Source organism: Streptomyces sp. NPDC102451 (assembly GCF_044765485.1).
Lineage (GTDB): Bacteria > Actinomycetota > Actinomycetes > Streptomycetales > Streptomycetaceae > Streptomyces.
Genome location: NZ_JBIWKD010000001.1, coordinates 622,445 through 679,061, shown reverse-complemented (window position 1 = coordinate 679,061; position 56,617 = coordinate 622,445). Strand labels below are relative to the sequence as shown.

52 protein-coding genes (2 of these 52 cut by a window edge) are annotated in these 56,617 nt (G+C 72.8%); 19 read left to right on the top strand and 33 right to left on the bottom strand.

Annotated features, from left to right (window positions below; all coding sequences use genetic code 11):
* The 3 genes from ACIRD8_RS03215 to ACIRD8_RS03205 form a co-directional block, all read right to left on the bottom strand.
* Positions 1-1,192, bottom strand: the 5' portion of a protein-coding gene (locus ACIRD8_RS03215) for a glutamate synthase subunit beta (protein WP_403985404.1). Its footprint begins 269 nt before the window's first position; the window shows 1,192 of its 1,461 coding nt (coding positions 1-1,192); the start codon lies at positions 1,190-1,192; its stop codon lies off the left edge, out of view.
* Positions 1,185-5,744: a glutamate synthase large subunit gene (gene gltB, locus ACIRD8_RS03210; protein WP_403985402.1), complete on the bottom strand. Its 4,560-nt coding sequence runs from the start codon at positions 5,742-5,744 to the stop codon at positions 1,185-1,187. Before gltB ends, ACIRD8_RS03215 begins: the two co-directional genes overlap by 8 nt.
* A 452-nt stretch (positions 5,745-6,196) precedes the next feature.
* Complete coding sequence (locus ACIRD8_RS03205; RefSeq protein WP_099176186.1) at positions 6,197-6,928, bottom strand: VIT1/CCC1 transporter family protein; 732 nt, start codon at positions 6,926-6,928, stop codon at positions 6,197-6,199.
* A 220-nt stretch (positions 6,929-7,148) separates the two neighbouring features.
* On the opposite strand from ACIRD8_RS03205, the gene ACIRD8_RS03200 reads away from it, so the two are divergent.
* Genes ACIRD8_RS03200 through ACIRD8_RS03170 form a run of 7 tightly spaced genes read left to right on the top strand, consistent with a single transcriptional unit; the run spans position 7,149 to position 14,911 of the window.
* Entirely contained in the window at positions 7,149-8,210 is a 1,062-nt protein-coding gene (locus ACIRD8_RS03200; RefSeq protein ID WP_403985400.1) for an ADP-ribosylglycohydrolase family protein, read from the top strand.
* Complete coding sequence (locus ACIRD8_RS03195) at positions 8,207-9,523, top strand: ADP-ribosylglycohydrolase family protein (RefSeq protein WP_403985398.1); 1,317 nt, start codon at positions 8,207-8,209, stop codon at positions 9,521-9,523. The genes ACIRD8_RS03200 and ACIRD8_RS03195 overlap by 4 nt, the downstream gene beginning before the upstream one ends.
* A complete protein-coding gene (locus ACIRD8_RS03190; RefSeq protein WP_403985396.1) occupies positions 9,459-10,655 on the top strand; it encodes an ADP-ribosylglycohydrolase family protein in 1,197 nt (398 codons plus the stop codon). The genes ACIRD8_RS03195 and ACIRD8_RS03190 overlap by 65 nt, the downstream gene beginning before the upstream one ends.
* Positions 10,652-12,019, top strand: a complete 1,368-nt coding sequence (locus ACIRD8_RS03185) for an ADP-ribosylglycohydrolase family protein (protein WP_403985394.1) — start codon at positions 10,652-10,654, stop codon at positions 12,017-12,019. The genes ACIRD8_RS03190 and ACIRD8_RS03185 overlap by 4 nt, the downstream gene beginning before the upstream one ends.
* The gene (gene rbsK, locus ACIRD8_RS03180; protein ID WP_403985392.1) at positions 12,016-12,900 is read left to right on the top strand and encodes a ribokinase; all 885 of its coding nucleotides are present in this window, start codon (positions 12,016-12,018) and stop codon (positions 12,898-12,900) included. Before ACIRD8_RS03185 ends, rbsK begins: the two co-directional genes overlap by 4 nt.
* Complete coding sequence (locus ACIRD8_RS03175) at positions 12,897-14,093, top strand: CaiB/BaiF CoA transferase family protein (protein ID WP_403985390.1); 1,197 nt, start codon at positions 12,897-12,899, stop codon at positions 14,091-14,093. Before rbsK ends, ACIRD8_RS03175 begins: the two co-directional genes overlap by 4 nt.
* Positions 14,090-14,911, top strand: coding sequence for an HpcH/HpaI aldolase/citrate lyase family protein (locus ACIRD8_RS03170; RefSeq protein ID WP_403985388.1), 822 nt, complete (start codon positions 14,090-14,092; stop codon positions 14,909-14,911). The genes ACIRD8_RS03175 and ACIRD8_RS03170 overlap by 4 nt, the downstream gene beginning before the upstream one ends.
* A gap of 73 nt (positions 14,912-14,984) precedes the next feature.
* Here the strand turns inward: ACIRD8_RS03170 and lgt are convergent, their stop codons facing one another.
* The 11 genes from lgt to hisI form a co-directional block, all read right to left on the bottom strand.
* The gene (gene lgt, locus ACIRD8_RS03165; protein WP_403985386.1) at positions 14,985-15,953 is read right to left on the bottom strand and encodes a prolipoprotein diacylglyceryl transferase; all 969 of its coding nucleotides are present in this window, start codon (positions 15,951-15,953) and stop codon (positions 14,985-14,987) included.
* 108 nt (positions 15,954-16,061) lie between these two features.
* On the bottom strand, positions 16,062-16,877 hold the full coding sequence (locus ACIRD8_RS03160; RefSeq protein WP_403985384.1) for a thioredoxin domain-containing protein: 816 nt from the start codon (positions 16,875-16,877) through the stop codon (positions 16,062-16,064).
* 75 nt (positions 16,878-16,952) lie between these two features.
* Positions 16,953-17,765: a tryptophan synthase subunit alpha gene (gene trpA / locus ACIRD8_RS03155; protein ID WP_403985382.1), complete on the bottom strand. Its 813-nt coding sequence runs from the start codon at positions 17,763-17,765 to the stop codon at positions 16,953-16,955.
* Entirely contained in the window at positions 17,762-19,042 is a 1,281-nt protein-coding gene (gene trpB / locus ACIRD8_RS03150; protein ID WP_403985380.1) for a tryptophan synthase subunit beta, read from the bottom strand. The genes trpA and trpB overlap by 4 nt, the downstream gene beginning before the upstream one ends.
* Before the next feature lie 138 nt (positions 19,043-19,180).
* Positions 19,181-19,396, bottom strand: a complete 216-nt coding sequence (gene trpM, locus ACIRD8_RS03145) for a tryptophan biosynthesis modulator TrpM (protein ID WP_403985378.1) — start codon at positions 19,394-19,396, stop codon at positions 19,181-19,183.
* A gap of 8 nt (positions 19,397-19,404) precedes the next feature.
* Entirely contained in the window at positions 19,405-20,214 is an 810-nt protein-coding gene (trpC, locus tag ACIRD8_RS03140; protein ID WP_099176197.1) for an indole-3-glycerol phosphate synthase TrpC, read from the bottom strand.
* Positions 20,215-20,327: 113 nt separating this feature from the next.
* The gene (locus ACIRD8_RS03135) at positions 20,328-20,813 is read right to left on the bottom strand and encodes a DUF2752 domain-containing protein (RefSeq protein ID WP_403985376.1); all 486 of its coding nucleotides are present in this window, start codon (positions 20,811-20,813) and stop codon (positions 20,328-20,330) included.
* A 103-nt stretch (positions 20,814-20,916) separates the two neighbouring features.
* Positions 20,917-21,168 (bottom strand): HGxxPAAW family protein, encoded by a 252-nt coding sequence (locus ACIRD8_RS03130; RefSeq protein WP_403985374.1) that lies wholly within the window; start codon positions 21,166-21,168, stop codon positions 20,917-20,919.
* 95 nt (positions 21,169-21,263) lie between these two features.
* Entirely contained in the window at positions 21,264-21,923 is a 660-nt protein-coding gene (locus ACIRD8_RS03125) for a TIGR02234 family membrane protein (protein WP_403985372.1), read from the bottom strand.
* Complete coding sequence (locus tag ACIRD8_RS03120; protein WP_403985370.1) at positions 21,923-23,437, bottom strand: anthranilate synthase component I; 1,515 nt, start codon at positions 23,435-23,437, stop codon at positions 21,923-21,925. Before ACIRD8_RS03120 ends, ACIRD8_RS03125 begins: the two co-directional genes overlap by 1 nt.
* Before the next feature lie 11 nt (positions 23,438-23,448).
* Entirely contained in the window at positions 23,449-23,829 is a 381-nt protein-coding gene (hisI, locus tag ACIRD8_RS03115) for a phosphoribosyl-AMP cyclohydrolase (protein ID WP_393755530.1), read from the bottom strand.
* Positions 23,830-23,914: 85 nt separating this feature from the next.
* Here hisI and ACIRD8_RS03110 point away from each other — a divergent pair, with 85 nt between their 5' ends.
* Positions 23,915-24,547 carry a TIGR03085 family metal-binding protein gene (locus ACIRD8_RS03110; protein ID WP_403985367.1) on the top strand — a complete coding sequence of 211 codons (633 nt, stop codon included), beginning with the start codon at positions 23,915-23,917 and terminating at the stop codon, positions 24,545-24,547.
* Positions 24,548-24,565: 18 nt separating this feature from the next.
* On the opposite strand, the gene ACIRD8_RS03105 is transcribed toward ACIRD8_RS03110, so the two are convergent.
* The 4 genes from ACIRD8_RS03105 to ACIRD8_RS03090 all read right to left on the bottom strand — a co-directional run bounded on the left by ACIRD8_RS03105 (position 24,566) and on the right by ACIRD8_RS03090 (position 31,670).
* A complete protein-coding gene (locus tag ACIRD8_RS03105) occupies positions 24,566-26,167 on the bottom strand; it encodes a cation acetate symporter (RefSeq protein ID WP_403985365.1) in 1,602 nt (533 codons plus the stop codon).
* A gap of 171 nt (positions 26,168-26,338) precedes the next feature.
* On the bottom strand, positions 26,339-27,256 hold the full coding sequence (locus ACIRD8_RS03100; RefSeq protein ID WP_403985363.1) for an alpha/beta fold hydrolase: 918 nt from the start codon (positions 27,254-27,256) through the stop codon (positions 26,339-26,341).
* A gap of 140 nt (positions 27,257-27,396) precedes the next feature.
* Entirely contained in the window at positions 27,397-28,743 is a 1,347-nt protein-coding gene (locus ACIRD8_RS03095) for a PucR family transcriptional regulator (RefSeq protein WP_403985361.1), read from the bottom strand.
* 125 nt (positions 28,744-28,868) lie between these two features.
* A complete protein-coding gene (locus tag ACIRD8_RS03090; protein WP_403985359.1) occupies positions 28,869-31,670 on the bottom strand; it encodes an AAA family ATPase in 2,802 nt (933 codons plus the stop codon).
* A 160-nt stretch (positions 31,671-31,830) separates the two neighbouring features.
* Here ACIRD8_RS03090 and ACIRD8_RS03085 point away from each other — a divergent pair, with 160 nt between their 5' ends.
* Positions 31,831-32,604 (top strand): alpha/beta fold hydrolase, encoded by a 774-nt coding sequence (locus ACIRD8_RS03085; RefSeq protein ID WP_403985357.1) that lies wholly within the window; start codon positions 31,831-31,833, stop codon positions 32,602-32,604.
* 67 nt (positions 32,605-32,671) lie between these two features.
* Here the strand turns inward: ACIRD8_RS03085 and ACIRD8_RS03080 are convergent, their stop codons facing one another.
* The 9 genes from ACIRD8_RS03080 to hisD all read right to left on the bottom strand — a co-directional run bounded on the left by ACIRD8_RS03080 (position 32,672) and on the right by hisD (position 39,518).
* Positions 32,672-33,604, bottom strand: a complete 933-nt coding sequence (locus ACIRD8_RS03080; RefSeq protein WP_403985355.1) for an alpha/beta hydrolase family protein — start codon at positions 33,602-33,604, stop codon at positions 32,672-32,674.
* Positions 33,605-33,794: 190 nt separating this feature from the next.
* Positions 33,795-34,550, bottom strand: coding sequence for an imidazole glycerol phosphate synthase subunit HisF (gene hisF / locus ACIRD8_RS03075; protein WP_403985353.1), 756 nt, complete (start codon positions 34,548-34,550; stop codon positions 33,795-33,797).
* On the bottom strand, positions 34,547-34,945 hold the full coding sequence (locus ACIRD8_RS03070; protein WP_403985351.1) for a RidA family protein: 399 nt from the start codon (positions 34,943-34,945) through the stop codon (positions 34,547-34,549). The genes hisF and ACIRD8_RS03070 overlap by 4 nt, the downstream gene beginning before the upstream one ends.
* Positions 34,942-35,667 (bottom strand): bifunctional 1-(5-phosphoribosyl)-5-((5-phosphoribosylamino)methylideneamino)imidazole-4-carboxamide isomerase/phosphoribosylanthranilate isomerase PriA, encoded by a 726-nt coding sequence (gene priA, locus ACIRD8_RS03065; protein ID WP_104789850.1) that lies wholly within the window; start codon positions 35,665-35,667, stop codon positions 34,942-34,944. The genes ACIRD8_RS03070 and priA overlap by 4 nt, the downstream gene beginning before the upstream one ends.
* On the bottom strand, positions 35,667-36,308 hold the full coding sequence (hisH, locus tag ACIRD8_RS03060) for an imidazole glycerol phosphate synthase subunit HisH (RefSeq protein ID WP_403985349.1): 642 nt from the start codon (positions 36,306-36,308) through the stop codon (positions 35,667-35,669). Before hisH ends, priA begins: the two co-directional genes overlap by 1 nt.
* 9 nt (positions 36,309-36,317) lie before the next feature.
* Positions 36,318-36,485, bottom strand: a complete 168-nt coding sequence (locus ACIRD8_RS03055) for a hypothetical protein (RefSeq protein WP_187282376.1) — start codon at positions 36,483-36,485, stop codon at positions 36,318-36,320.
* Positions 36,482-37,075 (bottom strand): imidazoleglycerol-phosphate dehydratase HisB, encoded by a 594-nt coding sequence (hisB, locus tag ACIRD8_RS03050; protein WP_403985347.1) that lies wholly within the window; start codon positions 37,073-37,075, stop codon positions 36,482-36,484. Before hisB ends, ACIRD8_RS03055 begins: the two co-directional genes overlap by 4 nt.
* Complete coding sequence (locus tag ACIRD8_RS03045) at positions 37,072-38,199, bottom strand: histidinol-phosphate transaminase (RefSeq protein ID WP_403985345.1); 1,128 nt, start codon at positions 38,197-38,199, stop codon at positions 37,072-37,074. The genes hisB and ACIRD8_RS03045 overlap by 4 nt, the downstream gene beginning before the upstream one ends.
* Positions 38,196-39,518, bottom strand: coding sequence for a histidinol dehydrogenase (hisD, locus tag ACIRD8_RS03040; protein WP_403985343.1), 1,323 nt, complete (start codon positions 39,516-39,518; stop codon positions 38,196-38,198). Before hisD ends, ACIRD8_RS03045 begins: the two co-directional genes overlap by 4 nt.
* 159 nt (positions 39,519-39,677) lie before the next feature.
* Here hisD and ACIRD8_RS03035 point away from each other — a divergent pair, with 159 nt between their 5' ends.
* The 5 genes from ACIRD8_RS03035 to ACIRD8_RS03015 all read left to right on the top strand — a co-directional run bounded on the left by ACIRD8_RS03035 (position 39,678) and on the right by ACIRD8_RS03015 (position 44,265).
* Positions 39,678-41,279: an oxidoreductase gene (locus ACIRD8_RS03035; protein ID WP_403985341.1), complete on the top strand. Its 1,602-nt coding sequence runs from the start codon at positions 39,678-39,680 to the stop codon at positions 41,277-41,279.
* A 222-nt stretch (positions 41,280-41,501) separates the two neighbouring features.
* A complete protein-coding gene (locus tag ACIRD8_RS03030; protein WP_403985339.1) occupies positions 41,502-42,536 on the top strand; it encodes a hypothetical protein in 1,035 nt (344 codons plus the stop codon).
* 11 nt (positions 42,537-42,547) lie between these two features.
* A complete protein-coding gene (locus tag ACIRD8_RS03025) occupies positions 42,548-43,324 on the top strand; it encodes an LON peptidase substrate-binding domain-containing protein (RefSeq protein ID WP_403985337.1) in 777 nt (258 codons plus the stop codon).
* A gap of 16 nt (positions 43,325-43,340) precedes the next feature.
* A complete protein-coding gene (gene ybaK / locus ACIRD8_RS03020; RefSeq protein ID WP_403985335.1) occupies positions 43,341-43,841 on the top strand; it encodes a Cys-tRNA(Pro) deacylase in 501 nt (166 codons plus the stop codon).
* 58 nt (positions 43,842-43,899) lie between these two features.
* Positions 43,900-44,265 (top strand): TraR/DksA family transcriptional regulator, encoded by a 366-nt coding sequence (locus ACIRD8_RS03015; RefSeq protein ID WP_403985333.1) that lies wholly within the window; start codon positions 43,900-43,902, stop codon positions 44,263-44,265.
* A gap of 21 nt (positions 44,266-44,286) precedes the next feature.
* Here the strand turns inward: ACIRD8_RS03015 and ACIRD8_RS03010 are convergent, their stop codons facing one another.
* From ACIRD8_RS03010 to ACIRD8_RS02990, 5 genes are all read right to left on the bottom strand, one after another.
* A complete protein-coding gene (locus ACIRD8_RS03010) occupies positions 44,287-44,460 on the bottom strand; it encodes a hypothetical protein (protein ID WP_382988258.1) in 174 nt (57 codons plus the stop codon).
* A gap of 98 nt (positions 44,461-44,558) precedes the next feature.
* On the bottom strand, positions 44,559-45,278 hold the full coding sequence (locus tag ACIRD8_RS03005) for an ABC transporter permease (protein WP_403985331.1): 720 nt from the start codon (positions 45,276-45,278) through the stop codon (positions 44,559-44,561).
* A 34-nt stretch (positions 45,279-45,312) separates the two neighbouring features.
* Positions 45,313-46,164: an ABC transporter permease gene (locus ACIRD8_RS03000; protein WP_403985329.1), complete on the bottom strand. Its 852-nt coding sequence runs from the start codon at positions 46,162-46,164 to the stop codon at positions 45,313-45,315.
* Between the two features lie 55 nt (positions 46,165-46,219).
* On the bottom strand, positions 46,220-47,203 hold the full coding sequence (locus ACIRD8_RS02995; protein ID WP_403985639.1) for an ABC transporter ATP-binding protein: 984 nt from the start codon (positions 47,201-47,203) through the stop codon (positions 46,220-46,222).
* A 130-nt stretch (positions 47,204-47,333) separates the two neighbouring features.
* Positions 47,334-48,593: an NYN domain-containing protein gene (locus tag ACIRD8_RS02990; RefSeq protein ID WP_403985327.1), complete on the bottom strand. Its 1,260-nt coding sequence runs from the start codon at positions 48,591-48,593 to the stop codon at positions 47,334-47,336.
* A gap of 267 nt (positions 48,594-48,860) precedes the next feature.
* On the opposite strand from ACIRD8_RS02990, the gene ACIRD8_RS02985 reads away from it, so the two are divergent.
* Entirely contained in the window at positions 48,861-49,040 is a 180-nt protein-coding gene (locus ACIRD8_RS02985; RefSeq protein WP_103760328.1) for a hypothetical protein, read from the top strand.
* A gap of 78 nt (positions 49,041-49,118) precedes the next feature.
* Here the strand turns inward: ACIRD8_RS02985 and dnaE are convergent, their stop codons facing one another.
* The gene (dnaE, locus tag ACIRD8_RS02980; RefSeq protein ID WP_403985325.1) at positions 49,119-52,655 is read right to left on the bottom strand and encodes a DNA polymerase III subunit alpha; all 3,537 of its coding nucleotides are present in this window, start codon (positions 52,653-52,655) and stop codon (positions 49,119-49,121) included.
* Positions 52,656-52,824: 169 nt separating this feature from the next.
* Here dnaE and ACIRD8_RS02975 point away from each other — a divergent pair, with 169 nt between their 5' ends.
* The 4 genes from ACIRD8_RS02975 to ACIRD8_RS02960 all read left to right on the top strand — a co-directional run.
* Positions 52,825-54,150 carry a DUF2252 domain-containing protein gene (locus ACIRD8_RS02975; protein WP_403985323.1) on the top strand — a complete coding sequence of 442 codons (1,326 nt, stop codon included), beginning with the start codon at positions 52,825-52,827 and terminating at the stop codon, positions 54,148-54,150.
* An 82-nt stretch (positions 54,151-54,232) separates the two neighbouring features.
* Positions 54,233-54,958: a hypothetical protein gene (locus ACIRD8_RS02970; RefSeq protein WP_403985321.1), complete on the top strand. Its 726-nt coding sequence runs from the start codon at positions 54,233-54,235 to the stop codon at positions 54,956-54,958.
* Positions 54,959-55,007: 49 nt separating this feature from the next.
* Positions 55,008-55,823 carry a DsbA family protein gene (locus ACIRD8_RS02965; RefSeq protein WP_403985319.1) on the top strand — a complete coding sequence of 272 codons (816 nt, stop codon included), beginning with the start codon at positions 55,008-55,010 and terminating at the stop codon, positions 55,821-55,823.
* A 149-nt stretch (positions 55,824-55,972) separates the two neighbouring features.
* Positions 55,973-56,617, top strand: partial view of an alkaline phosphatase D family protein gene (locus tag ACIRD8_RS02960; protein WP_403985317.1) — the 5' end (the start) only. 1,026 nt of this gene lie beyond the right edge of the window; only the first 645 of its 1,671 coding nucleotides appear in the window; its start codon is at positions 55,973-55,975; the stop codon falls past the right edge of the window.

Here is a 56,617-nt window from a genome sequence, read left to right as displayed (position 1 = left end):
TGGCCAGGGTGACGAGCTGGGCGGGGATGACGCGCTCGGTGCCGGCCTTCTGCTCCAGCTTGCCGTCCTTGAACTCCACCTCGATGAGGTGCAGGGACTGGACGTTGCCGTCCTCATCGCCCTCGAAGTGGGTGGTGGAGACGGAGTAGATCCGCTCGCCGCCCTCCTCGTGCGCGGAGGTGACCTTGTAGAGCATCGGGAAGGTCGGCCAGGGCTGGTTGGCGTTACGCTCCGCGCCCGGCTGCGGCATGATCTCCAGCTGGGTGACGGAGGCCGCGCCCTGCCGGTGGGCGGTGCCGACGCAGTCGGCGCCGGTGTCGCCGCCGCCGATGACGACGACGTGCTTGCCCTCGGCGGTGATCGGGGAGACCGTGAGGTCGCCCTCCTGCACCTTGTTGGCGAGCGGGAGGTATTCCATCGCGAAGTGCACGCCGTTCAGCTCACGGCCCGGGACGGGCAGGTCGCGGGAGACGGTGGCACCGGCGGCGATGACGACCGCGTCGTAGCGGCGGCGGAGCTTGGCGGCGTCGATGTCCTTGCCGATCTCCACCTCCGTACGGAACTTGGTGCCTTCCGCGCGCATCTGCTCGATGCGGCGGTTGATGTGCGACTTCTCCATCTTGAACTCGGGGATGCCGTAGCGGAGGAGTCCTCCGATGCGGTCCGCGCGTTCGAAGACGGCGACCGTGTGGCCGGCGCGGGTCAGCTGCTGGGCGGCGGCGAGTCCCGCCGGGCCGGAGCCGATGACGGCGACGGTCTTGCCGGAGAGGCGCTCGGGCGGCTGCGGGGTGACGTCGCCGCTGTCCCACGCCTTGTCGATGATGGAGACTTCGACGTTCTTGATGGTGACGGCCGGCTGGTTGATGCCGAGGACGCACGCCGACTCGCACGGGGCGGGGCACAGGCGGCCCGTGAACTCCGGGAAGTTGTTCGTGGCGTGCAGGCGCTCGGACGCCGCCGACCAGTCCTCGCGGTAGGCGTAGTCGTTCCACTCGGGGATGAGGTTTCCGAGGGGACAGCCGTTGTGGCAGAACGGGATGCCGCAGTCCATGCAGCGGCCGGCCTGCTTGCTGATGATCGGGAGCAGCGATCCCGGAACGTAGACCTCGTTCCAGTCCTTGACGCGCTCGCCGACGGGGCGGGTCTTGGCGACCTCGCGTCCGGTGGTCAGGAAGCCCTTGGGGTCAGCCATTGGTCGCCGCCTCCATCATCTTCTCGGTGGTCTCCTGCTCGGAGAGACCGGCGAGCTCAGCGGCGTCCTTGGCGGCGAGCACTGCCTTGTAGGTGGACGGGATGATCTTGCTGAAGCGGGTGACCGCGGAGTCCCAGTCGGCCAGCAGCTTCTCGGCGACCGTGGATCCGGTCTCCTCCTGGTGGCGGCGCACGACGTCGTGCAGCCACTGCCTGTCGGTGTCGTCGAGGAGCTCGACGGCGCCGACGTTGCCGGTGTTGACGTTGTCGAGGTCGAGGTCGATGACGTACGCGATACCGCCGGACATGCCCGCGGCGAAGTTGCGTCCGGTCTCGCCGAGGACGACCGCGTGGCCGCCGGTCATGTACTCGCAGCCGTGGTCGCCCACTCCTTCCGAGACGACCGTGGCACCGGAGTTGCGGACGCAGAAGCGCTCGCCGGTCCGGCCGCGGAGGAACAGCTCGCCGCCGGTCGCACCGTAGCCGATGGTGTTGCCGGCGATGGTGGAGTACTCGGCGAGGTGGTCGGCGCCGCGGTCCGGGCGGACGATGACGCGGCCGCCGGAGAGGCCCTTGCCGACGTAGTCGTTGGCGTCGCCCTCCAGGCGGAGCGTCACACCGCGCGGTACGAACGCGCCGAAGGACTGGCCCGCGGACCCGGTGAAGGTGATGTCGATGGTGTCCTCGGGCAGGCCCGCACCGCCGAACTTCTTGGTCACCTCGTGGCCGAGCATCGTGCCGACGGTCCGGTTGATGTTGCGGATCGCGATCTGCGCGCGGACGGGCTGGGCCGCCTCGGCGCTGTCGGCGCCCAGGGCGTCGGCGGCGAGCTTGATCAGCTCGTTGTCGAGGGCCTTGGTCAGTCCGTGGTCCTGCTCGTTGATGCGGTGGCGCACCGCGCCCTCGGGCAGCTCGGGGACGTAGAAGAGGGGCTCGAGGTCGAGGCCCTGTGCCTTCCAGTGGGTGACGGCCCGCTCGGTGTCGAGGAGTTCGGCGTGGCCGACGGCCTCCTCGATGGTGCGGAAGCCGAGCTCGGCGAGGATCTCGCGGACCTCTTCGGCGATGAATTCGAAGAAGTTGACGATGTACTCGGCCTTGCCGGAGAACCGGTCGCGCAGGACGGGGTTCTGGGTGGCGATGCCGACGGGGCAGGTGTCGAGGTGGCAGACGCGCATCATGACGCAGCCGGAGACGACGAGCGGCGCGGTCGCGAAACCGAACTCCTCGGCGCCCAGCAGCGCGGCGATGACGACGTCGCGGCCGGTCTTGAGCTGGCCGTCGGTCTGGACGACGATGCGGTCGCGCAGGCCGTTGAGCAGCAGGGTCTGCTGGGTCTCGGCGAGGCCGAGCTCCCAGGGGCCGCCCGCGTGCTTGAGCGAGGTGAGCGGTGAGGCGCCGGTGCCGCCGTCGTGGCCGGAGATGAGGACGACGTCCGCGTGGGCCTTGGAGACACCCGCGGCGACCGTTCCGACGCCGACCTCGGAGACCAGCTTCACGTGGACGCGGGCCGCCGGGTTGGCGTTCTTGAGGTCGTGGATCAGCTGAGCCAGGTCCTCGATGGAATAGATGTCGTGGTGCGGCGGGGGCGAGATCAGGCCGACACCCGGGGTGGAGTGCCGGGTCTTGGCGACCCACGGGTAGACCTTGTGGCCGGGCAGCTGGCCGCCCTCGCCGGGCTTGGCGCCCTGCGCCATCTTGATCTGGATGTCGTCCGCGTTGACCAGGTACTCGCTGGTGACACCGAAGCGGCCGGAGGCGACCTGCTTGATGGACGAGCGGCGTGCCGGGTCGTAGAGACGCTCGGAGTCCTCGCCGCCCTCGCCGGTGTTGGACTTGCCGCCCAGCTGGTTCATGGCGACGGCGAGGGTCTCGTGCGCCTCCTGGGAGATGGAGCCGTACGACATGGCGCCGGTGGAGAAGCGCTTGACGATCTCGGAGGCGGGCTCGACCTCGTCGATGGAGATCGGCTCGCGGCCGTCCTTGAAGTTGAAGAGTCCGCGGAGCGTCATGAGGCGCTCGGACTGCTCGTTGACCCGGCCGGTGTACTTCTTGAAGATGTCGTACCGGCGGTTACGGGTGGCGTGCTGGAGGCGGAAGACCGTCTCCGGGTCGAACAGGTGCGGCTCGCCCTCGCGGCGCCACTGGTACTCGCCGCCGATCTCCAGCGCGCGGTGCGACGCGGAGATGCCGGAGGCGGGGTACGCCTTGGTGTGCCGGGCGGCGACCTCCTTGGCGACGACGTCGAGTCCGGCGCCGCCGATCTTGGTGGCGGTGCCGTTGAAGTACTGGGCGACGAAGGCCTCGTCGAGGCCGACGGCCTCGAAGACCTGGGCGCCTCGGTAGGAGGCGACGGTCGAGATGCCCATCTTGGACATGACCTTCAGGACGCCCTTGCCGAGGGCGTAGATCAGGTTGCGGATGGCCAGCTCGGGCTCGATGCCCTCGATGAACGTACCGGCGCGGACGAGGTCCTCGACGGACTCCATCGCGAGGTACGGGTTGACGGCGGCGGCGCCGTAGCCGATGAGCAGTGCGACGTGGTGGACCTCGCGGACGTCGCCGGCCTCGACCAGCAGGCCCACCTGGGTGCGCTGCTTGGTGCGGATGAGGTGGTGGTGGACGGCCGAGGTGAGCAGCAGCGAGGGGATCGGTGCGTGCTCGGCGTCGGAGTGCCGGTCGGACAGGACGATGAGGCGGGCGCCGTCCTCTATGGCGGCGTCGACCTCGGTGGTGATCTGCTCGATCCGGGCGGCGAGGGCGTCGCCGCCGCCGCTGACGCGGTAGAGGCCGGACAGCGTCGCGGCCTTCATTCCCGGCATGTCGCCGTCGGCGTTGATGTGTATGAGCTTGGCCAGCTCGTCGTTGTCGATCACCGGGAAGGGCAGCGTGACGCTGCGGCACGCGGCGGCGGTCGGCTCCAGGATGTTGCCCGCGGGGCCGAGCGTGGAGCGCAGTGAGGTGACGAGCTCCTCGCGGATGGCGTCCAGCGGCGGGTTGGTGACCTGGGCGAAGAGCTGGGTGAAGTAGTCGAAGAGCAGCCGGGGGCGCTCGGAGAGCGCGGCGATCGGCGAGTCGGTGCCCATGGAGCCGAGGGGCTCGCCGGCGGTGCGGGCCATCGGGGCGAGGAGGACGCGGAGCTCTTCCTCGGTGTAGCCGAAGGTCTGCTGGCGGCGGGTGACCGAGGCGTGGGTGTGGACGATGTGCTCGCGCTCGGGGAGGTCCTCGAGCTCGATCTCGCCGGTTTCCAGCCACTCCTCGTACGGGTTCTCGGCGGCCAGGGACGCCTTGATCTCGTCGTCCTCGATGATGCGGTGCTCGGCGGTGTCGACGAGGAACATCCGGCCGGGCTGGAGGCGGCCCTTGCGGACGACCTTCGCCGGGTCGATGTCCAGGACGCCGACCTCGGAGGAGAGGACGACGAGGCCGTCGTCGGTGACCCAGTAGCGGCCGGGGCGCAGACCGTTGCGGTCGAGGACCGCGCCGACCTGGACGCCGTCGGTGAAGGTGACGCAGGCCGGGCCGTCCCAGGGCTCCATCATCGTGGAGTGGTACTGGTAGAAGGCGCGGCGGGCCGGGTCCATGGAGGCGTGGTTCTCCCATGCCTCGGGGACCATCATCAGCACCGAGTGCGGCAGCGAGCGCCCGCCGAGGTGGAGCAGCTCCAGGACCTCGTCGAAGGAGGCCGAGTCGGAGGCGTCCGGGGTGCAGACGGGGAAGATCCGGTCGAGCTGCGCCTCGCCGAAGAGGCTGGAGGCGAGCTGGGACTCGCGGGCCTTCATCCAGTTGCGGTTGCCCTTGACCGTGTTGATCTCGCCGTTGTGCGCGACGAAGCGGTACGGGTGGGCGAGCGGCCAGCTCGGGAACGTGTTGGTGGAGAAGCGGGAGTGGACCAGGGCGACCGTGGTGGCGAAGCGGCGGTCGGAGAGGTCCGGGAAGAACGGCTCCAGCTGCCCGGTGGTGAGCATGCCCTTGTAGACGATCGTGCGTGCGGAGAGCGAGGGGAAGTACACCCCGGCCTCACGCTCGGCGCGCTTGCGCAGGACGAAGGCCTTGCGGTCCAGCGCGATGCCCGTGCTGCTGCCGTCGGCGACGATCAGCTGGCGGAACTCCGGCATGACGGCGCGAGCGCCGTTGCCGAGGATGTCCGGCGTGACCGGGACCTGGCGCCAGCCGAGGACGTCGAGGCCCTCTTCGGCGGCGATCTTCTCGATCTGCTTGACCGCGTCGGTGGAGTCGTCCGCGGGCAGGAAGGCGATGCCGACGGCGTAGGAGCCGGCCTCGGGGAGGTCGAACCCGGCCTCTTCGCGGAGGAAGGCGTCCGGGACCTGAAGGAGAATGCCGGCGCCGTCACCCGAGTCGGGCTCGGATCCTGTGGCGCCGCGGTGTTCGAGGTTGCGCAGTACGGTCAGCGCCTGCTCGACCAGCTCATGGCTGGCCACACCGGTCAGAGTGGCCACGAACCCGACGCCACAGGCGTCGTGCTCGTTACGGGGGTCGTACATCCCCTGCTGGACAGGGCGACCGTCCATGGGCGACCAGGCGTCGGAACGCATCGGCTCTCCCGTCGTCGTCGTGGCATGTGCTGTGCCGAGGGACGACGTTGGCCCTCTGCGAAATTTCGTGCAGGTTACATGATGGAACGCTTCTCAAAAAGCGGAAAGGCTGTTCCAACATGCGGACACCACGGAGTCGTGGTGCGGGTGGGTCATGATCGAACGGATCCTTGTGGACCACCGTCCGGGGAGACCGCAGAGAGCGGGCGTCGTTGCCCGCGAGTGTCTACGGCTCTTGCCCAGCGGTCATGGAATCGAAACCGCCGGGTAACGGCTACTTATGTGTAGCACTGCATAGCGTCTCATTTTACGGGGGCCTTACCCCATCCGCCCAGTGACGTGCGCCAAGACGTACGTCACACCAGTGCAACACCGCAGGACGCCCGTGAAATCCCGGCACGGCGGCCGGGTTCCTACGGGCACCCCCTCTCACGGGTCTCCCCCGCCGAGGCTCAGCCGACGGCCACACCGAACAGCGAGCCCAGCCCGTACGTGATCGCCGCGGCGGCTCCGCCGAGGACCAGCTGGCGCAGCCCGCTGAACCACCAGGTCCGCGCCGTCACCCGGGCCACCACCGCGCCGCAGCCGAACAGGCCGGCCAGGGCGAGCAGCACGGCGGGCCACATGACGGTGGCGCCGAGCAGGTAGGGCAGTACGGGCAGCAGGGCGCCCAGCGCGAAGGCACCGAAGGAGGACAGGGCCGCGACGAGGGGCGAGGGCAGGTCGCCCGGGTCGATGCCCAGCTCCTCGCGGGCGTGTATCTCCAGGGCCTGCTCCGGGTCCCTGGACAGCTGGCGCGCGACCTCCTGGGCGAGGGCGGGCTCGACCCCCCGGGACTCGTAGAGCGCGGCGAGCTCGCGCATCTCGTCCTTGGGGTGTTTACGCAGCTCACGACGCTCGACGGCGAGCTCGGCCTCGACCAGCTCGCGCTGCGAGGCGACGGAGGTGTACTCCCCCGCGGCCATCGAGAACGCTCCTGCGGCGAGTCCGGCCAGGCCGGTGATGACGATGGTCTGCTGGGAGACCGCCCCTCCGGCCACGCCCGTCATCAGGGCGAGGTTGGAGACGAGACCGTCCATGGCGCCGAACACCGCGGGGCGCAGCCAGCCGCCGTTGACGTCACGGTGGGTGTGGTTGTCGCGGTGGGCCTCGTGCAGTACGGCGTCGGTCTCGATGATGGACACAGCTCTCCCCTTTTCCGGGAGCGGCCCCGAATCCTCCTCCGCCCCGCACGGTCGAAAGTACGCACGAAAAAGGCCTCCCGCCAGCAAGGAAGGCCGAACTTACCTACCGCGAGAGCGTCACCCGGGCGGCCGATTTGTACTAAATACGAGCCTCTCTTCTCCCCGATCGGGGAAACCTCGCATATCCGGTTGTTCCGGGTGCGAGCGAAGGGTCGGCGCGATGGAGCTCATGGCGGACGGTGGCGCGGCGACGGACACGGGTGACCGGGCGCGGGGGGCGCTGCTGGGGCTTGCGGTGGGGGACGCGCTCGGCGCACCGGCGGAGAACCTGCGCCCGTCCGAGATCCGCCGCCGCTGGGGCCGTATCGAGGGCTTCGTCAGTGACGATCCGGCGGGCACCGACGACACCGAGTACGCGATCTTCTCGGGGCTGCTGCTGGCCAGGCACGGCTCGGCACTCACCGTCTCGCATGTCGAACGGGCCTGGCACCACTGGATCGCCGATCTGGACGAGGGTCCCTTCCGGGGCGCCGGGTTCAGCGAGCGCGGGACGCTGGAGAATCTGCGGCGCGGTCTGGCCGCCCCGATCTCGGCGCAGCACCGGCACGCCTGGAGCGACGGTCTCGCGATGCGGGCGGCGCCGTTCGGGGTGTTCGCGGCGGGGCGCCCGGACGAGGCCGCCCGTCTGGTGGCGGTGGACGGCCGGGTCAGCCATGACGGGGAGGGCATCTACGGCGGTCAGGCGGTCGCGGCGGGTGTGGCGGCCGCGATGGTGGGGGCGGGGCTCGCCTCGGTGATCGCCGCCGCGCTCTCGGTCGTGCCGATGGACTCCTGGACGGCCCGCTCGCTGCGCCGCGCGGTCACGGCCGCGCAGCGCTCGCACCCGGACCGGCTGGCCACCGAACGTGCGGTGCGGTCCGCGGTGGTGATCGGCGGCTACCCGTGGACGGACCTGGCGCCGGAGGCGGTGGGCCTGGCCTTCGGCGCGCTGACCGCGGCGCGCGGTGACTTCCGTACGGCGGTGCTGACGGCAGTGAACATGGGCCGGGACGCCGACACCACGGCCGCCGTGGCGGGGGCGCTGGCCGGTGCCCTGCACGGGGCGTCGGCGATCCCCCGGGACTGGGCGGCGGCGATCGGCCCGGTGCGGGGCAGCTGTCTGCCGTCGATGCGGGGCTATCACGTGCTGGACATCGCGGAGCTGCTGACCCCGGACGAGGGCGAGGACCCGCCGGGGGCGCCGGCCGCCGCGGCCTCCGGTGTCCGGCAGGACGTCCGGTGACCGCCGACCGCCGCCCCGCGACGGGCACGCCCACGGCGCCGGCGGAGTCCGCCCCGCACCTGGCCATCCGGATCACCTCGGAGCCGGCCGACGGCGGTGGCCGCGGCGCACCGGGCCGGCGGGCCAGGATCGAGGGGCTGCTGCTCGGGCTGGCCGCCGGTGACGCCGCAGGGTGGCCGGCGGCCCGGCACCGGGCGGCGCGGATGCCGGAGTGGACGCGGCGGCTCACCCGGGAGCTGGACACCTTCGCCGAGCAGAACGCGACGACGACGCTTCCCGTGCCCATCGCCCTGAACCAGCCGCCGGAACCGCTGCGGCTCGGCCCGTCCGACGACGCGGAGTGGGCCGCGTTCGCCGCCCGGACCGTGCTGGCCGCCGCGGCCGACCACGCGCCGGACCTCTCCCCCGGCCACCGGATGCGGGACGCGGTCGACCGGTCGTGGAATGCGCTGGCGGCGAAGGTGGCCGCCGCGAGCGCCCGGGCGCCGGAGGTCGAGTCGGCCGTCCTTCCGCTGCGGGCGCGGATCTCCGTACGGGCCGGGCTCGGCAATCTGGCCGCCGGGCTGCGCCCGCCGGCCACCGGGCACGACAATCCGCACTACTTCGACGACGCGGCCTGTGTGCGGGCCGCCGTGCTCGCGGTCGTCCACCCGGGCGATCCGGCGGCGGCGGCCGGGCTCGCCGAGTTCGACGCCCGGTACACCCAGGACGGTGACGGGGTGCACGGGGCGCGGGCCGTCGCCGCCGCGATCGCCGAGGCCCTCGCCGGGGCGGACGTCGACACGGTGGTGAACGCGGCGCTCGACCAGCTCCCGGACGGTACGGAGATCGCCCGCAACGCCGTCCACGCCGTGCGGCTCGCCCGGGAGTTCGCGGACGAGGCGGCGGGCGCCTTCGCGCTGGTCCCCGTGCTGGAGCATCAGATCGTGGACCACGTCTACAGCTACGGGATCGCCGCCGCGGAGACCGTGCCGGTCGCCCTCGCCCTGACGACCGCCGCCCGCGGCGAGTTCGCCCAGGCCGTCCCCGCTGCGGCCTGTCTCTCCCGGGTCGCCGATTCGGCGCCCGCGCTCGCCGGGGCCCTGACCGGGGCGCTGGGCGGGACGGCGACCGTGCCCGAGGGCTGGCGGGAGGCCTGCCGGACGCTGGCCGGGTGCGCGCTGCCCCTGTTCGCCGGTACGGACCTCATCGAACTCGCCGGGCTGCTGGCAGCCACGGAACCGGCCGCCCCGGGTGGACAATTCCGGCATGGCACACAAAACATCCGCACCGCTCGCGGCCGGCACGACCGCCACGACGCTCACCCTGGATGAACGCATCACCGGAGCCCTCGTCGGCGCGGCCGTGGGGGACGCGCTCGGCGGACCCGTCGAGGGCTGGACACCCGAGCAGATCGCCGAGCGTCACGGCGGCCGGGTGACCGGGATCGTCGGTCCCTGGTACGGCGACGACTGGCGCACCGCACGCCCCATCGCCCCGTACCACAAGGGCGACGGGCACGTCACCGACGACACCCTGATGACCCATGCGCTGGTCCGGGTGTACGGGACGGTGCGCGGCCATCTCGACGCGTACGCCGTCGCCGACCACCTCGTGCCGGACCTGATGTCACGGCCACGCTGGATCCCGGAGCTGGAGGCCGAGGCGCTCCCCCTGCAGCGGATCTTCCTCGCCGAGAAGTGGATCGTCGCCCGGCTCCACTACGGGCACGTCGACCCCCGCGAGGCGGGCACGGGGAACATCGTCAACTGCGGGGCGGCGATGTACACGGCCCCGGTCGGCCTGGTGAACGCGGCCCATCCGGAGGCCGCCTACGCGGAGGCGCTGGACGTCGCGGGCGCCCACCAGTCCTCGTACGGACGTGAGGCGGCCGGGGTCCTGGCCGGCTGTGTCGCCGCCGCCTGCGCGCCGGGCGCGACCCCCGCCTCCGTCGTGGAGACGGCGCTGGCCCTGGCCAAGGACGGCACCCGGTCGGCGATCGAGTCGGTGTGCGAAGTGGCGTCCCGGCACACGGACTTCGAGTCGGCGCTGGTGCCGCTGCGGGCGGCCGTCGCCCCCTTCGACACGGTGGGTCCGCACTACCGGGACCCCTCGCTCGGCGCCCGGCGGCCCTCCCGGCTGCACTCCATCGAGGAGCTGCCGGTCGCGCTCGGCATGCTGCTCGTCGGCGAGGGCGACTACCGGCGCACGGTGCTCGGCTCGGTCAACTACGGCCGTGACTGCGACTCGATCGCCACGATGAGCGGCGCGCTCTCGGGGGCGCTCCACGGTGAGCAGGCGATCCCGGAGACCTGGGTGAAGACGGTCGCCGAGGCCAGCCGCCTCGATCTGCACGCCCCGGCCCGGGAGCTCGCGGAGGTGGCCCGCGAGATCTTCGTACGGGACACGGAGAGGCGCCGCGCGCACGAGGCCGCGTTCGCCGTACTGACGGGCGACGGCCGGTGACCGTACGCCTGACATGGGTCCAGCCCGAGGACCTGGTGGGCCACGAGCTGCGGCAGGCCGCGCAGGACGGCCGGGACACAGCGGACGTCGCACAGCACTGGTACGCGGCGGGCGGAGCCCCGGCCCCGGAGCGCGCGGGGGCTTCGGAGTCCCCCGCGCCACGCCGGCTGCGTGCTCTGGCCGAGCGGTTGCTGGACGAACTCGCCGAGCGGGAGAGCCCCCTGGCCGGCGACGAACCGAGCGACCTGCCCGCGATCCGGGCCGCCTGCCCCCGCTGGCCCGCCGCCCGCACCCGCCCCGTCTCCTTCGGGCCCGACCGTCTGCACGCGGCCTGGCTGGGCAGGGCGGCCGGCTGTCTGCTGGGCAAGCCGGTGGAGAAGCTGCCGCTGGCCGGCATCCGTGCCCTGGCCCGCGCCACCGGCAACTGGCCGCTCAGCACCTGGTTCACCGCCAGGGGGGTGCCCGCCCAACTGGCTGCCGCCCACCCGTGGAACCGCCGCTCGGCGCCCACTTCCCTCGCCGAGAACATCGACGGGATGCCGGAGGACGACGACCTCAACCACCCCTTGCTGACCGTGCTGTTGCTCCAGCGGCACGGCCCCGGGTTCAGTACGTCCGACCTCGCCCGGCTGTGGCTCGACGAGCTCCCGGCGGGCCGGGTCTTCACCGCCGAGCGCATCGCGTACCGCAATCTGCTCGACGGCATCGAACCGCCGGACACCGCACGCCACCGCAACCCGTTCCGGGAGTGGATCGGCGCCCAGATCCGGGCCGACGTGCACGGCTGGACCCACCCCGGAGACCCGGGTGCCGCCGCGGAACAGGCCCACCGGGACGCGGTCCTCACCCACACGGCCAACGGGGTGTACGGGGCGATGTTCACCGCCGCCGCCCTCGCCGAGGCCGTCGGCGGCGAGACGGATGTGCACGGCTGTCTGGCGGCCGGGCTGCGGGTCGTGCCGCCGCGGTCCCGGTACGCGCAGGCGGTGCGCCTCGGCATCACGACCGCCCGGGCCGAGCAGGACTTCGACACGGTCGTGGACCGGCTCCACGAGGCGTACGGGTCCACCCACCACTGGGTGCACGTCCTGCCCAACGCGGCGCTGCTCGCCGCCGCCCTCACCCACGCGGACGGCGACTTCGGCCGCTCCATCTGCCGCGCGGTGTCCGGCGGCTGGGACACCGACTCGAACGGCGCGACGGCCGGATCGCTCGCGGGGCTGCTCGCCGGGCGGCCCGCCGCGCTCCCCGACCGGTGGACCGCCCCGCTCAAGAACCGCCTCGCCACGTCCGTGACCGGCTTCGGCGCCATCGGCTTCGACACCCTCGCGGAACTGACCTATCAGGAGGTACGCCGCCCATGACAGCGATCGCGGTGCTCGGCAGCACCAACATGGACCTGGTCGCCTACGTCGCCCGGGCACCCGGGCGCGGGGAGACCGTCACCGGACGGGAGTTCAGGACCGTCCCCGGCGGCAAGGGGGCCAACCAGGCCGTCGCCGCGGCCCGCGCGGGAGGCGAGGTGGTGATGATCGGCGCGGTCGGGACCGACGAGTACGGCTCCTCGCTCCGGACGAATCTGGTCCACGCCGGCGTCGACACCGAACTGCTGCACACCGTCGCGGGGCCCAGCGGCACCGCGCACATCGTCGTCGACGACGAGGGGTCCAACGCGATCGTGGTGATCCCGGGCGCGAACGGGACCGTGACCGCGCTCGGCCCGGGCGGGAGCGCCGCCATCGCCGCGGCCGGCCTGCTGCTCCTCCAGCTGGAGCTCCCGCTCTCCGTCGTGGCGGAGGGGGCGCGGACCGCCAAGGCCCGGGGCGTACGGACGATCCTCACCCCATCCCCCGTACAGCCGCTGCCGGCCGGCCTCCTGGACGACATCGACCTGCTGGTCCCCAACGAGCACGAGGCCGCCGCGCTGACCGGGTGCGTGGACCCGCACGGCGCGGCCCAGATCCTGCTCCGGCAGGTCCCCGAGGTCGTGATCACGCTCGGCCGTAAGGGCTGCCTGTACGCGGCCCGGGGCGGCGAGCAGGTCCTCTTCCCGGCCCCCGAGGTCACCGCCGTCGACACGACCGGTGCCGGGGACACCTTCGTCGGCACGCTCGCCGTGGCGCTCGGCGAGGGCCGGTCCGTGCCTGCGGCGCTGGCCTGGGCGTCGTCCGCCGCGGCGCTCTGTGTGCAGAGACCCGGGGCGTCGACGTCCATGCCCTACCGCAGCGAGATCGGTGCCGTATGAGTACGCCGGCCGGTCCCCTCGCGGGACTGCGGGTCCTGGACCTCGCCACGCTCTTCGCCGGGCCGCTCGCGGCCACCATGCTCGGGGACTTCGGGGCCGAGGTCATCAAGGTCGAGCACCCCCGCAAGCCCGACCCCTCGCGCGGCCACGGGCCCGCGAAGGACGGGATCGGCCTGTGGTGGAAACTGCTCGGCCGCAACAAGCGCACGCTGACCCTCGACCTGTCCGCCCCGGGCGGCCGGGACGTGCTGCTGCGGCTGGCCGCGGGGACGGACGTGATCGTCGAGAACTTCCGGCCCGGGACCCTGGAGCGCTGGGGGCTGGGCTGGGAGGAGCTGCGCGCCGTCAACCCCCGGCTGGTGCTGGCCAGGGTCACCGGCTTCGGGCAGAAGGGCCCGTACGCGCACCGGCCCGGCTTCGGCACGCTCGCCGAGGCGATGAGCGGCTTCGCCGCCGTCACCGGCGAACCGGACGGGCCGCCGACCCTGCCGCCGTTCGGGCTCGCCGACTCGATCGCGGCGCTCGCCACGGCGTACGCGGTGATGACGGCCCTGGCCGGCCGTGACCGTACCGGGGGCGGGCAGGTGGTCGACATGGCGATCATCGAGCCGATCCTCACCGTGCTGGGACCGCAGCCGCTCTGGTACGACCAGCTCGGATACGTACAGCCGCGGACCGGGAACCGCTCCCGCAACAACGCCCCGCGCAACACCTACCGCACCGCCGACGGCCACTGGGTCGCCGTCTCGACCTCCGCGCAGTCGGTCGCGGAACGCGTGATGCGTCTGGTGGGGCGCCCGGAGCTGATCGAGGAGCCGTGGTTCTCCGCCGGGAGCACCCGCGCCGAGCACGCCGACGAACTCGACGAGGCGGTGGGCCACTGGATCGCCCGGCGCACCAGGGAGGAGGCGGTGGACGCGTTCGAGAAGGCCGAGGCGGCGATCGCGCCCATCCAGGACGTACGGGATGTGATGGAGGACCCCCAGTACCGGGCGCTGGGCTCGATCGCCGAGGTCGAGGACCCCGAGCTGGGGACGCTGCGGATGCAGAACGTGCTGTTCCGGCTCTCGGAGACACCGGGGGCGATCCGCTGGGCGGGCCGGCCCCACGGGGCGGACACGGACGAGATCCTGGCGGAGCTCGGCCTCTCCGCCCCGGCCGTCGCGGCGCTCCGGGACGAGGGGGCGCTGTGAGCGGCCCGGCGGTGGCGCTGACCTGGCTGTACGTCCCCGGGGACCGGCCCGAGGTGGTCCGCAAGGCGCTCGGCTCGGGCGCGGACGTGGTGATCGTCGACCTGGAGGACGCGGTCGCGCCGGACCGCAAGGAGTACGCGCGGTCGGCGACGGCGGAGCTGCTCTCGGACCCGGTCACGGCGGACCCGCTGGCGGTGCCGGTCCATGTCCGGGTCCACGGCGAGGACGACGTGAAGGCGCTGGCGGGGCTGCCGGGGCTGTCCGGGATGCGGCTTCCCAAGATCACCCATGCGGCGTCCGTGCACCATGTGGAGGCGCTGGCGCCGGGTGTGCCGCTGTATCCGCTGCTGGAGTCGGCGCTGGCGATCGAGCACGCGTACTCGATCGCCGGGGCGCATCACGCCGTACGGGGGATCGCCCTGGGCGAGGCGGATCTCCGGGCGGATCTGGGGGTGCGGGACGACGCCGGTCTCGACTGGCCGCGCAGCCGTGTGGTGATCGCCGCCCGGGCGGCCGGGCTCGACCCGCCGGTGATGTCGGTCTACCCCGATGTCCGGGACCTGTCCGGGCTGCGGGCGTCCTGTGCGCACGGGAGGGATCTCGGCCTGCTCGGGCGGGCGGCGATCCACCCCCGGCAGCTGCCGGTCATCGAGCGGGCGTTCCGGCCCACGGCACGCGAGGTCGAGTCGGCGGAGCAGATCCTGGAGGCGTCCAGGGTGCAGGCGGGGGCGCAGGCCCTTCCGGACGGGAGGTTCGTCGACGCGGCGGTGGTGGCGAGCGCGGAGCGCACGCTCTCGTTGGCGCGCTCGCGCCGCTGATCCCCGTGGACAGGAGAAGGGGCCGCCGGACCGTCACGGTCCGGCGGCCCCTTCTCCGCGTGTGCGGGGAGCGTCAGCTCCGGTCGGCCTTCTGCGGGGCCTCGTCCCCCTCGGGCGCCTGCGCCTCGGGGTCACCGGCCGCCTCGGGCTCACCGGCCGCCTCGGAGGCGGTCTCTTCCGCGGGGTCGGCGTCGTCGGCGGTCTTCTCGCCGTCCTTGGCCAGGTCCACCGGGGCGGGCTCGACGATCTCCTCGCGCCCGGGGCGTACCTTCGCCGAGATCACGATGTACGTCACGGCGAGCACGAACACGATGATCGCGGTCCACACGTTGAGCCGGAGGCCCAGCACGTGGTGCGCCTCGTCGACGCGCATGTACTCGATCCAGCCGCGGCCCGCGCAGTACGCCGCGACGTACAGCGCGAAGGCCCGGCCGTGTCCGAGCTTGAAGCGGCGGTCCGCCCAGATGACCAGGAGCGCGACGCCGATGCACCACAGGGACTCGTACAGGAACGTCGGGTGGTAGGTGCCCGCGACCCGGTTGGTGCCCTCGCTGATCTTCAGCGCCCAGGGCACGTCCGTCGGCTTGCCGTACAGCTCCTGGTTGAACCAGTTGCCCCAGCGGCCGATGGCCTGGGCGACGGCGATGCCGGGGGCCAGCGCGTCGGCCCAGGCGGGGAGCGGGATCCCGCGGCGGCGGCAGCCGATCCAGGCGCCGACGGCGCCGAGGGCGATCGCGCCCCAGATGCCGAGGCCGCCCTCCCAGATCTTGAAGGCGTCCACCCAGTCCTGACCGTCGCTGAAGTACAGCTGGTAGTCGGTGATGACGTGGTAGAGCCTGCCGCCGACCAGGCCGAAGGGCACGGCCCAGACGGCGATGTCGGCGACGGTGCCGGCTCTGCCGCCCCTGGCGATCCAGCGCTTGTTGCCGAGCCAGACGGCGACGAAGACACCGATGATGATGCAGAACGCGTAGCCGCGGAGCGGGATCGGGCCGAGCTCGATCACGCCGGTCGACGGGCTGGGAATGAAGGCAAGGTTCATGACGGGGTCGACGCTACCTTGCCTGACGGGACGTACGGCAAGCCGTCCGGCAACTTCTGGGTAACGGGGCCCCGGCGGAGTACCCGCCGGAGCGCCCTGCGGCGGGCCTCAGGGGGTGGCGCCGACGGTGCCCGGCTTCTTGCCCTTGTTCGCCTCGGCGACCCACTTCTTGATGTTGGCGACGGAGATCTGCTCGTCCCCCTTCTTCGGGAAGATCGACTCACCGTTGAGCAGCGCGGTGGGCGTGCCCTCGAACCCGCCCGCGGCGAACGCCTTGTTCGACTTCTCGACCCAACTGTCGTGCGTGCCGTCCTCCACGCAGCTGCGGAAGGCGGGCGTGTCCAGTCCGTCCACCTGGCCGGCCAGCTCGATCAGCCTGCTGTTCTTCCCGAAGGCGTCGTCGGTCTCCGCGGGCTGGTTGCGGTAGAGGACGTCGTGGTACGGGGCGAACTTGCCGACGTCCTGGGCGCAGGCGGCCGCGTTGGCCGCGCGCAGCGAACCGCTGCCGCCGAGGTTGCCGTCGATGATCGTCGCCAGGTGGTACTCCACCTTGAGCTGACCGCTGTCGGTGAGCTCCGTGAACGTGTCACGGAAGGCCTTCTCGAACTGGGCGCAGACCGGGCAGCGGAAGTCCTCCCAGATCGTGAGCGTGGACGGCGCGTCGTCGGCGCCGACGACGAGGGCGAGACCGTCCTTCCCCATCGCCCCGGACGGGGTGACGGCGGGCCCGGCCTCGCTGTCCTCGTCGTTCTTCCCGGCGTTGGCGGCGATCACCCCGATCACGGCTGCCAGCGCCAGCACCCCCACCACGGCGGTCGAGACGATCAGCGTGCGGCGGCGCCGGTCCCGGGCCCGGTCCTGCTCACGCTGCTGGGTGAGCCGGTCACGCGCGGCTCTTCTGCTGTCCTGGTTCTTCTCGCTCACATGGCGCAAACGAACCGGGGAGGCACGTGAGCGCCTCCCCGGTCCCAGGTCCACCCGTACGGATGACCCCGGCTGTCAGCGCTTTCGAACGCCTTCGGCCAGTTCGCCCGCCAGCGCCTGGACGGCGGCGAGACCGGCGGCCTCGTCCGGGGCGTCCAGCATGCGCTTGACGAAGGCCGAGCCGACGATCACCCCGTCGGCGAAGCCGGCGACCTGCCGGGCGTGCTCGGCGGTGGAGACGCCGATGCCCACGCAGACCGGCAGGTCCGTGGTGGCGCGGGTGCGCCGCACGAGGTCCTGGGCCTGCTCCCCGACCGATTCGCGGGTGCCGGTGACGCCCATCAGTGAGGAGGCGTACACGAATCCGGAGCCTGCCGCCGTGATGGTGGCGAGGCGCTCGTCCTTGCTGCTCGGGGCGACGACGAAGACGGTGGCGAGACCGTGCTTCTCGGCGTGCTCCCTCCACTGTCCGGACTCCTGGACCGGCAGGTCGGGCAGGATGCACCCGGCGCCGCCCGCCTCGGCGAGCTCGGCGGTGAAGCGCTCCACGCCGTACCGGTCGATCGGGTTCCAGTACGTCATGACGAGGATCGGGGCGCCCGTCGCCTCGTGCGCCTCGCGGACCGTACGCATGATGTCGGCGATCTTCAGCCCGCCGCGCAGCGCGATGTCGTCGGCGGTCTGGATGACCGGCCCGTCGAGCACCGGGTCGCTGTGCGGGAGCCCCACCTCGATGACGTCGGCGCCGCCCGCGACGGCCGCCTTGACGGCCGCGATCCCGCCGTCGACGGTCGGGAAGCCGCCGGGGAGGTAGGCGATGAGCGCCGCGCGGTCCTCGGACGCGGTCCGGGCCAGCGTCGCTTCGAGAAGCTCTCGGTTGCCGCTCACTTGGTGACCTCTTCCTCTCCGTCGGCCACATCGGCCTCGACGACGGCGTCGGCACCGTCGTACAGCCCGAAGTACCGCGCCGCCGTGTCCATGTCCTTGTCGCCGCGGCCGGACAGGTTGATCAGGATCAGCCCGTCCTCGCCGAGCTCCCGCCCGACATCCAGGGCCCCGGCCAGCGCGTGCGCGCTCTCGATGGCCGGGATGATGCCCTCGGTGCGGGAGAGGAGGCGCAGCGCCTGCATGGCGGCGTCGTCGGTGACGGCGCGGTACTCGCCGCGGCCGATGTCCTTGAGGTAGGCGTGCTCCGGGCCGATGCCCGGGTAGTCGAGCCCGGCCGAGATCGAGTAGGGCTCGGTGATCTGGCCCTCCTCGTCCTGGAGGACGTAGCTGCGTGAGCCGTGCAGGATCCCGGGCTCGCCCGCGGTCAGGGTCGCCGCGTGCTCGCCGGTCTCCACGCCGTGGCCGGCGGGCTCGCAGCCGATCAGCCGGACGTCCTGGTCGCCGATGAAGGCGTGGAAGAGGCCGATGGCGTTGGAGCCGCCGCCGACGCAGGCGACCGCGGCGTCCGGCAGCCGGCCGGTGCGTTCCAGGATCTGGCGGCGGGCCTCGACGCCGATCACCCGGTGGAAGTCGCGGACCATCGCCGGGAAGGGGTGCGGCCCGGCGACCGTGCCGAAGAGGTAGTGGGTGCGGTCCACGTTGGCGACCCAGTCGCGGAACGCCTCGTTGATGGCGTCCTTGAGGGTCCTGGAGCCGGACTTCACGGCGACGACCTCGGCGCCGAGCATCCGCATCCGCGCCACGTTCAGCGCCTGCCGCTCGGTGTCGATCTCACCCATGTAGATGGTGCACTCGAGCCCGAAGAGCGCGCAGGCGGTCGCGGTGGCGACGCCGTGCTGACCCGCCCCGGTCTCCGCGATGACTCGGGTCTTGCCCATGCGCTTGGTGAGCAGGGCCTGGCCGAGCACATTGTTGATCTTGTGCGAGCCGGTGTGGTTGAGGTCCTCGCGCTTGAGGAAGACGCGGGCGCCCCCGGCGTGCTCGGCGAAGCGCGAGACCTCGGTCAGGGCGCTGGGCCGGCCGGTGTAGTCCACCATGAGCGCGTTGAGCTCGGCGGCGAAGGCCGGGTCGGCCTTGGCCTTGTCGTACTCGACGGCGACCTCGTCCACGGCGGCGACCAGCGCCTCCGGGATGAACTTGCCACCGAACGCGCCGAAATAGCCCTCGGCGCTGGGGATCAGACCCTCGGGGTCCGGAATGAAGAAGTCGGACGACATGCGACGTGCTCCTCGAATCGCAACGGGTGATGTCACCGTATGCGCCATGGCGGAGCGCCGCGCCGACCGGTGGGCGGTCGGTGCGTGAGGACGTGCGGAGCCGCCTGTACGGAGGAGGCGGGCGACGGCCGGGGCTCGCTACGGCGCGGACCCCGTGCGCCATCGCATGCCGTTGACCTGTCCCGGCTCGTCGCCGATGACGTACCGCACGCGCCGGCCGTGCACACGCCGGGCGGGGGCGCGGCAGCCGCGGGGGCGGCAGCCGCGCGCCAGCGGCGCGTGCGGGTCCCGGGCCTGCGCCCCGGCGGGGCGAAGGCCCGGCCGGATGCGGGCGGTGGGACGGTCGGCGGTCACGGGTGGGGTCAGCCCCGTCCGTGCCGGAGCGCGGGGTGGGCGCCGGCGGCGACCAGGTCGGCGACGGCGGCCCGGGGGGCGCGGCCGGTGACCAGGGACTCGCCCACCAGCACCGCGTCGGCGCCGGCGTTGGCGTACGCGATGAGGTCGTGCGGGCCGCGGACGCCGGACTCGGCGACCTTGACGATGTGGTCGGGGATCTCGGGGGCGACGCGCTCGAAGGTGGAGCGGTCGACCTTGAGGTCCTTCAGGTTGCGCGCGTTGACACCGATGATCTTCGCCCCGGCGTCCACGGCGCGCTCCGCCTCCTCCTCGTCGTGGGCCTCGACGAGCGGCGTCAGACCGATCGACTCGGCGCGCTCGATCAGCGAGACGAGGGCCTCCTGGTCGAGGGCGGCGACGATGAGCAGTGCGAGGTCGGCGCCGTAGGCCCGTGCCTCCCACAGCTGGTAGGAGGTGACGATGAAGTCCTTGCGCAGGACCGGGATGTCGACCTTGGCGCGGACGGCCTCCAGGTCGGCGAGCGAGCCGCCGAAGCGGCGCTCCTCGGTCAGCACCGAGATGACGGACGCCCCGCCGGCCTCGTAGTCCGCGGCGAGCGCGGCCGGGTCGGCGATGGCGGCCAGGGCCCCCTTGGAGGGGCTGGAGCGCTTGACCTCGCAGATGACGGTCACGCCCTCGCCGCGCAGGGCGGCGACTCCGTCCTTGGCCTGGGGAGCGCGCGCGGCGCGTTCCTTCAGCTCGTCGAGGCTGACACGCGCCTGCCGCTCCGCGAGGTCGGCGCGGACGCCGTCAATGATCTCGTCGAGCACACTCACGCGAGCGGCCCCCTTCCGAAGCGGTGATAGGTACAGGATCAGCCATCTCGATGGTATCCGCAGGATGGCTCAGGGCCCGCATCCGGCGTCCTCACGTCCCACTACCTGGTCATTCACGGGGCCAGCGCCGAGCCGAAGGGCAGGTTCCTGATGACGGTGAACACCAGCAGCACCGCGCCGATGCCCCACCAGTAGCGGGGAGCGAGGCCGATCCGCAGGGGGCGGCCGCGGCTCGCGCGTACCGTCCAGAGCAGCCAGACCGCGGCGAAGACGGCGTAGCCGACGACGGCCAGGGCGTTGGCGCCGAGCGCCGCGGCCAGGTCACCGTGGGCGAAGGCGTGGGCGCTGCGCAGCCCCCCGCAGCCGGGGCAGAGCACCCCGGTGAGCCGGAGCATGGGGCAGACCGGGTAGTGGCCCGGCTCGTTGGGGTCGACCGTGGCGACGTAGCCGAAGGCGCCGACGACGGCGGCCATGGCGCCGACGGGCGTCGCGAGCCGGCGGAGCCGGGAGACCGGTGCGGGGGCGGGCCGCGCCGGGCCGGGCGCGGGTACGGGGGCCGGGTCCGGGGCGGCGGCTGCGGGAGAGGGGGAGGCGTCCACGCGCCGATTGTCCCCGCTCATGAGGAAAGGCGCAGCCCGGTCCGGGCTGCGCCTCGCGTCGTGTCCCTGGCCCAGGCACCTGCCGGGGCCCCTGGGAGCCTGTTCAGGCCGTGATCTGGGCCTGGGAGGCGCGGGCCCTGGCGGCCGCCATCTCGTCGGACTCCTTCGGCATGCCGAGGCCGGCCATCTTCATGGCGAGACCGACGACCCCGCCGAGGAGGGTCACGCCGATACCGGCCCAGAAGCCGAGCGTGTTCGCCGCGACCATGAAGAGGCCCGCGATGCAGAAGCCGATGAACGAGATGATGACACCGGTCCAGGCGGCCGGGGTGTGTCCGTGGCTGCTGCCCGCCATGAGTTGCTCCTAGTTGGTGTTGCGCTGAAGGTATCGCTGCTGGGAAAGCTCTCCGCCATTGTCCCGTACGTGCCGGGGGACGTGAGGCTGGGGGGTCAGGCCTCGCGCGTCGGGTCCTCGCCGCGGTCCAGGGCCTTCCACAGTTCCTCGGGCCGGTCGGGGTCCGGGGCGGTGCGAGCGGCCTTGCGGGGGCGGGGGGTGCCGTCGCGCTCGTACCGTCCCGACATGGCGGGCCAGCGGCTGCCGTAGCGCACGGCGAGCAGTCCGGCGAGCAGGAGCAGCAGTCCGCCGACCGCGGTGACGTAGGGCCACGCGGTGTGGCTGAGGGCGTCGACGGTGGCCGAGGTGTTGCCGGTGGTCTGCGCGGCCTGCTCGTCCAGGGCCGCGCTGTCCGAGGCACCGGCGTAGGCGCTCAGGCCCGCGCCGAGGCCGCTGAGGGCCAGCAGTACGGCGACGACGAGCCGGCCGGCGCCGCGTACGGCGAAGACGGCGACGAGGGCGGCCAGGCCGACGACGGCCAGGGCCGCCGGGAGGCCCGTGACGTCCTGGCCGTCGGCGCTGAGCGGCAGGGTGCCGCCGCCGACGACCGCCTCGCCCTCGGCCCAGGTCTGCCCGGAGGCGAGGAGGACGACGGTGGCGCCGGCCGCTCCGAGGAGCAGGCCGGCGGCCAGGCTCCGGCGGCTTCCCGCGCTGTCGGGCGCGGAGGCGGCTCGGGCACGGGGCTGGGGTACGGGGACAGCACTCACGTACTCCACTATCCCCTACCGGATCGGACCGGCGGGAGCCGGTTCGCCGTATGCACGGCCCGCAGGACCGCGGCGGCCTTGTTGCGGCACTCCATGTCCTCGGCGACCGGGTCGGAGTCCGCGACGATGCCCGCGCCGGCCTGGACGTACGCGGTGCCGTCGCGGAGCAGGGCGGTCCGGATGGCGATGGCGGTGTCGGAGTCCCCGGCGAAGTCGAGGTAGCCGACGCAGCCGCCGTACAGGCCCCGGCGGCTGGGTTCGAGCTCCTCGATGATCTGCAGGGCGCGGGGCTTGGGTGCGCCGGAGAGGGTGCCCGCGGGGAAGCACGCGGTGAGGACGTCGAAGGCGGTACGGCCCTCGGCGACGCGGCCGGTGACGGTGGAGACGATGTGCATCACGTGCGAGTACCGCTCGACGGACATGAAGTCGACGACCTCGACGCTGCCCGGCTCGCAGACCCGTCCCAGGTCGTTGCGGCCCAGGTCGACGAGCATCAGGTGCTCGGCGCGTTCCTTGGGGTCGGCGAGGAGCTCGTCGGCGAGCGCCTGGTCCTCCTGCGGGGTGGCGCCGCGGTGCCTGGTCCCGGCGATGGGGTGGACCATCGCCCGGCCGTCCTCGACCTTGACGAGCGCCTCGGGGCTGGAGCCGACGACGTCGAAGCCGTCGAAGCGGAAGAGGTACATGTACGGCGACGGGTTGGTGGCGCGCAGCACCCGGTAGACGTCCAGCGCGCTCGCCGTGCAGGGCGTCTCGAAGCGCTGGGAGGGCACGACCTGGAAGGCCTCACCGGCCCTGATGCGCTCCTTGACGTCCTCGACGGCGTCCATGAACGCCTGGCCGCCCCAGAGCGCGGTGTAGGGCGGGAGCTCGGAGGGCGGCAGCGCCGCGGGGGCGTTCTCCACGGGCCGGGAGAGGTCCCGCTCCATGGCGTCGAGCCGGGCGACGGCGTCCTGGTGGGCCTCGTCGACGCCGGTGTCCAGGTCGTTGTGATTGATCGCGTTGGCGATCAGCAGGACGGTGCCGTTCCCGTGGTCGAGCACGGCGAGGTCCGAGGTGAGCAGCATGGTGAGCTCGGGGAGCTCCAGGTCGTCGACGCCGTGCTCGGTGATCCGCTCCAGCCGGCGTACGACGTCGTAGCCGAGGTAGCCGACCATGCCGCCGGTGAACGGCGGGAGGCCGTCGTCGCCGTCGCCGACCAGGTCGCGGGGGGTGTGCAGGGTCTCGACGGTGGCGCGGAGCGCCTGCAGCGGGTCGCCCTCGACGGGGACGCCGACGGGCGGGGTGCCGAGCCAGTGGGCCTGCCCGTCGCGGGAGGTCAGGGTGGCGGCGCTGCGTACCCCGATGAACGAGTAGCGGGACCAGGTGCGGCCGTTCTCCGCGGATTCGAGGAGGAAGGTGCCGGTGCGTTCGGCGGCGAGCTTGCGGTAGAGCCCGACCGGGGTGTCGCCGTCCGCGAGGAGCCGGCGGCTGACGGGGATGACACGGCGGTCGACGGCGAGCTTGCGGAACGTCTCGAGATCCATGGCGGCTGACCTTATCGGGGCGCGGTGAGCGGGAGGACGTCCTTGTCGAAGCAGGTGCGGGCGCCGGTGTGGCAGGCGGCACCCGTCTGGTCGACCTTCACCAGGACGGTGTCGGCGTCGCAGTCCAGCGCGACGGACCTGACCTGCTGGGTGTGGCCGGAGGTGTCCCCCTTGACCCAGTACTCCTGGCGGCTGCGGGACCAGTAGGTGCAGCGGCCCGTGGTGAGGGTGCGGTGCAGCGCCTCGTCGTCCATCCAGCCGAGCATCAGCACCTCGCCCGTGTCGTACTGCTGGGCGATGGCCGGGAAGAGTCCGTCGGGGCCGCGCTTGAGTCGGGCGGCGACGGCCGGGTCGAGATTGCTGGCGGGCGTGGAGCCGGGCGTGCTGGTCATGGGCCCCATTGTGCCGCGCCGGGCGGGGCCGTCCGGCCGTGCGTCCACTGGGCGGACCACGGGCGGCGGTCGTACGCTGGCGGGCATGTCGACCCATGCGAAGCGTGAACGTCTTCTGCTCGCCGACCTGTTGGAAGCGGCGGGTCCCGAGGCCCAGACCCTGTGCAACGGCTGGAAGACCCGTGACCTGGCCGCCCATGTCGTGGTGCGGGAACGCCGTGCGGACGCCGCGGGCGGGATTCTGGTGGGCGCCCTGAAGAACCGGCTGGAGCGGGTCCAGGCCGAGTTCGCCGCCAAGCCGTACGAGGAGCTGATCCAGCTCATCCGTACGGGGCCGCCCCGGATGTCGCCCTTCGGCCTGAAGCAGCTGGACGAGGCGGCCAACACCGTCGAGTTCTACATCCACGCGGAGGATGTGCGCCGGGCCCAGCCCGACTGGTCGCAGCGGGACCTCGATCCGGTCTTCGCCGATGTGCTGTGGGCGCGCACCGAGAAGACGGCCCGGATGCTGGGCCGCCGGGCCCCGGTGGGTCTGGTGCTGCGGCGCCCGGACGGCCAGACGGCGGTGGCCCACAAGGGCACCCCGGTGGTGACGGTCACCGGGGAGCCGGGTGAGCTGCTGCTGTTCGCCGCGGGGCGGCAGGACGCGGCGCGGGTGGAGCTGGACGGCGACAAGGACGCGCTGGCCCGGCTGCACACCGCCGAGCTGGGGCTGTAGTCCGGGCGACGGGCCCGCTCAGGTGGTGCTGCGGGCGCGTCCCGGTGTCCGGCGGGTCCGGTGGCGGTGCCGGTCGTCCGGTGCGGCCGCCGGGCCCTGTCCCGATCCCAGCAGCCCGAGGAGGAACCCCGCCGGGATCGTGACCAGGCCCGGGGTCTGGAGCGGGAAGACGGCGAAGTCCCACTCGGGGAAGAGCGCGGTGGGCGTGCCGGAGAACGCCGGTGACAGGACCATCAGGGTCCCGATCAGCGGGAGCGTCCCGTAGACGGTCCACCGCACCCCGCGGGCGTCGAAGCCCGGCCGGAACAGGGCGTACAGCAGGACGGGCGGCAGGACCGAGGCGGCCGCCGCGAACGACAGGGAGAGCAGCACCTGGGGGTTGCGGTCGTGGGTGTACGCCGAGAGGAGGACGGCGAGCGCCCCGATGCCCACGACGGCCCAGCGGGCGCGCCGGATCTCCCTGCTGGAGGCCTTGCCCTCGCCCTGCGCGCCCGACTTCACCGTGAAGTCGCGGGCCAGGGACGAGGCGGCGGCCAGGGTGATCCCGGCGACCGCGGCCAGCGTGGTGGCGAACGCGGCGCAGGCCACGAGTGCGAACAGCGGGCTGTCCCGTGGGCCTGCCGCACCGGGGTCGAGGGCGCTGGTCACCATCAGCAGGGAGGTGCCGCCGGCCGGGTCGGCGGCGTACAGCAGGTCCCGGCCCACCAGCGCGGAGGCGCCGAGGCCGACGACGACGATGCCGACGCACAGCAGGGCGACGGGGCTCACGGCCCAGACGCCGGCGCGGCGGGCGGTCCAGGCGTCGCGGACGGGGTGGAGCCGCATCATGATGTGCGGCATGCAGGCGGCGCCGAGCACGAGGGTGGCCTGGAAGCCGATCAGGTCGAGCCCGCCCGTGAGTCCGTGGCCGAACTGCAGCCCGGGGCGGGCGTAGTCGCCGCCCGCCTTGCTGCCCGCCTGCGCGGCGTCGAAGAGGGCGAACGGGGACCAGTCGAAGCGCGCGAGGACGAGTCCCGCGAGCAGGGTGACGGCTCCGAGGACGACGGCGACCTTGAGGATCTGGATGTAGCCGGTGCCCCGCATCCCGCCGAACGCCGAGTAGCAGACCATCAGCGCGCCGCTGGCGACGGTGCAGCCGGTGAGGGCGCCGTCGGGCAGCCCGAACATGGCGGTCATGACACGCCCGGCGGTGGTGAGCTGTACGAGGAGCAGCGGGGCCAGCACGACGAGGGTGGCCACACCCAGCGCACGGCGTACGGATCCGTCGCCGAGCCGGTCCGCGAGGAAGTCGCCCATGGTGAACACGCCTTTGCGGCGCAGGCGTTCGGCGAAGAGGCGCATGACCAGGACCAGCGAGGCGACCGTGGCCAGGGCGAACAGGAGGCCGTCGAATCCGGCGAGCGCGACGGATCCGGTGGTGGAGAGCAGGGTGGCGGCGGAGACGTAGTCCCCGGCGATGGCCAGTCCGGCGGCGACCGGGCCGAGGGTGGCGCCGCCCGCGTAGAAGTGCTCCGGATCGTCCTGGTCGGCCGCGGCGAGGCCGCACAGCAGCAGGGACACGGCGACGAATCCGAGGAAGATGACCACGGCGAGGGACCGGGCGTCGATCGCGCCGCTCACCGGGTTCGCTCCGCCGGTACGGCTCTGCAAGGGGCAGCTGAGGACATGCGCGTCATGGCACCAGCCGCGGCGGGTGCGGCACAGGGGGCCGGGGCGGGGCGCGGCGCGGGTACAGCCCGCCCGGCGCAGAACTGTGCGCGGGCACAAGGCCCTTCGGTCAGGTGCCCGCGGTCAGGGGGTGGGCGCGTCCTCGGTGCCCGTGTGTCCGGCGGCGAGCAGCCTGATCTCCTCGGCGATCACGTCCGGTTCGGTGACGGTGACGTAGTGGCCGGACCGGCCGGCGATCACGTGCCTGCCGGGTGAAGCGGCGGCGGCCGAGCGGGCGTGCGCCTCGTTGGCGGCCCGGCGGACCGCCTGGTTCATGCCGTTCCCGGTGAGCCCGCCGGAGATGACGGTGACGGGGATGCCGGTCAGGTCGGGCGGGGTGCGGCGGAAGGCGGCGAGCTCGTCGAGATACGTACGGGCCTGGGCGCGGTGGGTCCGCACCACACCGGCGGTGAACCCGTCGCGCGCCATGTCCTTGCGTGCGTCCTCGGGCAGCGGCACGGCGACCGAGCGGTACAGACGGCCGAGCAGCCCGAGGCGGGCCAGCAGCAGGTTGACCGCGATGACGACGCGCTCCGCCCGGCGGAACGGGGCGCGGAACAGCAGCTCGGCGCCCTCGTCGGTGGGGTCGACGAGGACCAGGCCGCGGATCCGGTCGCGGCGCCGGGACGCGGCGAGGCGTACGAGCGGCCCGCCCGCGCTGTGCCCGACGAGGACGAACGGTCCTGGCCCGAAGTGGTCGAGCAGGTCCTCCAGGTCGTCCGCCATGCGGTGCAGCGTCCGGGAGCCGGGGTCGGCGGGGCTGAGGCCGAGTCCGGCGCGGTCGTAGACGACCGCACGCGCCCAGCCGCCCACAGCGGGCTGCACCAGCGCCCAGGAGGAGCGGGTGGCCGCCGCACCGGCTTCGAAGACGACGGTGGGGGCGCCTTCCCCGGCGCCACCGGGTCCGGGGAGCACCATGGCGTGCAGCGTGCGCCCGTCGCGTGTGGTCACCCACTCCGCGTCCCCCTGGACGTGGCGAGCGGTGCCGGCCGTAGCGGACATGAGGTCCGCCTCCTCGTGTCATCGGGCCCCGCCGCCCTCGGGCCGCCGGAGAGGTGGAGTCAGGTTACCCTTACTTCGCCTTTCCGCGCGCCTTCCCGAGAGAGATCTCCGTGCCCCGTAAGGCGGTTGGGCGCCGGGGATCAGCCCGCCAGCAGCCGGCGTGCCGCGAGCGCCAGCGACACCTCGACCGCGTCCGACGGCCGCGTCAGACAGCGCCCCGTCAGCTGTTCGAACCGACGCAGCCGGTTGAGCACGGTGTTGCGGTGGCAGTACAGCTTCGCCCCCGCCCGCTGCGCCGAGCCGTCCGAGTCGAGCCACGCGGTCAGCGTCTCGATGAGCACGTCCCGGTCCGCCGGGTCGAGCCGGTCCAGCGGTCCGAGGACCCGGTCGGCGAGGGCCGTCCCGAGGCCGGGCGAGGAGACGACGAGCGCGGCGGGCAGGTGCTCGTCGAGCAGGACGGTGCCGCCGGACGCCGGGCAGGCGCGCAGCGCCGTCTCGGCGAGGCGCCGTGCGTCACCGACGGAGGCGAGCCCCTCGACCACGGAGCTGATCCCGACGCGGGTGCCCACAGGGACCGTCAGGCCGTCGGTGAGCGCGGTGAGTTCACCGTCCGATGCGGCGGAGGGGGCGGGCGCGGAGTCGGTGTCGCCTTCGGGGCGAGGCTCCGGCTCGGCCGCCGCCGGGGCCGTCCCCAGCGGCAGGATCGCCAGCTCCACCTCCCCCGCCGAGTGCCAGAGGGCGGGCGTCCCCTCGCCCAGGTCCAGCGGTGGGCGCCCGGTGCCGTGCGGGGCGCGGCGGGCGCCGGCGACGGCCAGTACGGCGTACCGGCCCTGCACCGGGAGGCCCAGCATCGCGGCGGCGTCGGGCAGGTCCGCGATCCGGGCGGTGCCGTCCAGCAGGGCGGCGGTCATCAGCCGCTGCCGGTTCTCGCGGCGCCAGGAGAGCCTCCGCTCGGCCTGCCGGTACGCCTCGGCCACCACGGCGCAGTGCTCGTCGACGAAGTTCCAGACGTCCGCGGCGACATGGACGAGGAGCCGGGTGTCCTCGGGGTGGCGCCGGGCCGTGTCGTCGACCAGGTCCTGCCAGACCATCGCCCCGCCCATCCGGAAGGCGTGCATGACCGCGTCGAGCGGTACGCCCTGTTCGGCGCGGGTCTCGCCGATCCAGCGGGAGGTGCGGTGGGCGGCCTCCCGGAACTCCCGGGGCTGGATGAGGGAGGCGACGTTGTGCCGCAGCGAGTGGTGGACCTCCTGCCAGATCTCGGCGGGTTCGGTCTCCATCGCGGCGCGGTAGGCGGGCTCCTGCTCGCGCAGCGCCTCGACCAGCCGGTCCGTGAGCTCCGGCAGCGCCTCCAGCAGCACCCGGGCCGCCCGGTGGAGCACGGCCACGGCCTCCCGGTCGGCCAGGGAGCGGGCTCGGTGCGGCAGCGGTGCCGCGGAGGGCGGTCCGTGCAGTGCCCTGATCCGTGAACGTACGACCTGTGGCATGGCGGCCTCCACCGGGAATCGGCCGGCCGCGGACGGCCCGGCCCGGTGTGCGCCCGGCCCGGAAATGGGCGGGTGCACACCATCGGTCCTGACGACCGCAGAATGGCATACCGCCCGGTCGGTACCTAGAGGTCTGCGCGGTTCTTCTCATCACGGTCCTGCAACCCCGGCCCGCGCCCGCCGTCCAGCAGCCGCGCGAGCTCGGTCCTGGAGCGGACCCCGAGCGCGGCGAAGACGTTGCGGAGGTGGTGGTCGACGGTCCGGGGGCTCACCGAGAGCCGCACCGCCACCTCACGGTTGGTGGCACCCTCCGCCACGCAGCGGGCGATCCGCTGCTGCTGCGGCGTGAGCACGGCCAGCGGCCCGGGGCCGCTCCGGTCCGGCGCGTCCACCGCCTCCCCGGCGGCCCGCAGTTCCCCGCCCGCCCGCTCGGCCCAGACGCGGGCGGAGCAGCGCTCGAAGGCGACCAGCGCGTCCCGCAGCGGTCCGCGCGCCTCACGCGTACGGCGCAGACGGCGCAGCAACTGGCCCTGGAGCAGCCGGGTGCGGGCCCGCTCGAAGTCGCCACCCGCGCGGTCGTGGTGGGCCAGCGCCTCCTCGTACCGGGCGGCGGCCTCCTCGGGCGGTGCCAGCAGGGCACGGCAGCGGGCCAGCTGGGCGGGGACCTGGGGGTCGGTCGTCCGGGCGGTCCACAGGGCGAACTCCTCCACGGCGCGCGCGAGTTCACCGGCCCCTTCGTCCGCGCGGCCGCAGAGCACCATCGCTTCGACGTAACAGGGCACGGCGAGTATGCGGGTGGCGAAGTGTCCCGTCCCAGGGCCCGGCCTGACCAGCGGGCCGAGCCGGGCCGCGGCCTCGCCCGGCCGCCCGGCCGCCAGGTCCGCGCGGGCGACCGCCCAGGTGGCGAGCATGGCCGCCTGCGCGAGGCCGTGCGGGCCCGCCCCGGCCAGCGCCGCGTCGGCGTGGGCGGCGCACGCCTCTGCGGGGCCCTCCACCGAGGCGGCGAGCGCGAGCACGGCGTGCAGATGGGTGGCGGAGTTCTGCTGCCCGGTACGGCGGGCCGCGTGCAGCCCTTCCAGGGCGTGGGCCCGGGCCCTGGCGTGCTGCCCGGCGCGCAGTTCGGCGTACGCGAGCTGTTCCAGGGCGTGCGGCAGCAGCGCCTCGGGCCCCCGGGTGCGTACGACGGCGAGTGCGCGGGCCCCCGCCCGGCAGGCGGCGTCGACCTCGCCGAGCACCAGGGCCGAGGCCCCTGCCCGCAGAAGCTCCGCCGCGTCCTCGGCCCGGTCGGCGGAGTCGAGGCAGCACCGCAGGAGGGCGTGGCCCCGGTCGGGGTGCCCGGCGAGCACGGCGCACATCCCGGCGCGGTACTGGGCCATGGAGCGGTCGGCCGCGGCGACCGGGATGCGGTTCATGGCGTCCAGGTAGGCGATGGCGTCCCCCATGTCCCAGGCCGCCTCCGCGGCGCCGAACAGGGCGTCCAGGGTGCGGCGCGGGTCGTGCGGGGCGAGCAGCTCGGCTGCGGTCAGCAGTGCCTCGCGGGCGTCGGCGGCGGGCCCGTCGCGCAGGGCCAGCATGCCGCGCACGTAGGGCGCGGCGCCGCCGGCGGGGTGGGGGCCGACGCGGGCCAGCATGGCGCGGGCCCGGCCGGTGTCGCCGGCCAGCCGGGCCTGCTCGGCGGCGGCGGTGAACCGTGCGGCGCGCAGGGTCTCGTCGGCGGAGAGCGCGGCGGCACGGGCCAGCGCGGCCGGGCGTTCGCCGTGCGGGCGCGGGGCGGCGGCGGCCGTCTCCAGCTGCGCGGCGAGGGCGGCGTCCGGTCCGGGTGCGGCGCAGGCCCGCTGGACGAGCGCGGCCAGCGGGGCCGGGCCGGGCCCGGTGAGCAGCGCGGCGAGCAGCTCGTGCACGGCCCGGCGGCGGCCGGGAGGAGCCCGGTGCAGGACCGCGCGGCGCAGCAGCGGATGGCTGAAGTGCACGCGGCTCCCCGCGCGTTGCAGCACCCCGGCCGTACCGGCGGGCGCGAAGAGCACCCGGTCGAGGTGGGCGGTGGCCAGCCCCGCCCGGGTGCCTGCCCGCAGCAGCAGGGCCGCGTCGGCTCCGGCCCCGTCCGGCTCGTGCTCCTCCGCGGCGGCGGCCAGCAGGAGCAGGGTGCGGGTGTCGGGCGCCAGCCCGTCGAGGTGCTCGGCGTGGGCGTCCAGGACGCCCTCGGCCCCGGGGAGCGGGTACGGCAGCGCGGTGCGCCCGGCCAGCTGGCCGGCGGTGAGACGGCCGGCAAGTCCGGCCAGCAGTCGCGGATTCCCCGCCGCCTCGCGCAGGAGTTCGCTGCGTACGACCGGGTCGACCTCGGCCGTGCCGTCGGTGAGCCGGTCCAGGAGCGCGGTCGCCGCGTCGTCGTCGAGCGGCCCGAGGCGCAGTGCGGGCAGCCCGGCGAAGGCGGTCTCGTCGGCAGCCCCGATCACCACGGCGACCCGGCTGCCCGCGCCGAGTCTGCGGGCGGCGAAGCCGAGGGCCGCACGGGAGTCGGGATCCCAGGCGTGCGCGTCGTCCACGCAGACCAGCAGGGGCTGTTCGGCCCCCAGGCCCCGCAGCAGGCCGAGCAGCCCGCCCGGGGTGATCCCGGAGCCCAGGATCGCGTCGGGCGCGACGGGCAGCGGTCCGGGGGCGGAGCAGAGCAGGGCGTGCAGCCCGCTGTAGGGCAGACGCTGTTCGGTGGGGGCCGCGGCGGCGTACAGGACGGGGCCGCCGTGCCGTCCGAGGTAGTGGGCGGCGGCCTGCCGCAGCAGGGCGGTGCGGCCGAGGCCGGGCGGCGAGGTCAGCACGAGCGCTCCGCCGCCCCCTGCCCGCAGCCGCCCCAACAGGGTTTCCAGGATGGCCAGTTCACCGCTGCGGCCGTACAGCCGGAGCGGACTGTGCACGGTCGTCGATGGGGTCACGCTCTCACGTTACTTCCGCGTAAACAGCGTCGGAAGGCTCGCGTCCGCTCCCTGTTCCCGGCCGGCCCGGAGCGGTGCGGGCTCCCAACGGAAGGCCGTCGGTGCTGTGCGGGGGCACAGACCCGGCCCGTTCCGCAGAGCCCGCCCGTAACGTCGGTGCATGACTGATGAATTGCGTACACACGACGGTTTGACCCTGCGTTACTGGTCCTGGTCGCGGGACCCGGACGGCGCCCTGCCCCCGGTGGTGCTGCTGCACGGCTTCGCCGCGCACGCCCGGCTGAACTGGGAGGGCCCCGGCGTCGTCGAGGCGCTCGTCGCCCGGGGCCGGCGGGTGTACGCCCTGGACGCGCGGGGCCACGGCGAGTCGGACCGGCCGCACGACGACACGCGCTACGGCGAGTCGCTGATGGCCCGTGACGTGCGTCTGCTCATCGACCGCATCGGCGTGGACCAGGTGCACGTCGTGGGCTATTCCATGGGCGCGGTGGTGGCGGTCCTGGCCGCGGCGGAGGACCGGCGGATCACCCGCCTGGTGGCCGGCGGGATCGGCGCGGGCGCGGTGGAGGTGGGCGGCCTGGACACCCGGGTGATGCCCCCCGAGCTGGTGTCGGCGGCACTGACGGCCGAGGACGCGGCGGACGCACCGGAGCGGACCCGGGCCTTCCGGGTGCTGGCGGACACGGCGGGCGGCGACCGGCTGGCGCTGGCCGCGCAGATACGGGCGGTGCACCGGGGCGCGCTGCCGCTGGACCGGATCACGGTCCCGACGCTGGTCCTCACCGGGGCGGGCGACCCCCTCGCGACCCGGCCCGAGGTGCTGGCGTCGGCGATCGCGGGGGCGGAGCTGACCGTACTGCCGGGGGACCATCTGACGGCGGTCCGCGACCCCGGATTCGCCGAGGCCATCGCCGCGTTCCTCTCCCGGGACTGAACACGGGCCCGGACCGCGCGAAGGGCCGGACCGCGGTACGCGCGGCCCGGCCCCGGCTCCCCCGTCGTCAGGAGGTGTGCGGGCAGTTGCCCTTGTACTCGGCGATCGTCGTGCTCGTCGACGGCAGCGGGCAGAGGAACTGCTCGTAGCGGGCGTCATTGTCGATGAAGCGCTTCAGCCACGAGATGCTGTACTTCGCGATCGTCGTGTTGGAGCTGTTCGGCGTGAAGTGCGTGGCGCCCCGGAGCTCCAGGTACGCCTTGTCCAGTGAGCTGGGCAGCGAGTTGTAGAACGGCTCCGAGTGCGTGGCGACGGGGGCGACGGTGTCGCCGTCCGCACCGATCACCAGGGTCGGTGTCTTCACCTCGGGCCAGGTCTTGTCCGTGTTCCAGCCGGTCAGCGGGATCGCCGCCTGCAGCGACGGACGGTCCTTCGCGGCCTCCAGCGTGCCGCCGCCGCCCATGGAATGGCCCATCACGCCGAGTCGGGAGGAGTCGATCCGGGTGCGGGCCGAGCTCTTCTGCGTGAGGTAGTCCAGCGCGGCGAGCAGCTGGTCGCCGCGGCTGGCCGGCTGGTCCGCCGTGGTGTTGGTGTCGATGGTGAACACCACGAAGCCCTGCGAGGCGAGGCGCGGCCCCAGCCAGGCGATGCTCGACTGGTAGGCGGTGAAGCCGGGTGAGATCACGACCGCGCCGAAGGTGCCGTCGGACGTGGACGTCGGGTAGTAGATCGTGCCGCCGCCGAAGCCGCTGACGCTCAGCGAGGAGACGGTCGTCTGCGAGGTCGCGTACGAGCCGCGGCTCGCCTCGATGCTCGCATTGCTCGGGGCCGGACCGCGCTCGTACGGATTGTCGGCGGCCTGCGCGCCCGGCATCAGCGCGGTGACCAGACCGGCCGTGGCGGCCGCGGCGGCGACGGCGAACCCGACGGTGCGGGAGCGGCTCTTCGACATCCGGTGGCGGCGGGGGGAGGTGTCGCCGGAGGGGAGGTGCTGCTGCACGAGGGGGGATCCTCTCGGTCGTGGCGCACCACACCGCGGCAGCCGGGGCCCCGTCGTCCGGGGGCCTTCGGGGGAGCACCGCGTGGGTGGCGCCGTCATTTCGTTGACGGCGCCACTCTGGCGGCGTGCCCTCCGGGAGGACATCGGCGAGATCGCCGGTCTTCGCGACCGGCACGTTCCCCGGCCGGGGTCAGCGGACGGGGTGTCCGGCCCCGCGCAGAGCACCCTTGACCTCGGAGATCCGCAGGTCACCGAAGTGGAAGACGGACGCGGCGAGTACGGCGTCGGCGCCCGCGCCGACGGCCGGTGCGAAGTCCTCCAGCCGGCCCGCGCCACCGGAGGCGATGACGGGGACGGTGACGTGGGCCCGTACCGCCTCGATCATCTCGGTGTCGTAGCCGTCCTTCGTGCCGTCGGCGTCCATCGAGTTGAGCAGGATCTCGCCCGCGCCGAGCTCGGCCGCCCGGTGCGCCCACTCGACGGCGTCGATGCCGGTGCCCCTGCGGCCGCCGTGGGTCGTCACCTCGAAGGTGCCCTCGGGGGTGCGGCGGGCGTCGACGGAGAGCACGAGGACCTGGCGCCCGAAGCGTTCGGCGATCTCGCGGATGAGGTCGGGGCGGGCGATGGCGGCGGTGTTGACGCCGACCTTGTCGGCCCCGGCGCGCAGCAGCTTGTCGACGTCGTCGGGGGTGCGGACGCCACCGCCGACGGTGAGCGGGATGAAGACCTGCTCGGCGGTGCGGCGCACCACGTCGTACGTCGTCTCCCGGTCACCGCTGGAGGCGGTGATGTCGAGGAAGGTCAGCTCGTCGGCGCCCTCGGCGTCGTACAGCTTGGCCATCTCGACGGGGTCGCCCGCGTCGCGCAGGTTCTGGAAGTTGACGCCCTTGACGACGCGGCCGTTGTCCACGTCGAGGCAGGGGATGACACGTACCGCGAGGGTCATCGCGCACCTGCCTTGTAGGCCTCGACCTCGACCTCGACGACCAGGCTCGGGTCGATGAAACCGGACACGATGATCATCGAGGCGGCGGGCCGCACGTCGTCGAACAGCTCCTTGTGGGCGCGGCCGACCTCGTCCACGTCCCGGGCGTGGGTGAGGTACATCCGGGTGCGGACGACGTCCTCGCGGCCGAGTCCGACCTGCTTCAGCGCGTCGAAGGCGAGCTGGAAGGAGGCGACGGCCTGCTCGTAGGGGCCGCCCGCGGAGATCTCGCCGTTGACCACGGATGTGCAGCCCGAGACCAGGACGAGCCCGTTCGGCAGCTGGACCGCGCGGGAGTAGCCGACCTTCTCCTCCCAGGGTCCGCCCGAGGAGACGCGGCGTACGGAGTCCGTCATCCGGCGACCGCCTTGAGGGCCTCTTCCAGGGTGAACGCCTTGGCGTACAGCGCCTTGCCGACGATGGCTCCCTCGACGCCTTCCGGGACGAGCAGGGAGATCGCGCGGAGGTCGGCGAGCGAGGAGACGCCGCCGGAGGCGACGACGGGCTTGTCGGTGGCGGCGCAGACGTCCCGCAGGAGGGCCAGGTTGGGGCCCTGGAGGGTGCCGTCCTTGGCGATGTCGGTCACGACGTAGCGGGCGCAGCCCTCGGAGTCGAGGCGGGCGAGCGTCTCGTAGAGGTCGCCGCCGTCGCGGGTCCAGCCACGGCCACGCAAGGTGGTGCCGCGGACGTCGAGGCCGACGGCGATCTTGTCGCCGTGCTCGGCGATGACCTTGGCGACCCACTCGGGGGTCTCCAGGGCGGCGGTGCCGAGGTTGACGCGGCGGCAGCCGGTGGCGAGGGCGGCCTCCAGGGAGGCGTCGTCGCGGATGCCGCCGGAGAGCTCGACCTTGATGTCCATGGCGCCGGCCACCTCGGCGATCAGCGCGCGGTTGTCGCCGGTGCCGAAGGCGGCGTCCAGGTCGACGAGGTGCAGCCACTCGGCGCCGGAGCTCTGCCAGGCGAGGGCCGCCTCCAGGGGCGAGCCGTAGGAGGTCTCGGAGCCGGATTCGCCGTGCACGAGGCGGACGGCCTGTCCGTCGCGGACGTCTACGGCGGGGAGCAGTTCAAGCTTCGGCATTACAGCGTCTCGATCCAGTTGGTCAGCAGCTGGGCGCCGGCATCGCCGGACTTCTCGGGGTGGAACTGGGTGGCCCACAGCGCGCCGTTCTCGACGGCCGCCACGAACCGCTCTCCGTGCGTCGCCCAGGTGACCTTGGGGGCACGGATCTTGGCGTTGGTCACTTCGAGGGACCAGTCGTGCGCCGCGTAGGAGTGCACGAAGTAGTAGCGCGCCTCACGGTCCAGACCGGCGAAGAGCTGGGAGCCCTCGGGGGAGTCGACGGTGTTCCAGCCCATGTGCGGCACGACGTCGGCCTTCAGCGGTCCGACGGTGCCGGGCCACTCGTCGAGGCCCTCCGTCTCGACGCCGTGCTCGATGCCGCGCTCGAACAGGATCTGCATGCCGACGCAGATGCCCATGACGGGGCGGCCGCCGGCCAGCCTGCGGCCGATGATCCATTCGCCGCGCGCCTTCTTCAGCCCGTCCATGCAGGCGGAGAAGGCGCCGACGCCGGGGACGAGCAGCCCGTCGGCGTTCATCGCGGTGTCGAAGTCGCGGGTGATCTCGACGTCCCCGCCGACGTGGGCGAGGGCCCGCTCGGCGGAGCGGACGTTGCCGAAGCCGTAGTCGAAGACGACGACCTTCTTCTTGTCGCTCACTGTCCTACCTCAGTCCCAGAGTCCCTGGATCCGCATGATGCCCGCCACCAGGCACATCACGGATCCGATCCCGAGGAGCACGACGACGCCCTTGGGCATGCCCTGCTTCCAGAAGGAGTACACGCCGCCGGCCAGGAAGAGGCCGACGAGGATCAGAACGGTGTTGAGGCCGGTCACAGGGCGCCCTTCGTGGACGGAAGGATTCCGGCCGCACGCAGGTCGTGCTCACTGGCGTAGCGCAGGGCGCGGGCCAGCGCCTTGAACTGGCACTCCACGATGTGGTGGGCGTTGCGCCCGTACGGGACGTGGACGTGCAGGGCGATCTGCGCCTGGGCGACGAAGGACTCCAGGATGTGCCGGGTCATCGTCGTGTCGTACTCGCCGATCATCGGCGCCATCTTCTCCGGCTCGGTGTGCACCAGGTAGGGGCGGCCGGAGAGGTCGACGGTGACCTGGGCGAGCGACTCGTCCAGCGGGACGGTGCAGTTGCCGAAGCGGTAGATGCCGACCTTGTCGCCGAGCGCCTGCTTGAAGGCGGCGCCGAGCGCGAGGGCGGTGTCCTCGATGGTGTGGTGCGAGTCGATGTGCAGGTCGCCCTCGGTCTTGACCGTGAGGTCGAAGAGCCCGTGGCGGCCGAGCTGGTCGAGCATGTGGTCGTAGAAGCCGACCCCGGTCGCGACATCGACCTTGCCGGTGCCGTCGAGGTTGATCTCGACGAGTACCGAGGTCTCCTTGGTGGTCCGTTCCACCCTGCCTACGCGGCTCATGCGTCGTGCTCCTTCTTCAGTTCGCGCACCGCATCGAGGAACGCGTCGTTCTCTGCCGGGGTGCCCGCGGAGACCCGCAGCCATCCCGGTACGCCGTTGTCCCGGACCAGGACGCCCCGGTCGAGGATCTGCTGCCAGGCGGTGTGGCTGTCGGCGAAGCGGCCGAACTGGACGAAGTTGGCGTCCGAGTCGGTGACGGCGAAGCCGAGCTCCCGCAGTCCTTCGACCAGCCGGTCGCGCTCGTTCTTGAGCTGCGCGACGTACCCGAGCAGCGTATCGGTGTGCTCCAGGGCGGCGAGCGCCGTGGCCTGCGTGATCGACGACAGGTGGTACGGGAGACGCACCAGCTGGACCGCGTCGACGACGGCGGGGGCCGCCGCGAGGTAGCCGAGGCGCAGGCCCGCGGCGCCGAACGCCTTGGACATGGTGCGCGAGAGCACCAGGTGCGGGCGGCCCTCGATCAGCGGGAGCAGCGAGGGGTGGTGGCTGAACTCGCCGTACGCCTCGTCGACGACGACCATCGAGGGCCGGGCGGCCTGGGCCGCGTCGTACAGGGCGACGACGGTGTCCGCGTCGACGGCGGTGCCGGTGGGGTTGTTGGGCGAGGTGATGAAGACGACCTCGGGCCGGTGCTCGGCGATGGCCTTCTTCGCGGCCTCCACGTCGATGGTGAAGTCCTCGTTGCGCGGTCCGGAGATCCAGCCGGTGCCGGTGCCGCGGGCGATGAGGGCGTGCATCGAGTACGAGGGCTCGAAGCCGATCGCCGTGCGCCCGGGGCCGCCGAAGGTCTGCAGCAGCTGCTGGAGGACCTCGTTGGAGCCGTTGGCCGCCCAGACGTTGACCGCCGCGACCTCGTGCCCCGCGGTGCGGGTGAGGTAGCGGGCGAGCTCGGTGCGGAGCTCCACGGCGTCCCGGTCGGGGTAGCGGTTGAGGTCGCGGGCGGCCTCGCGGACCCGCTCGGCGATGCGGTCGACGAGCGCCTCGGGCAGCGGGTACGGGTTCTCGTTGGTGTTCAGCCGGACCGGTACGTCGAGCTGGGGCGCCCCGTACGGGGACTGGCCTCGCAGTTCGTCACGGATCGGGAGCGCGTCCCACGCGTTCGGGGGGGTGCTGTCGTTCGTCACGCTTGCGGAACCTTCCAGCCGAACCTGGCCTTGAGTGCGGCGCCGTGGGCGGGGAGGTCCTCCGCCTCGGCGAGGGCCACGACGTGGTGGGTGACCTCGGCGAGCGCGTCACGGGTGTAGTCGACGATGTGGATGCCGCGCAGGAAGGACTGCACGGACAGGCCCGAGGAGTGGCAGGCGCAGCCGCCGGTGGGCAGGACGTGGTTGGAGCCGGCGCAGTAGTCGCCGAGCGAGACGGGCGACCAGGGGCCGACGAAGATCGCTCCGGCGTTGCGGACCCGTCCGGCGACGGCGGCGGCGTCGACGGTCTGGATCTCCAGGTGCTCGGCACCGTACGCGTCGACGACCTTGAGGCCGTCCTCGATCGAGGAGACCAGGACGATCGCGGACTGGCGGCCGGCCAGGGCGGGCTCGATCCGGTCCGTGACGTGCTTGGTCGCGGCGACCTGGGGCGTCAGCTCGGCCTCGGTGGCGGCGGCGAGCTCCTCGGAGTCGGTCACCAGCACGGCGGCGGCCATCGGGTCGTGCTCGGCCTGGCTGATCAGGTCGGCGGCGACGTGCACCGGGTCGGCGGTGGCGTCGGCGAGGATCGCGATCTCGGTGGGGCCGGCCTCGGCGTCGATGCCGATGCGGCCCTTGAGGAGGCGCTTGGCGGCGGCGACGTAGATGTTGCCGGGGCCGGTGACGAGATTCACCGGCGGGCAGTCCTCGGTGCCGTACGCGAACATCGCGACGGCCTGGGAGCCTCCGGCGGCGTACACCTCGTCGACGCCGAGGAGCGCGCAGGCGGCCAGGATCGTGGGGTGCGGCAGTCCGCCGAACTCCTTCTGGGGCGGTGAGGCGACGGCGAGGCCCTCGACACCGGCCTCCTGGGCCGGGACGACGTTCATCACGACGGAGGACGGGTAGACCGCGCGCCCGCCCGGCACGTAGAGCCCGACGCGCTCGACGGGCACCCACTTCTCGGTGACGGTGCCGCCGGGGACGACCTGGGTGGTGTGCGTGGTGCGGCGCTGCTCACGGTGGACGAGACGGGCGCGGCGGATCGACTCCTCCAGGGCGGCGCGCACGGCGGGGTCGAGCTGCTCCAGCGCCTCGGTGATCGCACCGGCGGGGACCCGGATCGAGTCCAGGCGGACGCCGTCGAACTTCTCCCCCCAGTCGATCACTGCCGCCGAGCCACGATGGCGTACGTCCTCGCAGATGGGCCGCACCGTCTCCAGGGCGGCTTCCACGTCGAACTCGGCACGGGGCAGCAGGTCGCGCAGGGCGCCGCCCTCGGGGAGGGCGGTACCGCGCAGATCGATTCGAGAGATCACACCGCAATTCTCTCAGACCGGTTCAGGCGTCCGGTCGCCCGTATCACTGGCTGATACATGTCCCGGCTGTCACTGCTGACCGTTAGCTTTCACACGGTCACGCAGAGGGAAGAACGACGGTACGGGCGCGGGGTGATCCGCGCGTGCGGAGGTGGTGCAGTGACGGAACCGCAGGACGGCGGGATCCCCGACGGGCTCAGCGCCGCGGAGCTGGGCATGTGGCAGTCCTTCCGGAACGGCACGACCTACGATCTGCGCTCGCACGACGCGGTGCGTGACGATCCCTTCGCCCCGCACCCCTGGGGCCCCGAGCGCAGCGTGGGCGCGCGCACGGTGGCGCGCCTGCTCCTGGACGGCCCGCCCGCGCGGCCGGGGCGGGTGGCGGCGCTGAAACTCCGGGGCGTACGGATCACCGGGAAGCTGGACCTGGCGGGCGGCCGGGTCTCTCCGTACGTCGAGCTGACGGGCTGCCGCTTCGAGCAGGAGGTCGTCCTGCCCGAGTGCTACTTCACCACCCTGCGGATGGTGGGCTGCGCGGTGCCGAGGCTGGACGCGGCCCGGCTGCACACGGAGGGCGACCTGCATCTGCCGCGCTGCCGGATCGAGCGCGGCATCCGGCTCACCGACGCCCAGATCGGCACGGATCTGCTGATCAACCAGATCTGGATCGGCCCCGACCGGCGCGGCCGCGCCTTCGTGGGCGACGGGATGTCGGTGGCGCAGGACCTGCAGGCCGAGATGATCGAGACGCGCGGCGAGCTGAGCCTGCGCGGGGCGAAGGTCGGCGGTTCGCTGAGCCTGCGCGGCAGCCGGCTGCGCGCCACGGACGGGCGGCGGGCGCTGAACGCCCCGCAGCTGAGCGTGGAGCGCACGCTCTACATGACGGAGGCCTGGGTGAGCATCGACACGGGGAACCAGGGCACCACTCCCCCGTTCGGCATCGCCCGCGGCGGAGGCCCGGCGCGCGGGACACGGGCGCAGGTCTTCGAGTGCCGGGGGGCGGTGCGGCTCGACGACGGACGGTTCGGGGACGCGGTGGACCTGCACAAGGCCCGGTTCGTGCTCGCCGACCGCGAGGAGCTGTCGCTGCGCCGGATCGTCACCCCCGAGCTGCGCTTCAACGCGGAGCGCCCGCGGGAGGGCCGGGTCGTGCTGAACGGCGCGAAGGTGGTGACGCTGATCGACGTCTCGACCAGCTGGCCCGGCCCGGGCGGCCTGGCGATGGGCGGCTTCGTCTACGAGAACCTCGTCCCGTACGGCCATTTCCCGCTCTCCCGCCGCCTGGACTGGGTGCTGGCCGCGACCCCGGAGTACGTGCCGGAGCCGTACGAGCGTCTCGCGGCAGTGCTCCGCAGCTGCGGGGAAGACGCGGACGCCCGCGAGGTGCTGCTGGCCAAGCAGCGGCGGCGGCGCGAGACGCTGCCGCCCGCCGGGAGGATCTGGGGCTATCTCCAGGACTGGACGGTGGCGTACGGCTACCGGCCGGGCCGGGCCCTGGTCTGGATGGCGGTGCTGTGGGCGGCGGGGGCGGTGGCCTTCTCGCAGTACCGCCCCGAGTCGATCAAGGGGGGCGAGCATCCGCAGTGGAATCCCGCGCTGTACGCACTGGATCTGCTGGTGCCGGTGATCGATCTCGGGCAGGACGGTTACTGGCTGCTGGAGGGCGGCTGGCAGTGGACCGCGGCGGCTCTCGTGCTGCTGGGGTGGATATTGGCCACGACGGTGGCGGCGGGGGCGTCCAGACTGCTGCGGCGGGGCTGACCGGGGGCCGGCGTCCCGCCCGGCCGGAGCCCTGTCGGCACAGTGGTCGAAAGACCGGTCGAGGCCCGGCAGGACGGGCGGTTATCGGCAACGGAAACGCCGGAATCAAGCCACCCGGCCGCGCTTCCTTTGCCTTTTCTTGACCTCGTCCAGGGCAACCCTCCCACTCGCTACAGAAGCTTCACAGTGCCCCTCTGGCGCCGCCCCCACCTGGGCTTTTCAATGGTCTGCACCATGGCCTTCCTTCGCGCACTGCTGAGTTCCGCGCGTACGTTCCGGTACGGCCCCGGGCTGTCCGCCGGGCTGCCGTCGGACGACGCGGTGATGCTCGACGCCCCCGACGAGCGGCTCTCCCCCGCGCTGGTGGCGGCCGCCCTGGGCGACTACGAACCCGCGGCCAAGCTCCTCGCCACCACCCGGGACGCCACCGACTGGGAGGCCCGCGACCGCACCCTGGCCCGGCTGGTCGCCTTCGCGCGCGGCCGTGACGGCTGGCTCACGGAGTGGCTGGCCGCCGCCCCGCGCGATCCGGACGCCCTGCTCGTCAAGGCCGCGCTGGCGGTGCGCCGCGCCTGGGAGTCCCCCGCCCACGCCGAGCTGCTGCGTGAGGTGGGTCCGCTGATCACGGCGGCGGCCGAGGCCGACCCCCGCGACCCGGTGCCGTGGCGGCTCGCGCTCGACCACGCCCGGGGCACGCATGCCACGCACACGGTCTTCGAGTCGCTGTGGGAGCAGGCCGTGCGCCGCTCCCCGCACCACTACGGCAGCCATGTCGCCGCGCTGCGGTACCTCTCGGCCGAGTGGTACGGCTCCCACCGCGAATGCTTCGACTTCGCCGAGCAGGCCGCGCAGGACGCCGCCGGGGACTCCCTGGTACAGGCGCTCCCCGTACGGGCCGCCTTCGCCCTGCTGCGGGACGAGGAGGCCGCCGCGCGGGCGAACTCCGTGCAGGCGGACCGGGTCGACGCGGCCGCCGACCTCGCGATCAGGTTCTCGGCGGGTTTCCCTCCCGGCGACCCCTGGCCGGCGGAGGTCCGCAACCTCCTCGCCTACGTCCTGGTGGCGCGGGGCCGCGCGGCCGAGGCGCTGGAGCAGTTCCGGCTGATCGGACCGTACGCGACGTCGTTCCCGTGGGCGTCCGTGACCGGGGAGGCGCTCGGGGGATTCCTCGACGCCCGGGCGGATGTCAGGCTCCGGGTGGCCTCTTCCACGCCCCTGTGCGGACGGCCGGAACACAGCGGGCGCCGCGGCCATTAGGCTTGGCGGCTGTGACCACCGCTCGCCTGCCTCTCTTTCCGCTGAACGCGGTGCTGTTCCCCGGCCTCGTGCTGCCGCTCAACGTCTTCGAGGAGCGTTATCGCGCCATGATGCGCGACCTGCTCGCGATCGACGAGGACGAACCGCGCCGCTTCGTGGTGGTCGCGATCCGCGACGGCCGCGAGACCGCCCCGACGGCCACCGGCATGCCGGACACGGCCGCCACCGCGCCTCCCGTGGAGCGGGCCCCGGCCGACGGCTTCGGGCCCGATCCCATCCAGACCTTCCACCGGGTCGGCTGCGTCGCGGACGCGGCGAAGATCCGTGAGCGCGCCGACGGCAGCTACGAGGTCCTGGCGACCGGCACCACCCGGGTCAGGCTGCTCTCCGTCGACGCGAGCGGCCCGTTCCTGACGGCCGAGGTCGAGGAACTGCCCGAGGACCCGGGGGCCGCCGAGGGCGAGGACTCCCCCTCGGACGAGGCGGGGGCCCTCGCGGAGGGCGTCCTGCGCGCCTTCCGCAGCTACCAGAAGCGGCTGGCCGGGGCGAGCGAGCGTTCCCTGACGACCGGCGCGGACCTGCCCGACGACCCCTCCGTCGTCTCCTACCTGGTGGCCGCCGCGGCCGTGCTCGACGTCCCGTCGAAGCAGCGGCTGCTCCAGGCCCCGGACACCGCGACCCGGCTGCGCGAGGAGCTGGCGCTCCTGCGCAAGGAGACCGCCGTCATCCGGCACCTGCCGTCGCTGCCGGCGGCCGACCTGACCCGCGATCCCACGTACCCCAACTGACCCGAGGACCTGCCCGGTGGCGAAGAAGTCCAGGAAGCAGCAGCCCGGCGGGACCCCGGCCACGGTCGCCCTGACCGCGGCCGGCACCGCGTTCACGGTCCACTCGTACGACCACGACCCCTCCTCCCCGTCCTACGGCGAGGAGGCGGCCGAGGCTCTCGGCGTCTCCGCCGACCGGGTGTTCAAGACCCTGGTCGCCGACGTCGACGGCGAGCTGGTCGTCGCCGTCGTCCCCGTCGCGGGGTCCCTGGACCTCAAGGCACTGGCATCGGCGGTGGGGGGCAAGCGGTCCGCCATGGCGGACCCGGCCGCCGCGGAGCGCACCACGGGCTATGTGCGGGGCGGCATCTCTCCCCTGGGCCAGCGCAAGCGCCTGCGTACGGTGCTGGACGCGTCGGCCGGGTCGCACGCCACGATCTGTGTCTCGGCGGGCCGCCGCGGCCTGGAGGTCGAACTCTCGGCCGCGGACCTGGCCGCCCTGACCGAGGCCACGCTGGCCCCGATCGGCCGGGCGTAGGCCCGGTCCTCCGGTGGTCCGCGGAATGCGGACCGGGGGTGCGACCGTTCTCGCCTGGATGAACGATGTTCCTTCCGACGAGGTGGTCCGGGAGCGGCTGACAGCGGAACGCCGCGACACGGATGCCCGTATCGCGGCGCTGCACAGTGACTTCGAGGGGATCGTCGAGGCGAACGCGCTGGTGGCGGTCGACGACGAACACGACCCCGAGGGATCCAGCACCGCCTTCGAGCGGGCCCATGTCGCCTCACTGCTGGCTCAGGCGCGGGACCACCTGGATGAGGTGGACCGGGCCCTGGAGCGTCTGGAGCGAGGCGACTACGGCCGCTGCGAGGGGTGCGGTGAGCCGATCCCACCGGGCCGTCTGGAGGTGCGCCCGGCGGCGACGACCTGTGTACGGTGCGCCGCCGGCGCGCCCCGCTGAATCGCGGGGCGGAAGGCGCCCTCAGTGCTTGAAGGCGTCCTTCGACTTCTCCTTGGTGTCCCGTCCCTTGCCCCGGGCCTCCAGTGCCGCTCCCTTGGCCGCGGTGGTGTCGTCGCCGACCGCGTGGGCCACCTTGCGTACGGCCTTCCCGACGATCTGCTCGGTCTTGGCCTTGGACTTCTCTCCGGCACTCATGTCGGTCCTTTCGTAGGCGTTCACCCACTCGCCTGCCCTCGACCCCGGCGCGGAAACGACCCGGATGTGAGCAGGAGGCACCGGACAGGACCGGTCCGCTACGGACGCTCCGGACGGCCGCCCTCGGCCCCGGGCTCCGCCGGCGCACCGGGTGTCGGCCCGAAGGCGTTACCCGGCCCGGGCTCCGACTGCGGGGTCCCGTAGGAGCCCGCCCACTCCGGCTCCGGATCCCGCGGCCCGAACAGCGCCGTCAGCCCCAGGTGGACGATCATCGCTGCGATGGGCCAGGCGAGCATCGCCGCCCCCACCGCGTGCAGCTCCAGCGGAGCGTCGAAGGTGACCCCCTTGCCGACCTCCTTGGCATGGGCCACCACGTCGGACGTCGGCCCGAACCACGTGCCGATCCCCCACGCCAGCAGCGAGCCGAGCAGCCCGCCCAGGGCGAGCCCCACCACCAGCGGGATGCCCCCGCGCCGGCGGAGGAGGAAGACGACGGCCGCCGAGACGAGGCCGAAGGCGAGTGCCAGCAGCACGAACGTGCCGTCGGCCCCGATGGCTTCCTCGCCCTCGCTGTTCTTGAGGAACACGGCGGTGTCGTCGGAGACGAGCGGCACCCGGGGCGCCAGCCACAGCCAGAGCAGCCCGAGGCCGACTCCCGCCACCGTCAGCACCGCGGCGAGCACCGCGGCCTGCCTCAGCTCCGCACGCCGCTCCTCCGGGCCCGACTGCTCACCGGGCAGGAGATGCGACCCGGAGGGCGGGGCCTGCCACGGGTCGTTCGGCTGGGGCTGGTGCGGCGGCGTCAACGGTGCGGTCACGGTGCCATCGTGCCAGGCCGACGCGGGCGCCGCCTCACCGGACCGCCGCACGCCGGTACGCCCAGGTGGCCACGGCCAGCGAGAGCACACCGACCGCCGCGCACACCGCGAGGTCGAGGGCGACGACCGCCCAGTCGGGGTGGGCGTCGAAGGACCGGGCCAGCGCCTCGACTCCGTACGTCGAAGGGAGCAGATCCCGCGCCCATCCGACCGGTCCGGGCAGCCGTTCGGCCGGGAGCACACCCAGCAGCAGCGCCGCAGACATGCCCAGCTGCCCGAGCAGCGTCGCCACCTCCTGCCGGGGCGCGAGCAGCCCGAGCGCGGCACCGAGCCCGGAGAGCGCGGCCCCGGAGAGCGGGATGACGGCGACGAGCACCCACAGGTGCGTCATCGGGAGCCCGAAGAGCGCGCTGCCGGCCACCGCCGTGACGATCGTGCCCGGCACGGTGAACGAGGCGTACGCGCCCGCCGCCCCCAGCACCACCGCGGCGGGCGGCACCGGCAGCGTCGCGTAGTGGTCGAGCCCGCCGCCGGCCCGGAGCTGGCCGAAGTACTGGGCGAGCAGATTGAGCGCGACGAAGGCCACGACCAGCACGGCGGAACCGGCGACGACGGCCCGTGCCTCCGCACCGCCGTCGACGACGCCCCGCATCAGCACCATGATCCCGACGGACTGGAAGGTCGCGACGAACAGCAGCGGGATCCGGGCCACCCTCGCCCGCGAGAGCTGCGCCCGGTACACGGCGGCCAGCGACGGGAGCAGCCTGGCCCGCGGCGCGAGGTCCGCGGGAGCGGTACGGACGGGGCGTCCTGTCGTGCGCACGGCGGAGGTCCTCACCTTCGGCCCGGCCACTTTCGCGGGCTCCGTGGGAACGATGCTCGTCACCTGGCAGCGCTCCCGTCCGACTCCGACACGTATCGCGACACGTCCACCGTCCTGCTCACGCCTTCACCAGTCCCTCGGAGGCCCTGGCGGCGTCCCCGCCGAGCGCCAGATAGACGTCCTCCAGGCTGGGTGTGGCCAGCGTGAAGTCGTCGAGCGAGGAGAAGGCCTCCCCGCCGGTCACCGCGGCCACCGCGGCGCGTGCCTCGTCGGGTCCGAGCCGCAGCACCCACTTGCGCCCCGACTCCTGCGCGGACTCGCGGAGCGCCGCCACCTCCGGGACGTCCAGCGGGGCGCGCTCGCGCCACACCAGCTCGACCCGCACCTCGCCGGCCACCTGCTCCTTGAGCCCGGCCGGGGTGTCGCAGGCGATGACCTTGCCGCGCTCCATGACGGCGACCCGGTCCAGGACCGTCTCCGCCTCGATGACGTTGTGGGTCACGAGCAGCACCGTCGCCCCGTGCTCGGCCCGCCGCCGGTCGACGGCGGACCAGACGGAGCGGCGGGCCACGGGGTCCATGCCGGCCGTCGGCTCGTCCAGCACCAGGACGGGGCGCTCGCCGACCAGCGTCGCCGCGAAACAGGCGAGCCTGCGCTGACCGCCGGACAGCTTCCTCAGCGGGCGTCCGGCGAGGCCGGTGAGCCCGAGCTCCTCCAGCACCTCGTCGCGCGCGGCACGCGCCTCCCGTACCGGCAGGCCCCTGAGCCGTCCGGTGGTCTCCGCGGCGAGCGACACCGTCAGTTCGTCGAGGGCGGTGGACTCCTGGCCCAGGTAGCCGATGAGCCGCGAGGCCCGCTCGGGGTGGCGCACGAGGTCGTGCCCCAGCACCTCGACGCTCCCGGAGTCGGGACGCATCAGGCCGGTGAGCTGACGTACGAGCGTGGACTTGCCCGCGCCGTTGGGCCCGAGCAGTCCGAAGATCTCGCCACGCCGGACGTCGAGGCGGACCCCGTCGGTGGCGCGCACCTCGGGGGTGGCGGCGCGGCCACGCCGGCCGCGGACGGCTGGGTAGGTCTTGACCAGATCGCGCACCGCGCACACGGTCTCCGCCTGTGCCGTGCCCGTGCCCTGCGCTGCGCCCGTAGCGTGTGCTGTGCCCGTACTCACGAGGTAGGAGCCTACGGGGTCGGATGCCCCGTATTGCGTCCGGGGCCGGGCAGTGCCGCCCCGCTCACTCCGCCGGGGGGGCGTGCTCCGCGGCGGCCCGTACGTCGATCTCGCGCCAGAACCCCGCCCTGATGGCATAGCGGTCGTGCTCGTCGATCTGGTCGTCCTTGTGCGCGAGCAGCCCGAAGCGCGCCGCGTATCTCAGCAGTTCCCCGTCGATCCGGTGCGGGATGCGGGGGTACATCGTGGACAGCTTCTGCAGGTGGACGGTCTCCGGCAGCCGTTCCATCCAGCGCCGGGCGAAGACCTGGCCGACCTCGAAGGGGTCACCGCCGACGGTGGTGATGTCCTCCTCCCGGTCCGCCCAGCGCTGTTCGGCGCTGGTGAGCTGGGCCAGGGTCGGCAGGGACGCGGTCTCGGCCGGTTCGCCGAGCGGCCCGCCGCGCTCGACCCACCCCTTGTCCGACGACCAGCGCAGGGTCGCGTTGGCGGCGGGCGGCTGCGGGGTGTGCTGCGCGGTCTGGGCTCCGGGGGCGCGCAGGCTCGCCAGGTCCTTGGGGGTGGGGACGCCCTTGTGCCCGGGCGCGGGCTGGGGATGCGGGGCCTCTTCCGGGGCCGCCGTGCCGGTGCCGTTGCGGGCCGCGGCGGCCTGGGCCTCCGAGGCGCGTTCGGCGGAGGCGGCGAGGGCGGCCTCGGGCAGCGGCGCGGAGAGGATCGCGGCGATCTCGGGGCGCGGGACGGGCGCGGGCGCGCACACGCCGCCCGTCTCCTTGGCCCGTACGGCCTTGGTGATCCAGGCCCGGTCGAGCACCCGCCGCTCGTCGGCCTCGGCGACCAGGTCCTCGGACTGGTTGTAGTCGCCGTCGGCGGCCTGGACGGCCCAGAGGTGGACGGCGACGCCGTGCTCCTTGGCGGACATGAGCCCGGGCAGCAGATCGCCGTCACCGGTCACGAGCACCACGTCGGAGCAGGCGCGGTTCCTGGCCAGCTCGGTCAGCTCGGCGTGCATGGCCGCGTCGACGCCCTTCTGCGCCCAGCGTCCGTCACTGCGGGTGAGCGCGCCCAGCCGAACGGTCACCCGCGACATGACCCGCAGCCTGCGGTGCTCGGGCTGCGGCACACGGTCGGGTGCGCCGTCGAACCAGTAGATGCGCAGCAGGGGCTGTTCCGTATCGGCCTCCGCGCGCTCGCGCAGTCCCTGGATCAGGGCCGCGTGGTCGACGGTGATGCGGGAACGGGCGGGCTCTCCGGCCAGCAGACTCGCGGCTGCGCCCAGCAAGTAGCCGGCGTCCACCAGGACGACGCAACGGTCCACGCGTTCCACCCTCTTCCAACTCGGGAGCGGATCGGCGGCCCTGACGTGGGGGTGGGTCCGCCGGCCCGGCGTTCGCTTACTCAGGGTTTCCTTCGAGTCTGCCCGACGGCGAGGGGGTTAAGGTCCGGAACTCGATCATCGGCGTGGCGGATCCGAGGGCGGCGCATGATACCGCGCCTACTACGCTCGGTAATGATCCAACATGCGGCCTTTACGGTGCTATGTGAGTCTGACAGCGGTTCTGGACCCCCCAGATCTCTCTCAGGAGGCATCACGATGGCGAAGAACAAGAACCGTAAGCAGGGCAGCCAGCACGACCGCGCGTCCGCCGCGGAGCGCGGCGCCGAGGAGGCCAAGTCGACGGCGTACGAGTCGCAGACCCAGCCCCAGTCGCAGGCCCAGGGCAGCCCGTCCGACGTTGCGCGCAAGCACCAGAAGCGCTTCGGCCACAACTGACGGCCCACCGGGCCGGCAGGCCGAGAGGGGCGCCCCGCCAGTGGCGGGGCGCCCCTCTCGCGGGTGCGGGGACGGTCGTCAGCCGGCCAGGCAGGACGGGCCGAGCAGCACCTTCAGGTCGCCGAAGAGGGCGGGGTCCGGCTTGACGCGGTGCCGGTCGAGCCGGAGGACGGTGGTCTTGCGCGGGCCCTGGAGCCTGATGCGCACCTCGGTGTCGCCCCGGTGGTTGCTGAGCACCTCGCCGAGCCGGCTGACCATGGGCGGGGTGACCCGGACCGTGGGGATGGTCAGGACGACGGGCGCGTTGGTCCCCGCGTTGGAGATGTCGGGGACCTGCATCTCCATGGCGACCAGGCGCGGCACGTCCTCGCGCTTGTCGAGGCGTCCCTTGACGAAGACGACGGTGTCCTCGACGAGCTGGGTGGAGACCAGCTGGTAGGTCGCGGGGAAGAACATGCACTCGATGGAGCCGGCGAGGTCCTCCACGGTGGCGATGGCCCAGGCGTTGCCCTGCTTGGTCATCTTGCGCTGGAGGCCGGAGATGATGCCGCCCACGGTGACGATCGCACCGTCGGAGTGCTCACCGCCGGTGAGCTGCGAGATCGCCGCGTCCGACTTGTCGGACAGGACGTGCTCCAGGCCGAACAGCGGGTGGTCGGAGACGTACAGGCCGAGCATCTCGCGCTCCTGCGCGAGCAGGTAGGACTTCTCCCACTCGATGTCGGAGAACTCCACGTCGAGACCGAAGCCGGGCTCGTCGCTGTCCGTCTCGCCGCCGCCGAAGAGGTCGAACTGTCCCTCGGCCTCCTTGCGCTTGACCTGCACCACGTTGTCGATCATCGGCTCGTGGTGGGCGACGAGTCCCTTGCGGGTGTGCCCCATCTCGTCGAAGGCGCCGGCCTTGATCAGCGATTCGACGGTGCGCTTGTTGCAGACGACCGCCTCGACCTTGTCGAGGAAGTCGGGGAACGTGGAGTACTTCCCCTTCGCCTTGCGGCACCTGATGATCGAGTCGACCACGTTCTGCCCGACGTTGCGGACGGCGGTCAGCCCGAAGAGGATCACGTCGTCGCCCTGGGCGGCGAAGTTCGACTCGGACTCGTTGACGTTCGGCGGGAGCACCTTGATGCCCATGCGGCGGCACTCGTTGAGGTAGACCGCCGACTTGTCCTTGTCGTCTTTGACGGAGGTCAGCAGGGCCGCCATGTACTCGGCGGGGTAGTTCGCCTTGAGGTAGGCGGTCCAGTAGGTGACCAGGCCGTACGCCGAGGAGTGCGCCTTGTTGAACGCGTATCCGGCGAAGGGCACCAGGACGTCCCACAGGGCCTTGATCGCCGCGTCGGAGAAGCCGTTCTTCTTGGCGCCCGCCTCGAAGAGGACGAAGTTCTTCGCCAGCTCGTCGGCCTTCTTCTTGCCCATCACACGGCGCAGGATGTCGGCCTCGCCGAGCGAGTACCCGGCGACGATCTGGGCGGCCTTCTGCACCTGCTCCTGGTAGACGATCAGGCCGTAGGTGAGCCCGAGGACCTCCTTGAGGGGCTCCTCCAGCTCCGGGTGGATCGGGGTGATCTCCTGCCGGGCGTTCTTGCGCTCGGCGTAGTTCGTGTGCGAGTTCATTCCCATCGGGCCCGGCCGGTAGAGGGCCGAGACGGCGGAGATGTCCTCGAAGTTGTCGGGCTGCATCTGGCGCAGCAGCGAACGCATGGGTCCGCCGTCGAACTGGAACACCCCGAGCGTGTCACCGCGGCAGAGCAGCTCGTACGTCTTGGGGTCGTCCAGCGGCAGGGAGAGCATCTCCAGGTCGACGCCCTTGTTGGCCTTCACCATCTTGATGGCGTCGTCCATGATCGTCAGGTTGCGCAGGCCGAGGAAGTCCATCTTCAGCAGGCCGAGCGACTCGCACTGCGGGTAGTCCCACTGCGTGATGGTGACGCCGTCGGTGTGCCGCACCCAGACCGGGGCGTGGTCGACGATGGGCTCGCTGGACATGATCACGCCGGCGGCGTGCACACCCATCTGACGGACGAGGCCCTCGACGCCCTTCGCCGTGTCGATGACCTTCTGGACGTCGGGCTCGTTCTCGTACATCCCCCGGATCTCGCCCGCCTCGCTGTAGCGCGGGTGCTTGGGGTCGGTGATGCCGCTGAGGTCGATCCCCTTGCCGAGGACGTCGGCGGGCATGGCCTTGGTGAGGCGGTCACCCATCGCGTACGGGTAGCCGAGGACGCGCGCGGAGTCCTTGATGGCGTTCTTGGCCTTGATCTTGCCGTAGGTGCCGATCATGGCGACCTTGTCGGCGCCGTACTTCTCGGTCACGTACCGGATCACCTCGACGCGCCTGCGCTCGTCGAAGTCGATGTCGACGTCGGGCATGGAGACGCGCTCGGGGTTGAGGAAGCGCTCGAAGATCAGCCCGTGGGTGATGGGGTCGAGGTCGGTGATGCCCATGGCGTACGCGACGATCGAACCGGCGGCGGACCCACGGCCGGGGCCCACTGCGATGCCGTTGTTCTTGGCCCACATGATGAAGTCGGCGACGACGAGGAAGTACCCCGGGAACCCCATCTGGATGATGATGTCCATCTCGTACTCGGCCTGCTTCTGCCGGTCCTCGGGGACGCCCGCGGGGTAGCGGCGGCCCATGCCGACCCGGACCTCCTCCTGGAACCAGGTGACCTCGGTGAAGCCCTCCGGGATGTCGAACTTCGGCATCAGGTCGCGCTTCTCGAACATGCCGGTGGTGTCGATCTGCTGTGCGACCAGGAGGGTGTTGGCGCAGCCCTCCTGCCAGGCGTCCGAGGAGTCGACGGCGTACATCTCGTCCGTCGTCTTGAGGTAGTAGCCCGTGCCGTCGAAGCGGAAGCGGTCGGGGTCGGAGAGGTTCTTGCCGGTCTGGATGCAGAGCAGCGCGTCGTGCGCGGTCGCCTCGTTGGCGTAGGTGTAGTGCGAGTCGTTCGTCACGAGCGGCGGGATGCCGAGCTTCTTGCCGATCTCCAGCAGCCCGTCGCGGACCCGGCGCTCGATCTCGATGCCGTGGTCCATCAGCTCCAGGAAGTACTTGCCCTCGCCGAAGATGTCCTTGTAGTCGGAGGCCGCCTGGACCGCCTCGTCGAACTGCCCGAGCCGCAGCCGGGTCTGCACCTCGCCGGACGGGCACCCGGTGGAGGCGATCAGGCCCTCGGACCACTGGGAGATGGTCTCCCTGTCCATGCGGGGCCACTTCTGCAGCCAGCCCTCGGCGTACGCGTCCGAGGAGAGCTTGAAGAGGTTGTGCAGACCGGTGCTGTTGGAAGCCCAGATCGTCTTGTGGGTGTAACCACCGGAACCCGAGACGTCGTCCCGCTTCTGGTGCGGCTGGCCCCACTGGATCTTGCGCTTGTGCTTGCGCGACTCGGGGGCGACGTAGGCCTCGATCCCGATGATCGGCGTCACCCCGGCCTTCTGGGCCGAGTGGAAGAAGTCGTAGGCGCCGTGGAGGTTGCCGTGGTCGGTCATGGCGATGTGCGACATGCCCATCGTGTTCGCCGCCTCGAACATGTCCTTGAGCCGCGCGGCACCGTCCAGCAGCGAGTACTGGGTGTGGACGTGCAGGTGCGTGAATGGCGGCTTGCTCACGGCGCTGTGCCTCCGGGGAAACTCGGGATGACGGCTGGGGTCGACAGCGTGGAAGTCTACGTCTCCGGAGTGACAGGCGGCGGGCACTCCGGGGTACGGTCGCGCGTTGGAAGGGCGGGGACGCCCGTCCCTTTTGTCATGAACGCCATGTACCAGGAGGCACCCAGCGATGTCGGACACGCAGACCGGCGCGGAAGAGCGCGGGGAGCAGATTCTCGCAGTTTTCGACACCGCGTTCGGGCAGCTCATGGCCGCCGACCCCGCAGCCTTCCGGGTCAAGTTCCGCAAGATGGCGGGCTCGGCGTTCGCGTTCTACCGGGGCTCGGCCGGCCTGTTCTACGCCGACCTGGACCGCGAGCAGCACTCCGGGGCCTACCTGGACGAGCGCACGAGCAGGGTGTGGATCCACGGCGACCTGCACGCCGAGAACTTCGGCACGTACATGGACGCCAACGGCCGGCTCGTGTTCAACGTCAACGACTTCGACGAGGCCTATGTGGGCCCCTTCACCTGGGATCTCAAGCGCTTCGCCGCCTCCGTCGCCCTGATCGGTTACGCGAAGGCGCTGGGCGACGACCAGATCACGGAGCTGGTCCGGGTCTACGCCGCCGCGTACCGGGAGCGGATCCATGCGCTGGCGACGGGCGCCAAGAATGACGAGGTGCCCCCCTTCACCCTGGACACCGCCGACGGCCCGCTGCTCGGCGCGCTGCGCGACGCCCGCGCGCTGACCCGGTTCGGCCTGCTGGACTCGATGACGGAGATCCGGGACTTCGAGCGCCGGTTCACCGCCGACGGCGGCGCGATCGACCTGGACGCGGCGACGCGCTACAAGGTGCTCGCGGCCTTCGACGGCTATCTGGAGACGCTGCCGGAGTCCAGTCTCACGCGGCCCGACTCGTACCGGGTGAAGGACGTCGTCGGCCGCCGGGGCATCGGCATCGGGTCGGCCGGCCTGCCCTCGTACAACATCCTGCTGGAGGGCAACAGCGACGCCCTGGAGAACGACGTGGTGATCTACGTCAAGCAGGCGCAGGTCCCCGCCGTCTCCCGGCACATCACCGACGCGGCCGTGCGGGACTACTTCCAGCACGAGGGACACCGCACGGTGATCTCGCAGCGCGCGCTCCAGGCGCACGCCGACCCGTGGCTCGGCTGGACCGAGCTGGACGGGGCGGGGCAGCTGGTCGCCGAGGTCTCTCCGTACGCGGTCGATCTGGAGTGGTCCGACATCGACGAGCCGGAGGAGATCGCGGCGGTGGTCGCCGACCTCGGCCGGGCCACCGCGACGATGCACTCCGCGGCGGACGACGAGAGCGGGCACTCGCTGGTGCCGTTCTCCACGGAGCGCGCGATCGACGCGGCCATCGCGGCCGACGAGGAGGGGTTCGCCGATCTGCTGGTGGACTTCGCGCACGGCTACGGCGCGCGGGCCCGCGCCGACCACCAGATCTTCGTCGACCTCTTCCGCAACGGCCGCATCCCGGGCCTGTAGGACTCGCGCGCGGGAGGCCCCCGGCTTCCCGCGCGGCGTCCTTAAGGCTCGCTTACAGGAACGCATGACACACTCTCCGGCGATGGACGTATCAGGGACACAGATCAGAGCGGTACGCGCGGCGCTGTTCACCGCGCTCGTCGTCACGCTCTCGTCCGCGTCCCATGTGCTGCTCTCCCGGGTGCCGCTGCCGCTGACCGCTGTGGCGCTGCTGGCCGGGGCCGTCTTCGCCGTGGCGTTCGCGCTGGCCGGCCGGGAGCGCGGCTTCGGAGCGATCGCCGGGCTGCTGGTTCCGCTGGAGCTGGCCGCCGACACGGTGTTCACCACCGGCCAGCACCTCTGTTACGGGGCGGCGGGCGGCCCGATCGCGGGCCCGCTGCGCTCCGTGGGGGTCGACGTGCTCTGCGGCGGCGAGGCCGGACGCGGTGCCGACGGGCTCTCCGGTGTCGCCTCGGTCGGCGCGCCGCTGGCCGGGGTGACCGGCAAGGGCGACCACGCCGTCGCCCTGCTGGCCTCGCCGGGACCCGCCGTCCCCTGGCTGCTGCTGGCCGCGCACGTGGCGGTGGGCCTGCTGGCCGCCGCCTGGCTGCGGCGCGGCGAGTCGGCGCTCGCGGGGCTGCTGCGCGCGGCGGCGGCCGTCGCCTTCCGGCCGCTGCTCACCGCGGTCGCCGTGGTGGGCACGGCACGGCGGCGCGTACGGTCCGGCGCCCGGCGCGCCGGACGTCCGCACCCGCTCGCCCCGGCCCGCTTCCTGGTGCACTCCGTGGGACGGAGGGGCCCGCCGCTCTCGGCCCTCACCTCAGCCTGAGTCGCGGCACGACCCCTTCGAGCCATCCCCACCTCCACGGAGCACCCACATGAGCAAGCGCAACACCCAGGCCAACAAGTCCGCCGCCCGCGAGCGGCTGCGCGCGGAGCGCGAGCGCCAGGCCAAGAAGGACAAGGTACGCAAGCAGGTCGTCGTCGGCGTGTCGGTCGTGGCCGTGCTCGCGGTCGCCGGTGCGGTCAGCTACGGCGTGATGCAGTTGAACAAGCCCTCCGCCTGGGAGGCCGCCGCGGACGCCAAGAACGTCACCGCTCCCAAGAACACCTCGGGCGACGACGGCACGACCGTCGTGATCGGCGAGTCGAGCGCCAAGAAGACCCTGGAGCTGTACGAGGACTCGCGCTGCCCGATCTGCGCCACGTTCGAGCAGACGGTCGGCGAGACCGTGGCCAAGGACGTCGACGCGGGCAAGTACAAGATCAAGTACGTCGGCGCGACCTTCATCGACAACTCGGACAGCGGTGAGGGTTCGAAGAACGCCCTGAGCGCGCTGGGTGCGGCGCTGAACGTGAGCCCGGACGCCTTCCTGGAGTACAAGACCGCGCTGTACTCCGCGAAGTACCACCCCGAGGAGACGAACGACAAGTTCGCCAAGGACAGCTACCTGATCGAGGTGGCGGACTCGGTGGACGCACTGAAGGGCAACAAGGCGTTCCAGAAGGACGTCGAGGACGGCACGTACGACGCCTGGGCGATCAAGATGTCCAAGGCGTTCGACAAGAGCGGGGTCCAGGGCACGCCGACGCTCAAGATGGACGGCAAGAAGCTCACCGCGGCAGGCAGCGAGAACGCCCCCATGACCGTGGCCGACTTCAACACGGCGATCACCAAGGCGCTGAAGGGCTGACCCGCACCTGCGGACCGGCCGCGTGACGGGAGAACCCGCGGCGCGGCAGGGACAACGGGCGTAACTCCTGGCGACATCCGGCCAACAGGCGGGCGAACTTCCTTTGTTCGCCCGCCTGTTCGCTCTACCCGCCAGTAGGGTGATGGCCCGTGACCAGACGACACCTCTCCGCAACACCCAGCCGCCGCACGGTCGTCAAGGCCGCCGCCGCCACCGCGGTAGCCGGCTCCGTGCTCACCGCCACCGCCGCCGGCGCCCGCGCCGCCGACGGCCCCGCCTTCCTGCACGGCGTCGCCTCCGGCGACCCCCTGCCCGACGGCATCCTCCTGTGGACCCGCGTCACCCCCTCCCCCGACGCCCTGCCGGGCTCGGGCCTCGGCGTCAGCACGCCGGTGGTCTGGGAGATCTCCGAGGACAAGGCCTTCACCCGGATCGCGGCCCGGGGCACGGCCGTCGCACGGGCCTCCACCGACCACACCGTCAAGGCCGATGTCCGGGGGCTGCGTCCGGCCACGGCGTACTGGTTCCGCTTCTCGGCCGCGACCGGCGGGGCGGAGGGCGGGCAGGGCGTGCTCTCCCCCGTCGGCCGCACCCGCACGGCGCCCGCCGCCGGGGCCGCCGTCCCGGGGATCCGGTTCGGCGTGGTGTCCTGCGCCAACTGGGAGGCCGGCTGGTTCTCCCCGTACCGCCATCTCGCGGGCCGTGCCGACCTGGACGCCGTGCTGCACCTGGGCGACTACATCTACGAGTACGCGTCGGGCAGTTACCCGACCCAGGACACCGTCGTACGTCCG

Excerpts from the sequence above, each read along its gene's own strand:
- ACIRD8_RS03085 (WP_403985357.1), top strand. The coding sequence starts at position 31,831 with ATGACTGATGAATTGCGTACACACGACGGTTTGACCCTGCGTTACTGG.
- ACIRD8_RS03200 (WP_403985400.1), top strand. The coding sequence starts at position 7,149 with ATGGAGCTCATGGCGGACGGTGGCGCGGCGACGGACACGGGTGACCGG.
- ACIRD8_RS03190 (WP_403985396.1), top strand. The coding sequence starts at position 9,459 with ATGGCACACAAAACATCCGCACCGCTCGCGGCCGGCACGACCGCCACG.
- ACIRD8_RS03070 (WP_403985351.1), bottom strand. The coding sequence starts at position 34,945 with ATGACGGACTCCGTACGCCGCGTCTCCTCGGGCGGACCCTGGGAGGAG.
- ACIRD8_RS02965 (WP_403985319.1), top strand. The coding sequence starts at position 55,008 with ATGAGCAAGCGCAACACCCAGGCCAACAAGTCCGCCGCCCGCGAGCGG.
- rbsK (WP_403985392.1), top strand. The coding sequence starts at position 12,016 with ATGACAGCGATCGCGGTGCTCGGCAGCACCAACATGGACCTGGTCGCC.
- gltB (WP_403985402.1), bottom strand. The coding sequence starts at position 5,744 with ATGCGTTCCGACGCCTGGTCGCCCATGGACGGTCGCCCTGTCCAGCAG.
- ACIRD8_RS03175 (WP_403985390.1), top strand. The coding sequence starts at position 12,897 with ATGAGTACGCCGGCCGGTCCCCTCGCGGGACTGCGGGTCCTGGACCTC.
- ACIRD8_RS02985 (WP_103760328.1), top strand. The coding sequence starts at position 48,861 with ATGGCGAAGAACAAGAACCGTAAGCAGGGCAGCCAGCACGACCGCGCG.
- ACIRD8_RS02975 (WP_403985323.1), top strand. The coding sequence starts at position 52,825 with ATGTCGGACACGCAGACCGGCGCGGAAGAGCGCGGGGAGCAGATTCTC.
- hisI (WP_393755530.1), bottom strand. The coding sequence starts at position 23,829 with ATGACCAGCACGCCCGGCTCCACGCCCGCCAGCAATCTCGACCCGGCC.
- ACIRD8_RS03030 (WP_403985339.1), top strand. The coding sequence starts at position 41,502 with ATGGTCTGCACCATGGCCTTCCTTCGCGCACTGCTGAGTTCCGCGCGT.
- trpB (WP_403985380.1), bottom strand. The coding sequence starts at position 19,042 with ATGTCGTCCGACTTCTTCATTCCGGACCCCGAGGGTCTGATCCCCAGC.
- ACIRD8_RS03015 (WP_403985333.1), top strand. The coding sequence starts at position 43,900 with ATGAACGATGTTCCTTCCGACGAGGTGGTCCGGGAGCGGCTGACAGCG.
- priA (WP_104789850.1), bottom strand. The coding sequence starts at position 35,667 with ATGCCGAAGCTTGAACTGCTCCCCGCCGTAGACGTCCGCGACGGACAG.
- ACIRD8_RS03120 (WP_403985370.1), bottom strand. The coding sequence starts at position 23,437 with ATGGATCTCGAGACGTTCCGCAAGCTCGCCGTCGACCGCCGTGTCATC.
- ACIRD8_RS02970 (WP_403985321.1), top strand. The coding sequence starts at position 54,233 with ATGGACGTATCAGGGACACAGATCAGAGCGGTACGCGCGGCGCTGTTC.
- ACIRD8_RS03095 (WP_403985361.1), bottom strand. The coding sequence starts at position 28,743 with ATGCCACAGGTCGTACGTTCACGGATCAGGGCACTGCACGGACCGCCC.
- ACIRD8_RS03010 (WP_382988258.1), bottom strand. The coding sequence starts at position 44,460 with ATGAGTGCCGGAGAGAAGTCCAAGGCCAAGACCGAGCAGATCGTCGGG.
- ACIRD8_RS03100 (WP_403985363.1), bottom strand. The coding sequence starts at position 27,256 with ATGTCCGCTACGGCCGGCACCGCTCGCCACGTCCAGGGGGACGCGGAG.
- hisF (WP_403985353.1), bottom strand. The coding sequence starts at position 34,550 with ATGACCCTCGCGGTACGTGTCATCCCCTGCCTCGACGTGGACAACGGC.
- ACIRD8_RS03110 (WP_403985367.1), top strand. The coding sequence starts at position 23,915 with ATGTCGACCCATGCGAAGCGTGAACGTCTTCTGCTCGCCGACCTGTTG.
- hisB (WP_403985347.1), bottom strand. The coding sequence starts at position 37,075 with ATGAGCCGCGTAGGCAGGGTGGAACGGACCACCAAGGAGACCTCGGTA.
- ACIRD8_RS03130 (WP_403985374.1), bottom strand. The coding sequence starts at position 21,168 with ATGGCGGGCAGCAGCCACGGACACACCCCGGCCGCCTGGACCGGTGTC.
- lgt (WP_403985386.1), bottom strand. The coding sequence starts at position 15,953 with ATGAACCTTGCCTTCATTCCCAGCCCGTCGACCGGCGTGATCGAGCTC.